The following is a 43,468-nucleotide window of genomic DNA, read 5'->3' on the forward strand; positions in this document are numbered from 1 at the left end:
GCTGAGGCATGTGCATTAGCGGCCTGACCTGTGCAGATTCCGGTGGGTCAATACATACGTACTGCCCTGCTCAGCCGTCATATGGCGAGCGTGTCCGGTCTGTTGCGGAACACGCGTGCTGCCAGCGGAATCGCCAGACAATGGCAGTGGGTCGGCTGCTTCGCTCGCCTGCGACGGCGGCGTAGGGGGCAAATCATCGTCATCGTGACGCTGATCGTGGGCCACCATGGAGGCGGCTTCAGGTGCCTGCGCGAGCGTTGCCTGAATGTGGACGGCCACCCGATCTACCTGGTTGTTTTCGTGGCCGATGGAGGCTTGCAGAAGCGCGGGCAGACTGGCATCGAGCGCGCAGGCCTGCTGGAAGTGCAGGGCGCTTTCTTGAACCTGATACAGCTCGCTGAGCACATGGCCGGTCAGAGGATCGCGCTGCTGGCCCACCAGACTGATCCACCCCGTCAGCCGAAGCACGACGAGAACGCGCCGGGCCGTCTCGTACCCGGCCCGCTGCCTCAGCGGGGTGGAGGTGAGATAGCGGCGCAACTGCCCCAGATTCGCCAGCGGACTGATGCCCTCGGCAGAGCGCAGCATGCGCAGGACCTGCCAGCCATTGCGCTCCAATGGCGTGAGGCGGGCATCGAGCATGAGCGAGGCCGGCGTAGTGAACAGGGCGTCTTGCCCCAGCGGATTGTGGCGGTTGTGATGGTCTGCCATGGGAGTTCTCCAAGGTCTGGGCCACAGCGGCCCGTTACCCTGCATCTCATCGCGTACCGTTCAAGGCGTCAGCCAACAATGCGGTCTGCGCCATAACCGATTTATCCGGCTGGGCGCGGCGCTGGCACCGGTAGCCGGACTGATCTATCATCCCGATACCCCCATGGGGGTACAACTGGGGGTACTTCCAGCGATTCCCGCAAAGGCCGTGGCCCGATTTCCCCGCGAAACCTAGCATTCACGGCCCTTTGCCGACCGATCAATGTTTGATTGTTTACAGCGCCTGATCTCGGCCCATCTTGCTTCAAGATGGGCCAGTGAGATCAATGGGGTCGGTGTAAATTCGTGGCGCATCGTGTTTGCACGTTCTGCCGTTTTTGCAGTCCGAGGCCGTTGCATCGGGTCCAGAGACTTGGCGGTCTAGCCTGCGCTTGCTGAAGGTGGTGGAAAAGGGGAGTATCCGGGCGGCTGCCGGAGCGGGCACGAAAGACTGCATGCGCCGCCGCCATCGACACCAAAGGAGGGAGCTGCATGAGCGCACATTTGCCGACCGACTACCCGGCACTTCTGGCCGATATCAAACAGCGGATTCGCCATGCGCAGACACGGGCGATGCTGGCGGTCAATGCGAAGCTGATCCGGCTGTACTGGGACATCGGCGCCCTCATCGACAGACGCCAGCAGCAGGAAGGCTGGGGCGCTGCCGTTATCCCCCGCTTGGCGAAGGATCTGCACAACGAACTACCGCAGGAGAAGGGGTTTTCGGAGCGGAACATCAAGCGCATGCTGGCCTTCTATCGCGAGTATCCGTATTTGGCTGTAGCCGCCGGGGACTTCGAGAAAGTGCCACAGCCTGTGGCACAAAGCATGGAAGGCCTGATGCGATCAGCAGATGCCGCACCAGACTGCGCGCCTGAACTCCTGCTGTCTCTGCCCTGGGGGCACCATGCAGAGCTGATCGCCAGGGTTGACCCTGCGACAGTGGTATATGCGTGCCGCCATAGAGAACGGCTGGAGCCGGAACATCCTGCTAATGCAGATCGAAACCGCTGCGCACAAGCGGCAGGGCCGAGTGGCGAGCAACTTCGCACTGCGTTTGCCATCGCCGGATTCCGATCTCGTGCAGCAAACGCTCAAGGATCCCTACCTGTTTGACTTCTTGACGCTGGAAGCGAGCTTCCATGAGCGGGAGCTGGAAACCGGCCTGATCGCGCATCTGGAAAAATTCCTGTTGGAACTGGGGCAGGGCTTTGCCTTCGTGGGACGACAATTCCATCTTGACCTGGGCGGAGACGATTTCTACATCGACTTGCTGTTCTACCACCTCAAATTGCGTTGCTATGTGGTCATTGACCTCAAGCGCGGCGACTTCAAGCCGGAATATGCCGGCAAGATGAATTTCTACTGCAATGTAGTGGACGACAAGCTGCGCCATGAAACCGACAAGCCCACCATGGGCCTGATCCTCTGCCAGAAGTCCAATCGCGTGCTGGCTGAATATGCCTTGCGTGGAATGGATAAACCCATTGGCGTTTCCAGCTTCGAGCTCACCCGCGCCTTGCCCAAAACCTTGCAAAGCAGCCTTCCCAGCATCGAGCAGATCGAGCGCGAGCTGGGCGGCGGGCAGGCATAGCGCCTGCGGGGTTTTGGCCAGCATTGGCTGGCAGCGGGCACCGCACGGCTCGTCCAACTGCATAGCGCCTGCGCTCATCAGCCATTGGCTCTTAACACAGCGCCGACAGATCCGCCGCGCGCTCCATGTTCCACAGCGCGGCCGACAGCGCCTGGCACCTGGCCTCGCCCAGCACCGGCAGCGACAGTTCGAGGAATTTGCCGCGCAACTCGTCGTCGGACAGCGGCAGGTCGGGGTCGCCCTTGCGGGTGGGCTGCAGCAGGCTGAAGGTCTGCCTGCTCTGCCCACTCTGCCCGCTCTGCTCATTGCGGCAATGGATGGCGATGCTGGCCGAGCGGCGGCCGGGGAAGGCGGCATCGAGCTGCGGGTCGACCTGCAGCTCGATGCGCCGCATCAGCGCGCGGATGGCGGGGGATGCGAGCCGTTCGGGCGCGAAGGCCGCCAGCCGCACGCTGCCGTGCAGCAGCGCGGTGGCCACCACGAAGGGAATGCTGAAGCGCGCCTCCGATGCGGTGGTGGGGTCGGTATTGCCGGCCACCGCCAGCGCCGGCGCATAGGTGGCGATGGTGATGCGCTCGATGTCCGGCGCAGCGATCCGGTGGCGTTTTTGCAGCTCCAGCGCGCCGTCGATGGGCGCGAAGGTGTGGCCGCAGCAGGCGTGGTTCTTGAAGGTCATCGCGGTGATGTTGAAGGCCTGGCCCAGGTCGGCGAACGCGGCGCCCCAGTCGGGCCCGTCGCTCATGGCCAGGCCCATGCCGGCTGCGCCCTCGAACACGTCGAGCGACGCGGTCACGCCCTGCTGGGCCAGCAGGGCGGCGGTGACGCCGGCTTCGGCCGCGCGCCCGGCATGCAGGGGCTTGGCCAGCGACTCCAGCTTGAAGGCCTGCTGCAGCCCGGCCGCGAAGGTGGCCGACAGGCCGAGCGCATGGGCGGTCTGCTGTGCATCCAGCCCCAGCAGGTAGGCCGCGGCGGTGGCGGCGCCAAAGCTGCCCACGGTGCCGGTGTTGTGCCAGTGCCGGTAGTGCGCGCGGCCCAGGGCGCGGCCGATGCGGGTCGAGGTCTCGTAGCCGGCGATCGCGGCCTTGAGGAACTCCAGCCCGCTCGCCCCCACGGCCTGGCCCAGCGCCAGCGCCGCCGAGAAGGTGGGCGCGCCGGGGTGGTAGATCGCTTCGCGGTAGATGTCGTCCACCTCGGCGGTGTGCGAGGCAGTGCCGTTGATGAGCGCGGCGGCGCGCACCGCCGCGCAGCGGCCCAGCGGCAGGCGGGCCTTGCCCTGGTCGAGCTCGGGCGCCAGCGCTTTTTCCAGCATCGGGGTCGGCGCCATCGCATAGCCGGCGAGCAGCGCGCCGTACCAGTCCACCAGCGCACGCCGGGCGTGGTGGAGCACTTCGGGTTGCAGCCTGGCGGCGTGGAAGTCGGCGCCGAAGCGCCCCAGTTTTTCGCACACGAACATGGTGATCCGGCTCCTGCCTGCGGTGAGAGTTTTTCTCTGGTTTGTCGCTGCCTGGATCATCTGCCATCCCCAGGCGCGGCGGCGGGAGCAAGTGTCGCCAAGACATGCGCTTTGGTTATTTCTGGTGGCGAAACCGGAAGAACTGGAAGGGCGGCGGCCGCTGCATGATCCAGCCCATCGAGACACACCACGTTTGGGCCGCTTCATGGACTTTGCACTCTCTTTGGAACATCAGGAATTCGCCGACAGCGTTGCGCGCTTCGCCAGGGACAAGCTGGCGCCGGGCGCGCTGGAGCGCGCGCATTCGCCGCACTACCCCTGGGATACCGCGCGGCTGCTGGCTGAGCAGGGCCTGCTGGGCATCAGCTTTGCCGAGGCGGACGGTGGCCAGGGCGGCACGCTGATGCATGCGGTGCTGGCGATCCAGCAGGTGGCGCTGCACTGCCCCAAGAGCGCCGACATCGTGCAGGCGGGCAATTTCGGCCCGATCCGCACCTTCGTCGAATACGCCTCGGCCGAGCAGAAGCGGCGCTTCCTGCCCGATCTGCTGGCCGGAAGAAAGCTCATCTCTCTGGGCATGACCGAGCCGGACGCGGGCTCGGCCGTCACCGAGCTCAAGACCAGCGCCACGCCGGATGGCGACGACTTCATCATCAACGGCAGCAAGGTGTTCTCCACGCACAGCCCCGAGGCGGAGCTGTTCCTGGTCTACCTGCGCTTTGGCCCCGGCGTGGGCGGCATCGGCTCGGTGCTGGTCGAGAAGGGCACGCCCGGCTTCGTGGTCGGCCAGCCGTCCAGCTTCATGAATGGCGAGCAGTGGTCGCAGCTGTATTTCGAGAACTGCCGCATTCCCAGGGCGAACGTGCTGCTGGGCGAGGGCGGTTTCAAGAAGCAGATTTCCGGCTTCAACGTGGAGCGCCTGGGCAACTCCTCGCGGGCGCTGGCGCTGGGCCGCTATGCGTTCAATGCGGCGCGCGAGCATGCGCTCACCCGCAAGCAGTTCGGCCGCGAGCTGTGCGAGTTCCAGGGCCTGCAGTGGAAGTTCGCCGAGATGTGGATGAAGCTGGAGCAGGCGCAGCTGCTGCTGTACAAGGCGGCGCTCGAGGGCGAGCATGGCCTGCCGAGCGCCCAGAGCACCGCCATGGCCAAGCTCGCCTGCAACATGGCGGGCTGGGAGGTGTCCAACGACGCGCTGCAGGTGATGGGCGGCATGGGCTTCAGCCAGGAGGCGCTGATCGAGTACTGCGTGCGCCGCACGCGCGGCTGGATGATCGCCGGCGGCTCCATCGAAATCCTCAAGAACCGGATCGCGGAAGGCGTGTTCGAACGCAGCTTTTCGCAGCGCGCGCCCAAGGCCGCCTGAACCCTTTGCCGAACCAGGAGACAACTGCATGAAACGCAGAATGGCCACCCTCGCCATCGCATCGCTGTGCGCGATGGCTTTTTCCGGCGCCCAGGCGGCGGCGGGCGCCGACGGCTATCCGAGCCGGCCGGTGAAGATCGTCGTGGGCTTTCAGGCCGGCGGCCCGACCGACGTGGCGGCGCGCCTGGTGGCGCGCGCGCTGTCCGAGGCGCTCAAGGGCTCGTTCATCGTCGAGAACAAGCCCGGCGCCACCAGCAACATCGCCTCGGAATCGGTGGCGAATGCCGCGCCCGATGGGTATACGCTGCTGTTTGCCGCATCGCCGCTCACGATGAACCGCTATGTGTTCCCGCAGCAGCGCTTCGATGCGCTCAAGAGCTTCGAGCCGATCTCCAAGGTGTCCGAGGCGCCGGGCGTGCTGGCGCTCAGCCCCAAGTCGCCCGCGAAGAACTGGCAGGAGTTCGAGGCGCTGGCCAAGAAGAAGGCCGATGGCCTGTCCTACGGCAGCACCGGGCAGGGCGGCACCCAGCACATGGCGATGCTGCGGCTGGAGGAGCTCGCCGGCATCAAGATGGTGCATGTGCCCTATGGCGGCACCACCGGCGTGATGAACGACCTCATGGGCGGCAACATCGATGTCGCGTTCATGACATCGATGGGCGCCATGCCCAACCTGATTGCCGGTAAGGTGCGCCCGATTGCGGTGGCCGGCCCGGCGCGGCTGCCCGGCCTGCCCCAGGTGCCCACCTTCGCCGAGTTGGGCCTGGCGCAGATGAAGTCGTCCTCGTGGAACGCGCTGCTCGCGCCGGCCGGCACGCCGCGGCCCATCGTCGACAGGCTGGCCGCGGCGGTGCGGAAGGCGGTGCACACCAAGGCCTTCGAGGATGCGCTGGCGCCGCAGGGCTCGGTGCTGATCGGCAATTCCCCGCAGGAGTTCAGCAAGGAGCTGCAGGAAGAGACCGCCTACTGGGCGCAGCAGTTCAAGAAAGCCAATATCGGATCCTAAGATGCCCAGCACCGAATCCACACCCTCCGGCCTTTGCCAGGCGCTGCTGTACCCGCGCAGCGTCGCGCTGGTCGGCGCCTCCGACGACGGCCGCAAGACCGGCGGCCGGCCGCAGCAGTTCCTGCGCCAAAGCGGCTTCGCCGGCAAGGTCTATCCCATCAACCCCAACCGCGCCGAGGTGCAGGGCGAGCAGGCCTGGCCTTCGCTGGCCGCGCTGCCCGAGGTGCCCGAGCACGTATTCGTGCTCTCGCCCACCGACACCGTGGTCGACACGGTGCGTGAATGCGCGCGCCTGGGCGTGAAGCTGGTCACGGTGCTGGCCAGCGGCTTCTCCGAGACCGGCGCCGAGGGCGCGGCGCGCGAGGCCGAGCTGCGCCGCATCGCCGATGCCTGGCCGATCCGCATCCTCGGGCCGAGCAGCCTGGGCGTGGTGAATCCGTCGAACGGCCTGATGCTGACCGCGAACGCCGCGTTTGCCGAGCCGGACATGCCCCGTGGCAAGGTGTTCGTGGCCTCGCACAGCGGCAGCATGATCGGCGCGCTGGTCTCGCGCGGCAAGGCGCGCGGCGTGGGCTTTGCCGGGCTGGTATCGGTGGGCAGCGAGGTGGACCTGAGCGTGGGCGAGATCTGCGCCGCCACGCTGGACGATCCCGGCATCGAGGGCTATGTGCTGTTTCTGGAAAGCCTGCACCACGGCGCCCAGCTGCAGGCCTTTGCCCGCGAGGCCGCCTGGCGCGGCAAGCCGGTGGTGGCCTACAAGCTGGGCCGCTCCAGCGCCGCGGCCGAGATGTCGGCCACGCATACCGGCGCGCTGGCGGGCGAGGACGATATCGCCGATGCCTTCCTCAAGGACCTGGGCGTGGTGCGGGTCGACATGCTGGAGACCCTGTTCGAGGTGATGCCGCTGGCGCGCAAGCTGCCGCCCGGCAGCCACGCTGGCAAGCGTGTTGGCGTGGTCACCACCACCGGCGGCGGCGCGGCGATGGTGGTGGACCAGCTGGGCATCCGCGATGTGGCGGTGCAGACGGTGTCGCCCGAAACGCTCGCCAGGCTGCGGGCCGCGAACATTCCCGGCACCGCCGGGCGGGTGCTCGACCTGACGCTGGCCGGCACCAAGTACGAGGTCATGAAGCAGGCGCTGCAGATACTGCTCGACGCGCCCGAGTTCGATCTGGTGGTGGCGGTGGTCGGCTCGTCCGCGCGCTTCAATCCCGATCTGGCGGTGGCGCCCATCATCGACAGCGCCAGCCATGCCAAGCCGCTCGCGGCCATGCTGGTGCCCGATGCGCCGGATGCGCTCGCGCAGCTCACGCGCGCCGGCATCCCCTGCTTTCGCACGCCCGAAGCCTGCGCCGATGCGATTGCCGCGGTGTTCGCGCGCCGCGTGCCGGGCGAGCCGGCCTCGGCGGGTGTGGTGGATGGGGCGGCTGCGCTCAAGGAGTCGGATGCCTACCGGCTGCTCGATGTGCTGCGGGTGCCGCACGCGCCTGCCGCCACATTCGCCATCGACCAGCCGCCTGCGGCGCTGCCCTTTGGCTTTCCGGTGGTTGCCAAGCTCTGCTGCGCCGAGATACAGCACAAGACCGAGGTCGGCGGCGTGGTGCTCGGCATCCAGGATGCGCAGCAGCTGGCCGGGGCCTTCGCCACGCTGCGCGCCAACCTGCAGGCGCGCGCGCCGGGCGTGGCCTGCGACGAGGTGCTGGTGCAGCCCATGCGCAAGGGCCTCGCCGAGGTGCTGCTGGGCTACCGGGTGGACGCGGACGCGGGCCCGATCGTGATGCTGGCCGCGGGCGGCATCTGGGCCGAGGTGATGCAGGACCGCAGCATCCGCCTCGCGCCGGTGACGCTGCAGGCCGCGCGCGAGATGATCGGCGAGGTGAAGCTGCTCCAGACCGTCTCGGGCCTGCGCGGCACCGCCAAGGGCGATCTTGAGGCGCTGGCGCAGGCGATCGCCCATCTCTCGCAGCTGGCGCTGCGGCCCGGGCTGCGGGTGCGCGAGGCCGAGGTGAATCCGCTGATGGTCATGCCAGAAGGCGAGGGCGTGCTGGCGGTGGACGCGCTGGTGCTGCAGGGCAGTGATTCATAAAAGTGAGCTATAAGCGCCCGCCATATGGTCATTGTGGACGGATTTATATCCAATAATGGCTTGTGGAAAGCGCTGGCAGCTATGTTTTTTGGAGGCAGCCCGCGGCGATGCCGCTCCTACAATCGATTCATGTCCAAGAAGCTGCCCCCGCTCAATCCCCTGAAGGTCTTCGATGCCGTGGTGCGCACGCAGAACCTCACCAAGGCGGCGCAAGAGCTGCACATCAGCCAGTCGGCGGTCAGCAAGCAGCTCAATGTGCTGCAGACCTACCTGGGCGTGGAGCTGTTCAGGCGCGAGCGCCACGGCATCAGCCTCACGCAGGCGGGCCTGCATTTCGGCGACGAGATCGCACCGGCCTTCGAGGCCATCTCCAAGGCCACCGCCAACATCATGCGCAGCGGCGCCGACAGCACGCTGCGCATCCAGACCTACACCACCTTCGCCGCCAAGTGGTTGATACCGCGCCTGTCGGACTTCCACGCGCGCTACAAGGACATCTCGGTGGTCATCACCAATTCGGTGAAGTACGTGGACTTCGACCGCGACAACGTCGATCTCGCGATCCAGATGGGCAACGGCGCCTGGCAGGGGCAGGATGCCGACTTCCTCTTCGAGGACGTGATCGAGCCCGTCTGCAGCCCGGCGTTCCTGCACCGGCACGCGCCGGACAGCGCCTACCCGCAGGCGCTGCTCAGGACCTGCCTGCTCGTGTCGCACTACCGCCAGGCCGACTGGCCGACCTGGGCGCGGCTATGCCGCTACGGCGAGGAAATCGCCAGCGCCGAGCGCATGAGCTTCAGCACCTCGGTGCTGACCTGGCAGGCGGCGGTCGAGGGACTGGGCATCGCGATCGGCCAGACCTCGCTGCTGGCGGACGACCTCAAGGCCCAGCGCCTGGTGCGACCGTTCAACCTGCCGGTGCGCACCGGCGCCTCGTACTACCTGGTGCGCCCGCAGCTGCAGCGGCATGCGCGCAAGGTGATGCTGTTTCGCGACTGGATCCGGGAGCAGGTGGCCAGCTCCGGCTCGGCCCTGCAGCAGATGGATCACGCGATGCGGTAGATGGGCGCCTCGGCGGGCAGTTCGAGCCGCGGGAATTTCTCGCACACCAGCGGATCGTGGCCGGCAACGATGTTGTCCGCGCCGTCGGCCAGCGCGCGGATCAGCGCGTAGCCCTGCAGCATGTCGCTCTTGCTGAAGAGCGCCGGAAACGGGTTCTCCTGCTCCAGGTTCTCGTAGTAGTGCGCCGCGTCCGATGCCAGCACCACCCAGCCGCGGCGCGTCATCACGCGCACGATCTGCAGGCCGTCGGTGTGGCCGCCCACCCGGTGGAACTCGATGCCGGGCGCGAAGCCATGCATGCCGTCGATGAGCCGCACCTCGCCCGCGTACAGGCGCTTGAGCAGCACCGCGATATCGTCCAGCGCGAAGAAATGGCTTTGCCGGCGGTCGCACATGCACTTGCCGGTCGCATAGGCGATCTCGCGTTCCTGCAGCCAGATCCTGGCGCCGGGAAACAGCTGCAGGTTGCCCGCATGGTCGTAGTGCAGGTGGGTGAGCGCGACGTCCGCCACATCCTGCGCACGCACGCCCAGCGCCCGCAGCGCAGCCAGCGGCTCCTGGATGAACGAGCGCTTGCGCGCCAGCGCCGACACCTGGCTGAAGCCGGTGTCCACCAGCAGCAGCCGGCCATGGCCGCGCACCAGCCAGACGAAGAAGTCCAGCGGCATCGCGGCACCGGGGTCGCCGTCGACGGGGTCGAGAAAGTTGCTCTGGCGCGGCCGCTGCACCGTCGCGTACTTGACCGCATACACCTCATAGGCGGGGATGTCCTGGCGCCGCACTTTACTTCTTCACCAGCGGGCACTTGCTGGCGGCCAGGCTCTCGAAGGCCTCGCCGCCGGGCACGGTCTCCACGATCTTGTAGTAGTCCCAGGGCTGCTTCGATTCCTGCGGCGTCTTCACCTGCACCAGGTACATGTCGTGCACCATCTTGCCGTCGTCGCGCAGCTTGCCGTGCCGCGCGAAGGCGTCGTTGATGTCCATGCCCTTCATCGCCTTCACGACCTGCGCGGCATCGTCGCTGCCGGCCTGCTCCACCGCCTTCAGATAGGTGCGGATGGCGGAGTACTGGCCCGCCTGCAGCGCGGTCGGCATGCGCTTCATCTTCTTGAAGAACTTGTCGGCGAACTTGCGCGACGCGTCGTCGAGGTCCCAGTAGAAGGTCTCGGCGAACATCATGCCGCCCGCGTTCCTCAGGCCCAGGCCGTGCACGTCCATGATGCTCATCAGCATGGCCACGCTGGCCTGGCCGTTCTTGCCCAGGCCGAACTCGCGCCCCTGCTTGATCGCGTTCTGCAGGTCCAGGCCCGCGGTGGCGATGGCCACCGCGTTCGCCTTGCTCTCGTTGGCCTTGACGATGTAGGAGGCGAAGTCGTTGCCCGGGAAGGGGTAGCGCGAGGAGCCGATCACCTTGCCACCGGCCTCCTCGATGAACCTCCTGCCGTCCGCCTCGAGCGAATGGCCGAAGGCGTAGTCGGCCGTCAGGTAGTACCAGCTCTTGTAGCCGCGCTTGACCAGCGACCTGGTGCCCACGTTGGCCAGCGCGTAGGAGTCGTAGACCCAGTGCACATTGTTGGGCGAGCAGTCCTCGTTGCTGATGCGCTGCGCGCCGGCGCCGGTCACGATGGACAGGCGGCCCTTCTCCTGGGCGATCTTCATCGCCGCGAGCGCGACCGCGCTGTTGCCCAGCTCGGTGACCGCATCGACCTTGTCGCGGTCGAACCACTCGCGGGTGCGGGTGGAGGCGATGTCGGCCTTGTTCTGGTGGTCGGCGGTGACGATCTCGATGGGCGCGCCCAGCACCTTGCCGCCGAACTCCTCGACCGCGATTTCCGTCGCCGCGATCGAGCCCTTGCCCACGTTGTCCATGAACGGGCCGTTGATGTCGGTGAGCACGCCGATCTTCACCACGCCGTCGGACAGGGCGGCCTGCGCTGCGCCGCAGGCCAGGGCGATGGCGCAGGCCAGCGCTGCGGATGGGGGGCTGAATTTCATGTCGTCTCCTAGGTGGGTTATTGGCGGATCTGCTGCAGCACCGGCAGCAGGTGCCGGATGAACTCGGCAGGCGCCTCGCTCATCGGAAAATGCCCCAGGCCGGGCATGATCTGCAGCTGCGCGCCCGGTATGTGCCGCGCCAGTTCGCGCGAATCGTCGGGCGTGCAGGAGTAGTCGTACTCGCCGGTGAGCAGGTGCAGCGGGCACTTGGCGGTGTCGATCTGGCTGACGAGCGCGCGCAGGTCGCCCTCGGCCTTGTAGAAATGCAGGTCGCCCTTGAACACCCCGGGGCCACCCTGCATGTAGTGCCACAGCGTCTCCCAGCGCTCGCTCGGCGGTGCATGCGGCCCGATCAGGCCCGAGACGATGCCGGCGCAGACCTCGCCGCCATGCACGTCGGGCCGGTGCAGCCATTCGAGGTTGTAGTAGGGCGCAACATGCGCGCCCGACTGCAGGCCGATCAGCGCCTTGAATTTCTCGGGATGCCGCAGCGCCAGGTGCAGCACCACGCGCCCGCCTATCGAGCAGCCCATGGCCACCGGGCGGTGGATCCGCAGCGCCTGCATCACGCCGAGGATGGTGTCGATGTACAGCTGCGAGCCGAGCTGGTACTCGTGCTGCTCCCAGCCCTCGGGCGGCGAGGACTTGCCGTGGTAGGGCAGATCGAAGCAGACCACCTGGAAGTGCTCGGTGATCTCGCGGCAGTTCATGATGCCGCGGTACTGGCGCGAGTCGCTGCCGGCCGTGTGCAGGCACAGCAGCGGCTGGCCCTGGCCGGCGGTCTCGAAGTAGATGCGGTTGGCGCGGCCCTGGATCTCGACGTGGACATAGCCGCCGCAGATCGGCTCGATGGTGGGCCCGGCGGTGGGTTCGATGTTCTGCTTCATTGCACGGCTCCCGCGAGCGACTTGATCAGCTCCTTGAAGTACAGCAGGTTGCTCATGAAGACGTGCTGGTCGCCCTCGAGCGCCAGGCACCCGAACTTGAGCATCGCCATCAGGTCGTGGAAGCCCGGCGTGGGCTCGCTCGCGTAGTAGCGGCTCCAGGCCTCGCGCTCGGCCCGCAGGCGGAAGGTCCAGCGCGGCATCACGAAAGGGCCTTTCTCGATGCGCTGGATGCGGCCTTGCGCCAGCTCGACGAGAAATTCATCCGTGCCGCTTTGCAGCATGAAGACCACGTTGACGAAGCGGCCGCGGTGCTGCAGCCACGGATCGGTGGGCGGTATCGCAAGTGCCGTGCTCATGCTGCCTCCTCCTGGCGGGCGATGATCCGGTAGATGACCGGGTAGTAGGCGTACTGGTAGCCCGCATCGATGGCTTTTTGCAGCTGCTCGGCGGTCAGCCGCGAGATCGGATTGGGCTGGTCGACCGCGCTGGACAGGGCGAGCGCGAGCTTCAGGTCCTTGAGCGCATAGGCGGCGGAGAACATCTTCTCGGGAAACACATCCTTGGCCAGGTAGTTCGCGCCGGTGAGCCGCAGCGCGAACGAGGCGGCGGAGCCCAGGCCGAGCGCATGCGCCAGCAGGTCCTTGGAGACGCCGGACTTCTCGGCAATCGCAAAGGCCTCGGCCAGCGTGTGCACCGTGTTGAGCAGCACCATGTTGTTCATGATCTTCACCACCTGGCCGCAGCCCACCGGGCCGCAGTGCAGCACGTCGCTGCCCATGCAGTCCAGGTGCGGCTTGAGCGCGCCGAACTGCTCGGGCGTGGCACCCACCGTGATCAGCAGGGTACCGTCGCGCGCGGCGTCGCGGCTGCGTGCCACCGGCGCATCGATCAGCTCGATGCCGCGCTCGCGCAGCCTGAGCGCAAGCGCGCGGGTGCGCTCCACGTCGCTGGTGCTCATGTCGACGATGGTCTTGAGCGCCGCCGCGTGGGCGGCCAGGCCGTCCGCGCCGAGGCAGATGGATTCGACCTGCTCGATCGACGGCAGCGACAGAAATGCGATAGAGGCATGCCGGGCGATGTCCTGCGGGCTGCTGGCCACCACGCCGGCGTCCGCGAGGGCGTGCACGCTGGCCATGTCCAGGTCGGCGGCCAGCACCTTGCCGGCGGACTTGCGCGCCAGGTTCCTGCACATGCCCGCGCCCATGGTGCCGGTGCCTATGAAGCCGAGGGTGGCCGTCATGCCAGGCCCCCCTGGCGCACGCACTTGAGCTTGAGGAATTCGCGCAGGCCCTCGCTGCCGCCTTCCGCGCCCAGGCCGCTGTCCTTGTAGCCGCCGAACGGGGTCTCGGGCAGCGAGGCCTGCAGCTCGTTGATGCAGACCACGCCGCTCTCGATCTCGTTGGCGAAGCGGTGCGCCAGCTGCATGTCGTTGGTGAAGGCGTAGGCGGCCAGGCCGAACGGCAGGCTGTTGGCCTCGCGCAGCGCCTCGTCGGCATCGCGCACCGGCATCAGCAGCGCCACCGGGCCAAAGGGCTCGATGCGCGCGGCATCGGCCCGGGTGTCGCCCAGGGCCAGTACCGTGGGCTCGTAGAAGAAGCCGGGCCGCTGCATCTGCCGGCCGCCGGCGAGCAGCCGGGCGCCGCAGTCCTGAGCATTCTTCACGAGCTGCTCGATGGCGGCCAGGCGGCGCCGGTTCTTGAGCGGGCCCATCTGCGCCTGCGCATCGAGCGGCTCCAGCACGCGCAGCTTCCTCGCATGCTCTGCAAAGCTGGCGCAGAACGCCTCGTAGATGCTGGCGTGGACCAGGAAGCGGGTTGGCGAGGTGCAGACCTGGCCGGCATTGCGGAACTTGGCGGCCACCGTGGCGGCGGCCACCTGGTCGATATTGACATCGCTCCAGACGATCACCGGCGCGTGGCCGCCGAGCTCGAGCGTGGCCTTCTTCATGTGTGCCGCGGCCTTGGCGCCGAGCTGCCGGCCCACCTCGGTGCCGCCGGTGAAGGTGATCATGGCCACCTCGTTGCTGGCGCACAGCTGGTCGGCGATCTGCGCCGGGTTGCCGAACACCATGTTCACCGTGCCCGCCGGCGCGCCCGCGCGTACGATGGCCTGGGCGATCAGCAGCGCCACGCCGGCGGTTTCCTCCGACGGCTTGATGACGATGGTGCAGCCCGCCGCCAGCGCCGCGCTGATCTTGCGCGCCGGCGTGATGGCCGGCGCATTCCAGCCCGCGAAGCCGCCGACCACGCCGCGCGGCTCCAGCTGCGCGATTTGCCGTATGCCCGGTGAGCGCGCCGGAATCACGCGGCCGTAGAGGCGGCGGGCTTCCTCGGCGGCCCATTCGAACATCTCGGCCGCCACGTCGACTTCCTTTTGCGCCTCGCCATAGGGCTTGCCCAGCTCGGCGGCGATCTGCGCGGCGAGGCGGTCGCGGTCAGCGCGCATCTCGGCCGCGATGCGGCGCAGCAGCTCGGAGCGCTGGGTTGCGCCGCTGTGCTTCCATTGTCCGAAGGCCCTGGCGGCGCAGCCGATGGCGCGCTGCACATCGGCCTCGGAGGCCATCGCATAGCTGCCGATGGGCAGGCCGGTGGACGGTGAAACCACCTCGAAGGTATCGCTCGAGCCGCCGTCGCAGAACTCGCCGTTGATGAATTGCGAATATTTCATGTCTTGTACCTGCTCACTCCAGCACGATGCCGGCCTGCTTGATAACGCCGGCCCAATGCGCGGACTGCTGTTGGATGTAGTCGCGGAACTGCTGCGGCGAGCCGGTGAACGGATACTGGTCCAGCGTGAGCAGCCTGGCCTGCACCTGCGGGTTGGCCATGATCTCGTTGACCGCGGCATTGAGCCGGCTGGCGATCTCGGGCGAGAGCCCGGCCGGCGCCATCAGCCCGTTCCAGGGCTCGGCGGCGAAGCCCGGCAGCTTGTGCTGGCCGATCACCAGCGTGTCCTTCTGGCCGCGCTCGGGCGATGCGCTGGCCGAGGCCAGGATGCGCAGTTTGCCCGCCGCCACCTGCGGCATCGCGACCACGCCGGCGAGGAACGCGAAATCCACCCGGCCCGCGATCAGATCGGTGACGGCCGCGGAATCGCCCTTGTAGGGCACATGCAGCGCATGGATCTGCGTGTCGCTCTTGAACCATTCGCCCGCCAGGTGATTCACCGCGCCATTGCCGGCGGAGGCGTAGCTCAGCTGGTGGCCCGCGGCGCGGCCGTAGGCGATCAGTTCGTCGTAGCTCTTGAACGGCGAGTTGGCCGGCACCGTCAGGTAGTACGGGTAGCTGGCCACCAGCGCGATCGGCGTGAAGTCCCTGGCCGCGTCGTACTGGATGCCCTTTTGCACATACGGAATGATGGACAGCGTGCTGCTGCTGCCCAGCATCAGCGTATAGCCGTCGGCGCCGGCCTTCTTCACCAGGTTGGCGGCCACCGCGCCGCTGGCGCCGGCGCGGTTGTCGACGATGAAGCTCTGGCCGAACTTCTGCGCCAGCTTCTCGGCCAGCACGCGGGCGACCATGTCGGTCGGGCCGCCGGCGGAGAAACCCACATAGATGGTCACCGGCTTGTCGGGGTAACCGGCCGCCAGCGCCAGGGGCGCGCTGCCGAGCAGGCCGGCGCAGGCGCACAGGGCCGCTGCGCGCGCGAGGATGCGTCGCTTGGTAAGCATTTTGTCTCCTTGGAAGCAGATGGATGCGGCGGTATCAGAGCCGCAGCGGGGCCAGGCCATTGGCCTCGGCCCAGAAGTCGGTGAGGCAGGAGGTGTCCTGCCCCGCCTTGCCGGCGGCCAGCGCCAGGCGGAAGATGTTCTTGGCCGTGTCGCAGACCGGCAGCGCCGTCTGCGTGGCGGCCCCTGCGCCGCAGGCCAGCGAGATGTCCTTGTAGCCGAGCGCGATGTCGAAGCCCGGCGTGAGATCGCCCGCCAGCACCTTCCGGGGCCATTTCTCCTTGAGCTGGCCGTTGCTGGCGGTGGTGCTGGTGAGCACATCGAAGGTCTTTTGCAGATCGAGCCCGAGCGACTTGGCCAGCACCAGCGCCTCGGAGTTGATCTGGCAATAGCACAGCACCATCATGTTGTTGATGATCTTGGTGCGCGTGCCGCTACCGGCCTTGCCGCAGTGGTGGATCGTGGTGCCCATGTGCCGGAGCACCGGCACTGCCGCCGCCAGGTGCTTGTCGTCCATGCCCAGCATGAACAGCGACTCGCCCCGGTCGGCATGCATGGCCAGGCGGCCCACGGGCGCGTCGCCGAAGGCGATGCCGGCCTCGGCGCAGGCCTGGGCCAGCTGGTCGACCGTGTCCACATCGACGGTGCTCATGTCGATGTAGATCGCGCCGGGCCTGAGGTGGTGGAGGATGCCGCCATCGCCCAGCGCCACCTGCCGCACCTGCTTCGGGCCGGGCAGCATGGTGAAGACCAGGTCGGCCGCCTGGCACAGGCCGGCCAGGTCGCTCGCCACCGTGGCGCCTTCGGCCGCGAGCTTTTGCGCGGCCTCGGCATTGATGTCGTGCACCGTGACCTGGCGCCCGTTCCTGATGAGCGAGCGCGCCAGCGAGAAGCCCATGCGGCCCAGCCCGATAAATCCGATATGCATTTTGTCCCCTTGTGGATCCACCCCAATTTATCGGCGCCGCGCCTGCGGCAGGGGGAGATTTCATCTTTTTGATATGAGTTTTTGGAAATTCTGATGCGGCCGCGGCTCCCGGGGCCGGCATAGGCCCGTGCCAGCGCCTTGGCGCGGATGAAAAGTTGGGTCTCGGGATATACCAAGGTATAGCCGCGCCATCCCAAGAGAGACTAGCCGCGCGCCGCCCGGGGCCGGACAATACGCGCCATGGCCCAGCCGGGCCGCCTGAATGGCATGCCATGCCAAGCGGGCGCCGGCCTTGGGAGACGAGCAACGCAGCCACGGAGGAATGCACGATGGACCCAGACCCGCAAGGGCGCAGTCGCGCCTGCTCCACCCCCCGATATTTCCAACACCGCGCCACCCGCGGGAGGCCTGGCATCGCCTGATCGCCGCGGGCTCCTGCGCGGGTGACGCATCCCGCAAGGAGTCTGCCATGACCCGCCAACAACTGCAGCTCGCGCTGCGCGCCGCGCTGGCCTCCCGCCGCGTACCCCTGATCTCCGAACTGCTGGCCGTGCACGGCCGCAGCACCTTTGCTGCCGCGCTGGCCGGCTGCTCGCCGCGCACGGTTGCCGATGTGCTCACGCTGCTGCGCGCAGCCGAGCGCGATGCACTTTTGCGCGAGCTGCCGCGCGGCCTGCGCTCCGAGCTGCGCGCCCTGGGGGTGGATGTGGCACCCCGGGTTTCGCAAGGCCTGGGCCTGGGGCTGCTGGTCTGGGGCCGCCGCGGCTCGCAATGGTCGCTCGGGAGCCGCGCATGAGCATGCGGCCGGATGCGTGGATCGCGCCGGGCTGCTGGCGCCTGGCCTGTGCGCTGCTGCTGGGCGCGGCGCTGTCCGCATGCCGCCAGGGCGCTTCGGCGCCCGTGGCTGCGCCGCCCGGCCCGAAGGCGCTGGGCGGCGGCATCGTGGAGCTGCCAGAGGGCTCGCCGCTGCTGGCCCGCCTGCGGGTGCAGCCGGTGGCGGCGGCACAGCTGCGCGGCAGCTTTTCCGCGCCCGCCACCATCGAGGCCCTGCCGGAAAAGCTGGTCAAGGTGGCGCCGCCGGTGGCCGGGCGCATCGTGCGGCTGCATCGCTCCGAGGGCGATGCGGTCAAGGTCGGCGATCCGCTGTTCGATATGGACTCTGCCGAGATCTCCAGCCTGCGCGCCGAGCATGCCAAGGCCGAGGCCGAGCTGCTGCAGGCGCGGCGGGAGTTCGAGCGCCAGAAGCTCTTGTTCGAAGCGGATATCGCTGCGCGCAAGGACTACGAGGCCGGCCAGCTGGCGCTGCGGGCGGCCCAGGCCGACGCCCGCGCCTCGGGTGACCGCTTGGCGCAGCTGGGCGCTTCGGCGCATGCCGCCGCGCGCAGCGGCTACGTGATGCGCTCGCCCATCGGTGGGCGGGTGGTGGAGATGGCCGGGGCCCAGGGCAAGTACTGGAACGATATCAATGAAGCGGTCATGACCGTGGCCGACCTGAGCGCGGTCTGGCTCAGCGCGAATGTCACCGAGCTCGATCTGCCCGCTGTCGCGGTGGGCCAGCAGGCCCATATCGCGCTCAGCGCCTATCCCGAGATGAAGCTGCAGGGCCGCGTGCGCTACGTGGGGGAGCTGCTGGATCCCGAGACGCGCAGCGTGAAGGTGCGCGTGGCGGTGGACAACCGCGAAGGCCGGCTGCGCCCCGGCATGTTTGCGCGCGTGAGCTTCGAGGGGCCGGCGCGCCAGGCCCTGGTGGTGCCGGCCTCGGCCCTGCTGCAAAGCAGTGTCGGCGCCCGCGTGTTCGTGGAGCAAGCGCCGTTGCGCTATGTTTCGCGCGAAGTGCAGCTGGGCCAGCAGCAGGGCGAGCTGGTCGAGGTGAGTGCGGGCCTGGCGGCCGGTGAGCGCGTGGTCGTCAACGGTGGAGTGCTGCTGCAATGATCGCGCGTCTTGTTCATCTGGCATTCGCGCGCCGCGGCGTGGTCTGGCTGGTTTTCGCCTTCGCGGCGCTGTACGGCGTTTTCAGCTGGAAGCAGCTGCCGCTCGAAGCCTATCCCGACATCGCCGACGTGACCTCGCAGATCGTGACCCAGGTGCCGGGCCTGGCCGCCGAGGAGATCGAGCAGCAGATCACCGTGCCGCTGGAGCGCGCGCTGCTGGCCACCCCGGGCATGCATGTGCTGCGCTCGCGCAGCCTGTTCGGCCTGTCGCTGATCACGGTGGTGTTCCAGGACGGCGTGGACGGCTACTGGGCGCGCCAGCGCCTCAAGGAGCGCATCGACGAAGTGAGCCTGCCCTATGGCGCAAGCGCCGGGCTCGATCCCTATACCTCGCCCACCGGCGAGATCTACCGCTACACGCTGGAAAGCCCCACCCGCAGTCTGCGCGAGCTCTCGGAGCTGCAGAACTGGGTGGTGATTCCGCGCCTGAAGAAGGCCCAGGCGGTGGTGGATGTGACCAACTTCGGCGGGCTGACCACCCAGTTCATGCTTGAGCTCGATCCGGCCCGCCTGCTGCAGTACGGGCTGACGCTCGCGGATGTGACCCGGGCCATCAACGACAACAACGCCAGCGGCGGCGGCAGCGTGGTCGATCGGGGCGAGATCTCGTACGTGGTGCGTGGCGTGGGCCTGCTGCGTTCGCTGGACGACATGGGCAACGTGGTGGTCAAGACCACCGACAGCGGCACGCCGGTGCTGGTCAAGAGCCTGGGGCGCCTGACCTATGGCAACGTCGAGCGCCGCGGCATTCTGGGCAAGGATGGCAACTCGGACACGATCGAGGGCATCGTTTTGCTGCTCAAGGAAGCGAATCCGTCGGTGGCGTTGGAAGGCATCCATGCCGCGGTGCAGGAGCTCAACGCCAAGCTGCTGCCGCCCGATGTGAAGGTCGTTCCCTACCTGGACCGCACGACCCTGATCGAGCGCACCACGCACACGGTGGGCAAGACGCTGGCCGAGGGCCTGCTGGTCGTGGTGCTGATGCTGCTGCTGTTTCTGGGCAGCCCGCGCGCGGCGCTGATCGTGGCGCTGACCATCCCGATGTCGCTGCTGCTGGCCTTTGTGTTCATGCACCATGCGAAGATCCCGGCCAACCTGCTGTCGCTCGGGGCCATCGATTTCGGCATCTTGGTGGACGGCTCGGTGGTCGTGGTCGAGAGCATCTTGCGCCGGCGCGAGGCCGAGCGCGAGCGGGCGCTGACGCCGATGGACGCCATCACCGCCACGCTGCAGGTGGCACGGCCCATCTTCTTTGGCATGTGCGTGATCGCCGCCGCCTATCTGCCGCTGTTCGCATTCGAGCGCATCGAGTACAAGCTGTTTTCGCCGATGGCGAGCGCCGTGGGCGCGGCCCTGGCTGGGGCGCTGGCCGTGGCGCTGCTGCTCACGCCGGCGCTGGCCTGGCTGGCTTTTCGCCGCCCGCGCAAGATCTTTCATAACCCGGTATTGCACTGGCTGGGCCATCGCTACCAGGGCTTCCTCGAACGCTCGGTAGGGCGTGTGCGCTGGCTGTTGGGAACGGTGGCCGCGGCGCTGGTGGCACTGGCCCTGCTGGCTGGCAGCATAGGGCGCGACTTCTTGCCCTATCTCGACGAAGGCTCGATCTGGCTGCAGGTGCAGATGCCGCCTGGCATCACGCTGGACAAGGCCCGCGACATGGCCGACGAGCTGCGGCGCGCGGCGCTGGAGTTCCCCGAGGTGTCCTACATTGTCACGCAGACCGGGCGCAACGACGATGGCACTGACTACTGGACGCCTTCGCACATCGAGTCCAGCGTGGGCCTGCACCCGTACGAAAGCTGGAAGTCCGGCCTCAACAAGCAGCAGCTCATCGCCCGCATGGCCGAGCGCTTTGCGCAGATGCCGGGCTATACCGTGGGCTTCATGCAGCCCATGATCGATGGCGTGCAGGACAAGCTCTCGGGCGCGCACAGCGACCTGACGGTGAAGGTCTTCGGCCCGGACCTGGACGAGGACCGCCGCGTGGCCGAGGCCCTGGTGGCGGTGCTGAACCAGGTTCCGGGCGCGGCCGACGTGGCCGTTGACGTGGAGCCGCCACTGCCTAATTTGCGCATCGACCTGGATCGCGCCGCCGCCGCGCGCTACGGCATCAATGCGGCGGACGTGGCCGACCTGATCTCCACCGGCGTGGGGGGTGCTTCCATTGGCGAGCTGTTCGTGGGCGAGCGCAGCTATGACATGACCGTGCGCTTCACTCCCGAGACGCGCGGCAGCCCCGAGGCCATAGGCGCGCTGCGCCTGGCCGCGGCCACTGGGGCGCTGGTGCCGCTGGCCAGCGTGGCGAAGATCTCCACCACCGTGGGACAGAGCGTCATCGTGCGCGAAGGCGGCGAGCGCCACATCCTGGTCAAGCTCAATGTCCGTGGCCGCGACCTGGCAGGCTTTTTGAAGGAGGCGCGTGCCGCCGTGGACCAAGAGCTGCGCTACGACGCGCAGCAGATCCACATCGAATGGGGCGGCCAGTTCGAGAACCTGAACCGGGCCGAGGCGCGCCTGCTGGTGATACTGCCGCTCACGCTGGGCATCATGCTGGTGCTGCTGTTTGGCGAATTCGGCAACCTGCGCCAGCCGCTGCTGGTGCTGACCGTGGTGCCGCTGGCCATGATTGGCGGCTTTGCCGGCCTGCACCTGCGGGGCATGACGCTCAACGTTTCCAGCGCCGTCGGCTTTATCGCGCTGTTTGGCGTATCCGTGCTCTCGGGCGTGCTCATGGTCTCGCAGATCAACCGGCTGCGCCGCGAAGAAGGCCTGCCGCTGCGCGCGGCGGTGCTCGAAGGCGCCGCCAGCCGCATGCGCCCGGTGCTGATGACGGCCACCGTGGCGGCCCTGGGCCTGAGCCCGGCCATGCTGGCCACGGGCCTGGGCAGCGATGTGCAGCGGCCGCTGGCTACCGTGGTGGTATGCGGCCTGGTCAGCGCCACGGCCTTGACCTTGCTGCTGCTGCCGGCGCTGTACTGCATGGTGGAGGCTCGCGCCGACGCCAGGGCGCAGCGGCGCGCGGCCCGAGCCGCCGACATGTCCGATTCCTTGGGCGAGCCCGCTGCATAAGAAAAAGAGAATCGCCATGACCACTTCCATTTTGGTACGTACCGCCGCCGCTGCTGTCGCACTCTTGGGCTGCGCCGCGGCTTCTGCCGGGGTGCAGCAGGGGCTGCTCTTTGCTGACTATCTACAGGCTGCCGAGCAGCACAGCCCGGTACTGCAATCGCAGCGCGAGGGCGTCACCTCGGCGCGGGCTGGCGTGGGCATGGCTGGCATCCGGCCCGATCCCGAGCTCTCCTACGGCGCCTCGCGCGAGATGGTGCGCACCGGGCAGCCCCGGCCGGTGGGCCACGGCCCTACGCTGAGCTGGGAAATCGAAACCGGCGGCAAGCGCCAAGCCCGCATCAAGGCCGCGAAAAGCAATGTCCGGCTGGCCGAAGTGCAGGTGGAGGGCGGTCTGCACCAGTTGAGCCAGGCGGCGGCGGACGCCTTTGCCGAGGCCTGCCGCACGCGCGAGTCATTGCAGCGCAAGGAGCAGACGCTGCGCTCGCTGGCCGAGCTGGTGCGCGCCAACGAGGTGCGCAAGCGGGCGGGCGATGTGGGCGGCGTGGAGCTGCTGCAGTCGCGCGTCGAGCACGACCAGTTCGAGGCGGACGTGACCCAGGCGCGTGCCGACCACGAGGCGGCGCTGCAGAGCCTGTCGGTGCCGCTGGGGCGGCGCGTGTCCGACCTGTTTGGCCAGCCCGAGCTGCATTGCGAGTTTCGCCCCTATGCGCTGCCGCGCGAGCTGGAGCCGCTGCTGGAGCAGGCCCTGCAGTCGCGCGACGATATCCGCATCGCCGAGGCCACGGTGGACAACGCCCGCGACAAGGTATCGCTGGCGCATGCCAACCGCTGGGTGAATCCAACGGTATCCGTGGGCGTGACCGGCACGCGCGGCTACGGCGCCGGCACGGGTGCCGATGGCGCGCCCTACGATGCCGCCTTGCGCTCGCGCCAGCTCGCGCTTGGCATCAGCGTGCCGCTGCCGCTGTCGCGCCTGGACCGGGGCGATCTGGTGCAGGCCGAGTCCGAGCTGACCCAGGCCATGCTCGGCTTGCAGCAGGCCCGGCACGAGGCCGAGGCGCAGGTGCGCGCGGCGGTGTTCCGCTTCAAGGCGACGCGCACCAATGTCGCGCGCTACCAGATGGACGTGTTGGCCAATGCCCAGCGCATGCTCGACGCCATCCGGCTGTCCTACCGCCATGGCCAGGCCTCGCTGCTGGAGCTGCTGCAGGCGCAGCGCTCCACCGACGATGCCTACCAGGCCTACTTGCAGGCCAGGGCCGACCTGGCCGCGGCGACGGTGCAGCTGCAGCTGAGCCTGGGGCAGCGCCCCGATCTCTGATAGCCCACGTTTTCCAAACGCAGGAGAAAACCATGAAAATCCTGAAAGCCTGGTTTGGCAGCTTTTTGCGCCGCCGCCGCAATCGCACCTTGTTTGGCCGCCGCGCGCTGCCCAGCGCCCATGGCGGCACCGGCGTGGCTCAGGGCGCGCGCGTGGATGAGCAGCGCACGCGCGAGCTGTGGCGCGTGGCCTGCGACGATGTGCCGGCCGCGCTGCTGCGCCTGCATTCGCACGAGGACGGCCTGTCCGACGCCGAGGCCGGCGAGCGGCTCGCCCGCCTGGGCCCCAACGAGGTGGACCACGAAAAGCCGCTGGCCTGGTGGCTGCACCTGTGGCAGTGCTACCAGAACCCGTTCAACGTGTTGCTGACGGTGCTGGCCATCGTCTCGTGGGCCACCGACGACCGCGAGGCCACGGTGGTGATCGGCACCATGGTGCTGCTGTCCACGCTGATCCGCTTCGTGCAGGAAGGGCGCTCGCAGCGCAGCGCCGAGCAGCTCAAGGCCATGGTGGGCAATACCGCGACCGTGATCCGCCGCGACATGGGCACCGAGGCCGCCGAGGTGGCCGAGCGCTACTTCGACACCCACCTGCGCACGCGCCGCCCGCCGCAGCGCCGCGAGATCGCGATCCGCGAACTGGTGCCGGGCGATCACATCCTGCTGTCGGCCGGCGACATGGTGCCGGCCGACTGCCGCGTGCTCAGCGCCAAGGATTTGTTCCTGGCCCAGGCCGCGATGACCGGCGAGTCGCTGCCGGTGGAGAAGTTCAGCGAGCGCCGGGGCCTCAACGACAGCGTGCTGGAGCAATCCAACCTGCTGTTCATGGGCACCAACGTGGTGTCGGGCTCGGCCGTGGCCATGGTGGTGGCCACCGGCAACCACAGCTACTTCGGCATGCTGGCCCAGCGCGTGACGGCTGGCGAGGGCGAGGCCACCGCCTTCCAGGTGGGCGTGAACAGCGTCTCGTGGCTGCTGATCCGCTTTGCGCTGGTGATGGTGCCGGTGGTGCTGCTGATCAACGGCTTCACCAAGGGCGACTGGATGGAGGCTTTCCTCTTCTCGCTGTCGGTGGCGGTGGGCCTCACGCCCGAGATGCTGCCGATGATCGTGACCTCCACGCTGGCCAAGGGCGCGGTGGCGTTGTCGCGCAAGAAGGTGATCGTCAAGCGGCTGGATGCGATCCAGAACTTCGGCGCCATGGACGTGCTGTGCACCGACAAGACCGGCACCCTCACGCAGGACCGGATCGTGCTCGAACGCCACACCGACGTCTTCGGCCAGGAATCGCAGCAGGCGCTGCGCCTGGCCTACCTCAACAGCTACCACCAGACCGGCCTGAAGAACCTGCTCGACCACGCGGTGCTGGCGCATGCCGGCGACCTGGGGCCCGAGTTGTCGGGCCGCTGGCGCAAGGTGGACGAGATCCCGTTCGACTTCGAGCGCCGCCGCATGTCGGTGGTGGTGGCTCCTGCCGACGGCGGACGGCCGCTGCTCATCTGCAAGGGCGCGGTCGAGGAGATGCTGGCCGTATGCAGCCTGGTGCGCCACGGCGACGAGGTGCTGCCGCTCGACCAAGCCATGCTCGCGCGCGTGCGCGGTGTGACGCACGAGCTCAACGAGCAGGGCCTGCGCGTGGTGGCCGTGGCCGCGCGCGAGGAGCCCACGGCGCAGACCGTGTATGGCGTGGCCGACGAGGCCGGCCTCACGCTGGTGGGCTACATCGCCTTCCTCGATCCGCCCAAGGAAACCACCGCGCCGGCGCTCAAGGCGCTGGCCGAGCATGGCGTCGAGGTCAAGGTGCTCACCGGCGACAACGAGCTGGTGGCCGCGCGCGTGTGCGCCCAGGTAGGCCTGCGGGTGGGCGAGCCCGTCACCGGCCCGCAGATCGAGCGCATGGGCGACGAGGCGCTGCTGCGCGTGGCCAAGGAGCGGTGCCTGTTCGCGCGGCTCACGCCGCTGCACAAGGAGCGGCTGGTGCGCGCGCTGCGCGCCGACGGGCATGTGGTCGGCTTCATGGGCGATGGCATCAACGACGCGCCGGCGCTGCGCGCGGCCGACATCGGCATCAGCGTGGACAGCGCGGTGGACATCGCCAAGGAGGCGGCCGACATCATCCTGCTCGAAAAAAGCCTGATGGTGCTGGAGGAGGGCGTGGTCGAGGGCCGGCGCACCTTCTGCAACATGCTCAAGTACATCCGCATGACGGCCAGCTCCAACTTCGGCAACGTGTTCTCGGTGCTGGTGGCCTCGGCCTTCCTGCCCTTCCTGCCGATGCTGCCGCTGCAGCTGCTGGTGCAGAACCTGCTGTACGACATCTCGCAGATCGCGATCCCCTTCGACCGCGTGGACGACGAGCAGGTGCGCCGCCCGCTGACCTGGAACCCCGCGGACATCGGCCGCTTCATGCTGTGCTTCGGGCCGCTGAGCTCGCTGTTCGACATCCTGTGCTTCGCGATGATGTGGTTCATCTTCGGCGCCCGCTCGCCCGAGCAGCAGACGCTGTTCCAGTCGGGCTGGTTCGTGCTCGGGCTGCTCACGCAGACGCTGATCGTGCACATGATCCGCACGCCGCTGCTGCCCTTCATTCAGAGCCGCGCGGCCTGGCCGCTGCTGGCGACCACGCTGCTCATCATGGCCATTGGCGTATTCCTGCCGATGGGGCCACTGGCCGGCTACTTCAAGATGCAGGCGCTGCCGCCGCTGTACTGGCCGCTGCTGCTGGCGATCATGTGCGGCTATGCGGTGCTGACCACCGTGGTCAAGCGCCGCTACATACGCCGCTTCGGCTGGCAGTGAAGGGGCCGGCGCATGGCTGCATACGGATGGCATGCCTTCGACGGCATGGCCTGGCTCAGCACGCTGGCCAGCCTGGCGCTGGCCTTTGCGCTGGGGCTGGTCATCGGCTTCGAGCGCCAGGTGCGCCAGCGCACCGCCGGCCTGCGCACCAACACGCTGGTGGCGGTGGGCGGGGCGGTGTTCGTCGACCTGGCGGTGCGCTTTCACCTGCTGTACGGCGGCTCGCCCGGCCCGATGCAGGTGATCGCCTACGTGGTCTCGGGCATCGGCTTTCTGGGCGCGGGCGCCATCATGAAGGAAGGGGTCAACGTCACCGGGCTCAATACCGCGGCCACGCTGTGGTGCTCGGCCGCGGTGGGCTGCTGCGCCGGCGCCAAGCTGCTGCAGGAGGCGGTGCTGGCCACGCTGTTCGTGCTGGCCGCCAACACCTTGCTGCGGCCGGTGGCCAACCGCATCAACCGCCGCCCGCTGCAGGAGGAGTTCGGCGAGGCGACCTACACGGTCTACGTGGTGTGCCGCCGCGAGCACCACGCCGCGGTGCACGACAAGCTCGACGAATGGCTGCATGCCGCCCATTACCCGGTGCGCACCGTCGACCACCATGCCTTCGGCCAGCAGGACGTGGAGATCGAGGCCACGCTGTATGCCACCGCGGTAGAGGCGCCCGCGCTCGACGCCATCATGGAGCGGCTGATGGCCGAGCCCGGCGTGCAGCAGGCCTTCTGGAATGCGCGCTCGGAGGATTGAGCGGCCATAATCGCCCCTGATGATGCCGTCCCTGCTGTCCTCATACCCGTTGCGCCGCGCCCTGGTGGCCGCGGTCATTGCCGCGGGCCTGCTGGCGATCTTCGCGCTGGACACGATGACCGAGTACGCGGTGGCCGCGGCGGTGTTCCATTCGGTGCTCATCCTGCTGGCGGTGCGCTGGTTCAGCGTGCGCGCGGTGGTGGCGCTGACGCTGCTGTGCATCGCGCTCACTTTGCTGAGCTTTGCGCTCACGCCGGCCGGCAGCTACCACCTGGGGTTGATCAACACCGGCATCAGCATCGTCGCCATCGCGGTCACTGCCTACCTGGGGCTGAAGCTGGTGGCGGCGCGCGCCGCGGCCCATGCGGCCCAGGCGCGGCTGGCGCAGCTCGCGCAGGCCACCAGCGTGGGCGAGCTGGCCGGCTCGATCGCGCACGAGATCAACCAGCCGCTGGCGGCCATCGTCACCAGCGGCCATGCCTGCCAGCGCTGGCTGGCGCAGGAGCCGCCGCAGCTCGAGCGCGCCGGCATGGCGCTGGCACGCATCCTGGCCGATGCCGAGCGCGCTAGCAATGTCGTCACCCGCATCCGCAGCGCCGCCCGCGGCGAGCCGCCGCGGCGCACGCGCTTTGCGCTGAACGAGGCGCTGCGCGAGATCGCCGCCATGTCCGAAGACGAGCTGCAGCGCGGCGGCGTGGCGCTGCAGCTGCAGCTGGCGCCCGAGCTGCCGCTCGCCTTTGCCGACCGGGTGCAGCTGCAGCAGGTGGCCGGCAATCTGCTGCTCAACGCGATCGACGCGGTGCGGGGCATGCCGGCGGGCGCGCGCCAGATCGTGCTCGGCAGCGGGCAGGCCGAGGCCGGTATGCTGCGGCTGCTGGTGCTCGACAGCGGCCCGGGCATTGCGCCGGCCGCCATGCCGCATTTGTTCGACGCTTTCTGGACCACCAAGAGCCGGGGCATGGGCCTGGGGCTGAACATCAGCCGCAACCTGGTCGAGGCCAATGGCGGCAGCATCGCCGCGCGGGCGCGCGCCGACGGCAAGGCCGGCGCGCAGTTCGAGGTGCTGCTGCCATCGGTGCACAGCCGCGCCGCGCAGGAGGGCGCATGAACCCGGACACGCAGGGCGGCGCCATCGTCTATCTGCTCGACGACGACGCCTCGGTGCGCGCCGCGGTGGATGACCTGCTGTCCTCCGTCGGCCTGGCGGTGCGCAGCTTCGCGTCGGCGGCCGAGTTCTGGCAGTTCTGGCAATCCGGCGGGCAGGAGGTGCACGAGCGGCCCGGCTGCCTGGTGCTGGACATCCGCATGCCTGGCCAAAGCGGCCTGGAGTTCCGCCGCCAGATGCTGGAGCAGGGCCTGCAGCTGCCCACCATCTTCATCACCGGGCATGGCGACATCCGCATGGGCGTCGAGGCGATGAAGACCGGCGCCATCGAGTTCCTGACCAAGCCTTTCCGCGACCAGGACCTGATCGACGCGATCCAGCAGGGCATTGCCCGCGACCGCCTGCGCCGCGCCGGCGAGCAGGCGCGCCATGCGGCGCAGGCGCGCTGGCAGCAGCTGTCGCGCGGCGAGCAGGATGTCGTGCGCCTGGTGGTGCGCGGCTGGCTCAACAAGCAGGTCGCGGCCGAGCTGGGGGTGAGCGAGGTCACCGTCAAGGTGCGCCGCGCCCAGGCTATGCGCAAGATGGCGGCGGATTCGCTGGCCGATCTGGTGCGGATCTACGACCGGCTGGAATAAGGCCGCACGAATCACTAATTTGCGGGATGGCAGAAAACTGCCCTATCGGTAGGCTGTGAACAATAGTCAAAACCGGGAGAGGGCATGTCAATCCAAGCGAAACCCATGCTTGCGGGCGCCGCTGGCGCACGGCTTGCATGGGCCGTAGCCGTGGCCATCTTCGACATGGCGCTGCTGGCCGGCCTGCTTGCGCTGCTGGCAAGGCGACGACGCCGCTGAGGGCCTTGGCGAAATCGATTCTGGATCACTCATTTGCGTGATGCGCACCGCATGCGCGCTGCTTACAGTAACCAGCACCAGTAGGACGACATAACGGGCCGCGGTGCTATCGAAAGGGCTATCCCATGGCTTTCAACAAACTGGCAATCGACCGCCGCCAGGCGCTGCGCTCCGGCGCGGCGGCGAGCGCCGCGCTGGTGTTGGCGCCGCTGGCTGCCGGCTGCAGCACGCCGCCGCCGGCCGGCGGCCCGCAGGCGGTGCAGGCCGCGATGCAGCGCTTTGCGGCGCTGGCGCCCGACGGCAGCCATGGGCTGGTCCATGCCATTGGCGCGCGCGGGGCGCCGATGGCCTGGCAGGTGCAGCACCAGCCTGATCGCGCGCTGTTCGTGGGCAGCGCGGTCAAGACCTTCATCGCGGCGCAGTTCCTGCGCGACGTGGAGGCTGGGCGCAACGGCCTCAGCGAAGACATGCTGTGCGAGGTCAGCGACCGCTTTCGCTCGCCAGGCAGCCCGGTGCTCGTCGGGCTGCAGGGCCGCATGCCCTACCGCAGCGCGCTGGAGGCGATGATCGCCCACAGCGACAACACCGCCACCGACATCGTGCTCGATGCGGTGGGCGCAGACCGGGTGCGCGCCCTGATTGCGCAGCGCGGCTTCGGCGCAACCCGCATCCCCGACTCCACGCGCAAACTGTTCTCCTACATGGCTGGCGCGCCCTCGGGGCAGGATCTGGGCTGGGACGGCATGCAGCGCATGGGCCGGGGCGACACCATGGGCTTCTCCGCGCGCACCAACGTGGTCAACGAGCACCAGTCCATGGTCAGCACCGCCGCCGAGATGGTGCGGTGGTACCGGCAGACCTTGTCGCCGGGCTTTTTCGGCCAGGCGGCCACGCTGGTGGAATACCAGCGCATCCACGCCATGGCCAATGCGCTGCCGATGGTGGTGCCGGCGGGCCTGGCCAGCTATGGCAAGGGCGGCAGCATCGACTGGGAGGACTTCCACTGCCTCAGCCTGGCCGGCCAGATGGTGGCGGACGGCATACCGGTTACTTTCTGCTTTACCTGCAACTGGAGCGGCGGGCTGAAGAGCACCGAGCGCACCGCCGAGTTCGTGGCGGCGGTTGCCAGGGTGCTCGAAGCCGCCGCGGCCAGCGCCAAAGCTTGATCAAGTGGTAGTACCAACCCAAGGAGGTGGATCATGCAGACATTCCAAACCATGCGGCGGGAGCAAGGTCCCGCACTCTGGTGCGCCTGCCTGGCTGCGGCCTGGGCAGTCTCGGCTTGTGGCGGCGGTGATGGCGGCCAGGGCCAGGCTGCCGATCCGGTGGGCGAGACGCCCATCGTGGCCGATGCCAAGCTGGGGCGCCTGGTCGCGGCGGCGTCGGCGGCCGACAGCCAGGATGCATTCAAGCTGATCGCGCAGTACTTCTCGCAGCAGGCCGCCTTCACCAGCGCCGCCGATCTGCAGGCCGGCGATGTGCTGCTGGTGGATGGGCGGCAGGTGACGGCGGACCAGCTGCGGGCCGATGGCGCCATCGCCCAGGCGGCGCTGCAGCGCCAGGTGCCGATACTCATCGTGGGCTTCAGCGACGTGCTCGAAGAGGCGATCCACGATTGGATGCCCAGCGTGTCGATCCCTGGCTACAGCAGCCTGGCGCTGATCCAGCCGCCGCGCGCAGGGCAGGGCACGGCCGATGGCGGCATCGCGATGGTTACCCCCGACGGCAGCACCGATCTGGGCGTGGGCCGCTCGCTGACCGATCCCTTCATCGAGCAGCTGCGCGCATTCCGGGCCAAGAGCGCGGCCGCCTCGCCCCCTGCCGCCAAGGACGCGGCCAGCAGTTGCACGAACGACCCGAGCCAGGGCCTGTCCTGCTCCTGGGTGGTGAAGTACTCGCCCGCGCCGGTGCAATTGGTCGACCCCTACAACTTCAACCCCGGTGCGTTCGGCAATTCCACCAACTGCCTCAAGCGCAACTGGGTGGGCTGGCCCAATGCCACCGACAAGAACTCGCATGCCATCGGCCGCGCCGACAAGGGCAACCCCAACTATGGGCAGCGGCCGCAGTGTCCATCGCAGACGTGGACCGTCACTCCCGTGGTCTATGTCAGCTTTCCGGTGAACGCACCCATGTCGCGCGTGGTCTATCTGTCGGTGGATGCCAGCTTCAATCCCAATCTCTATGAGTACAACACCGCCATCGCCGACTGGTACCAGGTGCACCACCGCCTGACGGTGACGCCGCCGCAGGGCGCCAACCTGCTCAGGCATGCGCCGGGCACGGCCAATGGCAATACCACCACGACCAGCGGGTTTACCTGGGGCATCAGTGGCACAGGCACGCTGACCGGTGGCACGCAGAACAAGGCACCTGTGTTCACAGCGAGTGGCAGCCTTGGCTGGAGCGTGCAGTACAGCCATTCCACCACCAACACCATCGCCGACTGGGGTGTTGTGGACAACACCGAGCCTGCACAAGGCGTGTGGGTGGCTGACTTTTTGCAGAACGAGCCCTACAGCGGCGACAGCAGCGTGGGCTGCGACGCCATGGGCAATGCCATGTTCGAATGGCAATCGACGCACTGCCATTCGCTGCCGGACAAGGTCAAGACAGGTCAGCTCAAGCCCTTGTCGATCCACACGAGCATGCTGAGCGGTGCTGCCGTATGGGACCTGACTCCCGCCAACAACGACCAGAAATCCGTGGCCTTCAATCTGAGCGGAGAATCGTGGTGGGACAGCGTGGGGTGCACGGTGCGATCCAGCGAGAAGAGCTGGGGCACGCAGTACCCCGATGCCTGGGTGTTCGACACCCGCAAGCTCAGCGGCCCGGCCTGCAAGGACAATCAGTTCCTCTACAGCCTGGGCACGTTCTACCAGCGTGCGTACCGAAGTTTCCCGAAGCAGGTCATCCTGGACCTGACCAAGATGCCGCTTCCCGTCGTTTGCTACAACCGGCCAGACGACCCCGCCGACTGCAAGAAGTCTGGGACATGAGCACGCAGCGCAGACGCCAGTGGCTGGGGACCGGCGCCGCGCTGGCCCTGGCGCCGCTCACCGCCTGGCTGGCCGGCTGCGGCGGTGGCGGCAGTGCCGCGGCCGCCATACCGGACGATGGGGTGCAGCCGCCGGTGCAGCGCCCGCCCGATGTCGACCATGCCTCGCGGCCCAGCCGCAGCATGACCATCAACCTGCTCAACCGCGTGGAGGGCGAATCGCTGGCCTTTGCCGATGCCCGGGCTTCGGCCGGCTCGGTGCCCAGCGCCAGTAGCGCCGCCATCGGCTTCGGCCAGCAGGCGGCGGTGTACGCGGCCAACAACGGCAGCTGCATCGGCAGCTTCAGCCTGGCGGGCCAGGGGGCCAGCTTTGCGCTGTCGTACAGCCACCCCATAGGGCCGGGCGACACCACCGTCACCGCGGTGCCCGCCGATGGCTATGTGGCGGGCGCGGACGCGGCCACCTTTCCCGGCCACGATTCGGTCGCCAACCTGAGCCTCTACCGTGGCGTGCAGACCGCCAGCGGCGCCTGGGTGGCGCCGCTGGAGCTGCTGTCGAGCCCGCCGCGCAACAACTGCCAGGACCTGGTCAACAGCCTGTTCGCCAAACCGGTGCGCTCCGCGGCGGTGGTGCGCGCTGCCAACGCGCCCATGGACGCACAGGGGCTGGTGCCCGGCGCCGACTTCAGCGGCGGCCAGGTGGCGCGCCTGCTCCAGCCCTGGGTGGCGTGGTGGGTGTCTGGCGGCGGCCTGTCCGATGATCTGCCCGGCGCCTTGACGCACGCCGACGCGGCGCTGCTGGCGGCGCTGCGCGGCTATGTGGAAAAGGCCGCCAGCACGGGGCCGATGGTGCTGTGGGTGCCGCAGCTGCGCTGGCTGCCCGGCGCGCAGCCAGCGCAGCCGGCGGCCTACCGGCTGGAGGGCTACCGCGCCTGGCACTTCACCGATGGCCAGGGCGCCTGGCAGCCCGATGCGGCGGCGGTATTCCTGACACTGCTGCTGCAGGGCGCGCACCTGGTGGCCATCCATGCCGATGCGGACCTGCCCGCTGGCGCCAGCGTGCAGGCCTTCGACGACTGGTTTGCCGCCACCGGCCTGCCCCGGCGCAAGAGCATAGGCAATTCGCATTATGCGGGGGTGGTCAACACCACGGGCCGCTACTACCTGGAGGTGGCGCAGAACTTCGCGCCCCGGGATTGCGGGCTGCTGCTGGCCTTTCTGTATGGCCGCACGGTCAACAGCGAGCTGATCGGGCGCGGCAGCTACAACACTTTCATGCAGCTCGAAGGCTGGCAGGCCGGCGCGGACCGGCACAACGCCGACTATGGCATCCACGTTGATACGCTGTGGAACATCTCCACCTTCGGCGCATCGGTGTACAGCGAAAAGCGCGCCGGCAGCGTCTTCCTGGCCCCGCCAGGGTGGCAGCCGCAGGTCTACCAGACCACGCGCATGATGCCTAAGAACCTGTTCACGATCGCTACGCAGCCGCGTTGCAGACGCAATCGGGATGAGTGCGAGTCGATGTGGCGCAGCATGCACTGGTGTGCATGCAAGACGCAGCGCGAAGCAATCGCCCGATTGCGTCCCAACCCGCAGGGCCAGTGCATTTGCGGGCGGTCTGCGGCGTTGCGAATCCTCGCCATAGCTGGGCTATGGCTGCGGTATCGCGCCTTGCATCCCATCCCGCAAATGCACTGGCGCGGCAGCGTAGCGATCGTGAACAGGTTCTTACGTGGGCGCCTATGCGGTATCCGAAGGCCAGGCCCAGCCATGGCTGCATACCGAGCTGGTGGCGATAGCGGGTGGCGCGCCCGCGCTGCCGGCGCGCTACCTGCCGTATTCCGGTGGGCAGCGCGCGGCTGCCGATGCAAAACAATCTTCAACCGAGACGAGGGAATGGACATGAAACCCCAACACCAGCTCGCCCTGCGGCAGGCATTCGCCACCCAGGCGGCCTGGAGCCGCCGCCAGATGCTGGGCCGCACGCTCGCCCTGGGGGCGCTGGGCGCCATGGGCGCTGCGCTGCCAGGCTGTGGCGGCAGCGGCGGCGGCAACCGCGTGCAGTCCGCCGCAGACCAGCTGCCCGCGCTGGCGCGCGCGCTGCTGCAGGCCACCGGCGTTCCTGGGCTCGCCTGGGCGGTGGTGCATGGCGGCCAGACGATTGCCGCCCAGGGCCTGGGCGTATGCCAGGCGGGCGGCAGCCAGGCGGTGGATGCCGACACCGTGTTCCAGCTCGCCTCGGTCTCCAAATCGCTGAGCGCCACCGTGGTGGCGCGCCAGGTGGGCGAAGGCCGCGTATCCTGGGACAGCCGCATGCGCGAGCTGCTGCCCTGGTTTGCGCTGAGCGACGCCGGCAGCACCGAATACCTGACGGTGGGCGACCTCCTTGCCCACCGCAGCGGCCTGCCCGACCATGCGGGCGATCTGCTCGAAGAGCTGGGCTACAGCCAGCGCGAGGTGCTGGAGCGCCTGCGCCTGCTGCTGGTCAAGCCGCTGCGCTCCAGCTATGCCTATACCAACGAAGGCTTTACCGCCGGGGCCATCGGCGTGGCGCAGGCCGTGGGCGCCGACTGGGCCACGCTGTCGCGGCAAAGCCTGTATGCGCCGCTGGGCATGGCGCGCACCACCTCGGCCTATGCGGAATTCATGGCCCAGGCCAACCGCGCCGTCGGCCATGTGCGCGCGGACGACGGCAGCTGGCGGCCCGGGCTGCCGCGCAATGCCGATCCGCAGTCGCCCGCGGGCGGCGCCAGCTCCAGCGTCAACGACATGGCGCGCTGGCTGGCGCTGCTGCAGGCCCAGGGCCGCTGGCAGGGCGCCAGCCTGATCGCGCCATCGGCGCTGCAGCCCATGTGGCAGCCGCAGGCGCCGGGCGGCGGCTATGGCTATGGCTTCAACGTGGGCACCCTCGAATCAGGGCTGGCCCTTTTCAGCCACTCGGGCGCCTTCATGCTGGGCGCGGGCACCTGCTTCATGCTGGTGCCGGCGCTGGATGTGGCCATCGTCGCGCTCACCAACGGCATGCCCATCGGCGTGCCCGAAACCCTGTGCCGCCAGTTCCTGGACCTGGCCGAGAGCGGCCGCATCTCGCGCGACTGGTGGGCGGAATACAACCAGAGGATCGCACCGCTGCTGGCGCCGACCGGATCGCTGCTGGGCAAGCAGCCCCCTTCGCCGGCGGTGCCGGCCGGCCCGCTCGCGCAGTACGCCGGCAGCTACGGCAACGCCTACTACGGCCCGCTGCAGGTGGACGTGGTTGGCGATGCGCTGCAGCTCACGCTCGGCCCGGTGCGGCAGACCTATCCGCTGAGCCACTGGAGCGGCCAGCAGTTCACTTTCGTGCCGGCCAACGAAAGCGCGGCGCCGCACAGCATTTCGCTGGCCAGCTTCACGCTCGCCGATGGCGCCGCCAGCGTCTGGCTGGAGTTCTACGACGGCGAGCGCCAAGGAGTCTTCGTGCGCGGCTGAGCGGTTCAGCCGGGCACCGTGGCCCCGGCCCCCTCCGGCAGGGGCATGCACAGCGTCACCGTGGTCGAGGCGCCTTGCGAATCCACCGCGAGCTGCGCGCCCAGGCGCTGGGCGCGGGCCTGCATGCTGCGCAGGCCGGTGCCGTTGGCCGCGCCGGGCGCCAGGCCCACGCCGTTGTCGCGCACCTGCAGCAGCAGCTGCCGCGCCTGGCGGGTGAGCGCCACGTCCACGCGCGTGGCCTGGCTGTGCTTGAAGACATTGGTCAGCGCCTCTTGCAGGATGCGCAGCACATCCAGGCTGGGCGTGGTGCCCAGGTTCAGCGTTTCCAGGCTGGCGACCTGCCAGTGCGCGTCGATGCCGTGCAGCTCGAACAGCCGGCTCATGCGGTGGCGCAGCGGCGCCAGCAGCTCGGCCAGCGACAGCTCGCCATAGTGCTGCGCCGAGGCGGTGTCGATGATGAGGCGCAGGTCGTCGCGCATGCCGCGCAGCATGTCCAGCACCTGCTCCTGCGGCAGCGGGCCGCTCGCGCGCTCCAGCGTGGTGATGTTGCCGATCAGCATGCCGCCCAGGCCGTCGTGCAGGTCGTGCGCGAGGTTGACGCGCTCGCCCAGGCGCGCATGCAGCAGCTCCAGCTCGTGCTGGCGCACCAGCGATAGGGTCAGCTCGGCGCGGGCCTTGGCCACGCTCGCGTGCATCTCGTCGTTGAAGCTTTCGATGCGCCGGGTGTTGGTGACGAACGTCCAGGCCAGCGTGAGCGCGATGCCGATGGTGGCCAGCGGCTCGGTGTAGGACGCGAGGTAGAAGTTGTTGTCGACGATGCGGGTGAACACCAGCAGGTCGTGCACCATGGCCAGCGCGCCCGCCAGCGCGGTCAGCGCCAGCAGGCGCTGCGCCAGGTTGCCGCCGTGCCAGGCCAGGTACACGAATACGCAGGCGGTGGTGGCCAGCAGGGCCGACGAGGCCCAGGCGAGTATGTTGCGCATCAGGCGCAGCTGCTCGTGGGGCGCGAGCAGCATCGCGGCGGCGGCGATCGCGATCAGCAGCCACAGGGCCGCCTCGCGGCGCGGCCAGCGCCGGCCCATGAAGCGCAGCACGAACATCGCGTTGCAGCCGTGGTAGAGCACATAGGCCACCGAGGTGGCGGCCGAGTAGGTGTCGGTGTGGCCAAACGGCCAGGGGCTGGTGTTGATGAAGTTGACCGTGAAGCCGCACCAGGCGGCCTGCCGCAGGCCGTACCAGCCGTAGGCGCTTTCCTGGCGGCGCATCAGCCACAGCACCAGGAAGAAGCAGCCCAGCGTGGCGCCCACGCCCAGGTGCAGCCAGTTCAGGCTTTGCCGCGCCAGGTAGCTGCTGCGCTGGGCGGCGCGCATGCGCTCGGGCGGGCCGATCTCCACCGGCCCCAGCGCGGGCTGGTAGGCGTAGTAGCCGCTGACGCGGATCAGCAGCTCGTTGCTGCCGGCGTGCAGCAGCGGCGCGGGCAGCAACACAAAGCGCGGCGTGTTCCAGGTGCGCGACAGCGGCTCGACCAGGCTGGGGTCGCGCTGCAGCTCCACGCCGTTGACCGAGATGACGCCGGCCTGGATGAGGTAGTGGATGTACAGCCCCTGGGTCTGGGGCGCGCCGGCGATGTCCCAGCGCAGGCGGTACCAGACCACGCCGTCATGGCCGGGCCATTGCCGGTTCCAGTCGTTGGGCAGCGACACCGGCAGCCAGCCGGTCTCGGGCGGCTTGAGCGCATCCCAGCCCGAGCGCGCCGCCTCGGCCGTGCCCGGCCACGGCGCGGCCTGGGCCATGGCCGGCGGCGCCAGGCAGAGCCAGGCCAGGCAGATCAGCGCAGCAAGCCATGCTCGCGCGCGCGCCGCACCGCCTGCGTGCGCGAGCTCACGGCCAGCTTGTCGTAGATATGCCGGATGTGCGAATCGATGGTCCATCGGGATAGGTGCAGGCTCTCGGCAATCTCGCGATTGCTCATGCCCGCGGCAACATGGTCGAGTATCTGCCGCTCGCGCTCGCTCAGCGCCGCGCTGAGCGCCGGATCGGGCGCGGGCGCCAGCGGGTGCGCCGGCGCCGCATGGCCGCCGGCCGGCCGGCCCACCAGGTCGAGGATGCGCCGCGCGATGAACGGGTCTATGGGCGCGCCGCCCTTGAGCACGCTCTTGACCGACAGCGCGATCTCCAGGTCGTCGCGCTCCTTGAGCACATAGCCGTTGGCGCCGGTGCGCAGCGCGCCGAGGATCATCTCCTCGGTGCTCCAGGCCGAGATCACCAGGATGGGCAGTTGCTCGCTTTGCGCGCGCAGCCAGGCGATCAGCTCGATGCCGCTGCCGTCGGGCAGGCCCAGGTCGACCAGGGCCATCGCGAACGGCTGTGGCCCCTGGCCCGGCGGGGCCGCCAGGGCCCGGCACTGCGCCACCGAATGGGCGTGGCGCAGCTGCTGCGGCGCGATGCCGATCGAGGCCAGCACCTCGCCCAGCCGCGCGAGCATGGCCGGGTCGTCGTCGACCATCAGGACGGGAAGTGGCGTGGTGCACATCGCTGCATTCTGGCGCAATGCCGCGCCGCCGCCATCCCGCATTTGCGGGATCGCAGGCACACTCTCAGGCTGCGCTCGGCCAGACATACAGCACCGCGCTGGTCATCGCCAGGTAGCGCAGGAACTTGCCCACGCCCATGTAGAGCACGCAGGGCCAGAACGGCAGCCGCAGCCAGCCGGCCACCGCGCACAGCGGATCGCCCACCACCGGCAGCCAGCTCAGCAGGCAGGCCTTGGCGCCCCAGCGGCGCAGCCAGACGCGGGCCAGGCGCTGGTGGCGCGACTGGCCGTGGTGCGGGCCCTGGGGTGGGGCCTTGGGCGGTGCGCCAGGCTGGCGGTGCGCGCGGGCCCGGCTCCAGCCCTTATGCGCGGCCAGGCCCATCCACCAGCTGATCGCGCCGCCGATGGTGTTGCCGATGGTGGCCACGGCGATGGCCTGCCAGAACAGCTCGGGGTTGAGCTTGAGCAGGCCGATGACCGCGGGCTCCGAGCCCAGCGGCAGCAGCGTGGCCGACACCAGGGCGACGACGAACACGGTGGACAGGCCGAACTGGGGCAGGGCCAGCCATTGCAGCAATTGTTGAATCCACGCTTCCATGGCGCGAGTGTAGGGGGCGCCCGCGGCGGATTCCGGCAAAAGCCCCCTTGCCGAGACGGCATGCCTTTTGTATGTTGTAGGGGCTTGGCCTTTGGAGCGCCCCATGATCGCATTTCGCTTTTCCCGCCGGGGCGCCGCCCTGGCTTGTGTACTGGCAGGCTTGCTGGCCGGTGTGCTGACCGGTGGCGGCCTGCGGGCCGCCACGCTCACCCTCGAAGGCCCGGGCGGCACGCGCCAGCTCGACAGCGAGGCGCTGGCCCACCTGCCCGAGGCGCGCGACATCGAGGTGCCGCGCGATGTGTCGTACCACCGCGCCATGCGCTACCGGGCGGTGCCGCTGGCCGTGGTGCTGCGCGAGCTGGGCCTGACCGCCGCCGACACGCTGGAGGTGGTGGCGACCGACGGCTTCGTGGCGCAGCTGCCGGGCGCGCTGGCGCTGCAGCAGGGGCCCGGGCGGGCGCAGCCCTGGCTGGCGATCGAGGCCAAGGACGCGCCCTGGCCGGTGCTGCCCGACCGCCCGCATGGCGCGGGGCCGCTGTACATCGTCTGGCCGGTGGACCAGGGTGTGAGCAGCGAGCAGTGGCCGTATGCGGTGGCGCGGCTGCATGTGCGCGAGGCGCCCGAGCGCCGCTGGCCCGAGATCACGGTGGCCGCCGGGCTGCCGGCGAGCGACCCGGCGCGGCGCGGCCAGGCGGTCTTCATCGTGCAGTGCATGGCCTGCCACACGATGAACGGCGCGGGCGGCGCCACCATGGGGCCGGACCTGAACCGGCCGATGAGCCCGGTGGAGTATTTCCAGCCCCAGGCGCTGCGCCAGCTGGTGCGCAACACCGCCAGCGTGCGGCGCTGGCCCGCGCAGGTGATGCCGGCCTTCAGCACCGAGCAGCTCAGCGAGGCCGCGCTCGACGACCTGATCGCCTACCTGCGCCACATGGCGCAGCGTCGCCAACTGCCGCGCTGATTCCGGGCTGGCGACGCAGTTTTCCCGTGCCGCTTTTTTAAGCAGGTACAATCGCTGCCTTCGCCTCCTAACTCCCTGACTACCCCGGCACCGCGCTTCGCGTGAAGCGCAGCTTTTCTGCTTGCATGTCCGTGCGCATCGGTCCCTATACCTTGGCCAACCAGGTCTTCGCCGCCCCCATGGCGGGCGTGACCGACCGGCCCTTTCGCCAGCTGTGCAAGGCGCTGGGGGCGGGCTATGCGGTCAGCGAGATGGTGACCTCGCGCCCGGACCTGTGGGCCAGCCTCAAGACCAGCCGCCGCGCCAACCACGACGGCGAGCCGGGACCGATCGCGGTGCAGATCGCCGGCACCGATGCCGAGATGATGGCCGACGCCGCGCGCTACAACCTGGATCGCGGCGCGCAGATCATCGACATCAACATGGGCTGCCCGGCCAAGAAGGTCTGCAACAAATGGGCCGGCTCGGCGCTGATGCAGAACGAGGCGCTGGCCGTGGAGATCGCGCAGGCGGTGGTCGCAGCCTGTGCGCCGCATGGCGTGCCGGTCACGCTGAAGATGCGCACCGGCTGGTGCGATGCGCACCGGAACGCGGTGGCGCTGGCCACCCGCTTCGAGGCGGTGGGCATACAGATGCTCACCGTGCACGGGCGCACGCGCGAGCAGGGCTACAAGGGCTTTGCCGAATACGACACGATCGCCGCCGTCAAGGCCGCGGTGCGCGTGCCGGTGGTGGCCAATGGCGACATCACCAGCCCCGAGAAGGCGCGCGCGGTGCTGGCCCATACCGGTGCCGACGCGGTGATGGTGGGCCGCGCCGCGCAGGGGCGGCCGTGGATCTTCCGCGAGATCGTGCATTTCCTGCAGACCGGCGAGCACCTGGCACCGCCGCTGGTGGCCGAGCTGCGCCGGCTGCTGCTGGCGCACCTGCAGGACCACTATGCGCTGTATGGCGAGAGCACCGGCGTGCGTTCGGCGCGCAAGCACATCGCCTGGTATGTGCAGGGCCTGCCCGGGGGAGACGCCTTCCGGCGTGCGATGAATGGGATTGAAGACAGCGCTGCGCAATGGCAGGCGGTGGCCGATTATCTGGATGCGCTGGCCGCGCAGATGGACCGCCTGCCCGCCGCCGGCGCGCCGGCAGCCGGCGAGGGGGTGCCGGCTGCACATACAACGACGAGTGAATGGGTATGAGCAAGACAACAACGATTGAACAATCCGTGCGCGAGAGCCTGCAGACGTATTTCCGCGATCTCGATGGCGAGATGCCGGACCGCGTCTACGAAATGGTGGTGCGCATGGTGGAGCGGCCGATGCTGGAGGTGGTGATGAGCCAGGCCGACCACAACCAGTCGCGCGCGGCCGAATGGCTGGGGCTGAACCGCAACACCCTGCGCAAGAAGCTGGTCGAGCACAAGCTGCTGTGAACCCGGAAACTACGATATTGATAGCTGCTACCAAATGACAGGTAAGCGCCAGAGCCAGTTTTTACATTGAAGAGAGTCTCATGAACGCACTGATCTCCGTCTCCGACAAGACCGGCATTGTCGAGTTCGCGCAAAGCCTGCACGCGCTGGGCGTGCGCCTGCTGTCCACCGGCGGCACCGCCAAGCTGCTGGCCGAGGCCGGCCTGCCGGTGACCGAGGTGGCCGAGCTCACCGGCTTCCCCGAGATGCTGGACGGCCGCGTCAAGACCCTGCACCCCAAGGTGCACGGCGGCCTGCTGGCGCGCCGCGATGTGCCCGAGCACATGGCGGCCCTCAAGGAGCACGGCATTGACACCATCGACCTGCTGGTGGTGAACCTCTACCCCTTCGAGGCCACGGTGGCCAAGGCCGGCTGCACGCTGGCCGACGCGATCGAGAACATCGACATCGGCGGCCCGGCCATGGTGCGCTCGGCCGCCAAGAACTGGCAGGATGTGGGCGTGGTCACCGCCGCCGACCAGTACGCGGCCGTGCTGGCCGAGCTCAAGAGCGCCGGCAAGCTCTCCGGCCAGCTGCGCTTCGCACTGTCGGTGGCCGCGTTCAACCGCATCGCCCAGTACGACGGCGCCATCAGCGACTACCTGTCCAGCGTGAAGTTCGAGGACGAGAAGCTGTCCGAAACCTACGTGCCCGAGCGCAGCCCCTTCCCCGGCCAGAGCAACGGCCACTTCACCAAGGTGCAGGACCTGCGCTACGGCGAAAACAGCCACCAGCAGGCCGCGCTGTACCGCGACCTGTACCCGGCACCGGGCTCCCTGGTCACCGGCGAGCAGTTGCAAGGCAAGGAGCTGAGCTACAACAACATCGCCGACGCCGACGCGGCCTGGGAATGCGTCAAGAGCTTCGAGCAGCCGGCCTGCGTGATCGTCAAGCACGCCAACCCCTGCGGCGTGGCCGTGGGCAAGGATGCGTACGAAGCCTATGCCAAGGCCTTCCAGACCGATCCCACCAGCGCCTTTGGCGGCATCATCGCCTTCAACCGCACGGTGGACAAGGCCGCGGCCGAGGCCGTGGTCAAGCAGTTCGTCGAAGTGCTGATGGCCCCCGACTTCACGCCCGAGGCGCTGGAAATCTTCAAGCCCAAGGTCAATGTGCGCCTGATGAAGATTGCTCTTCCCCAGGGTGGTGAGCGCGCCTGGGAGCAGGGCCGCAATGCCATGGATGCCAAGCGCGTGGGCTCGGGCCTGCTGCTGCAGACCGCCGACAACCATGAGCTGGCCCTGGCCGAGCTCAAGGTCGTCACCGTGAAGCAACCCACTCCCGAGGAACTGCAAGACCTGCTGTTCGCCTGGAAGGTCGCCAAGTACGTCAAGAGCAATGCCATCGTCTTCTGCAAGAACGGCATGACCATGGGCGTGGGCGCGGGCCAGATGAGCCGCCTCGATTCGGCGCGCATCGCCAGCATCAAGGCCGAGGCCGCCAAGCTCAGCCTGCAGGGCACGGTCGTGGCCAGCGATGCCTTCTTCCCCTTCCGCGACGGCCTGGACGTGGTGGTCGACGCCGGCGCCAGCTGCGTGGCCCAGCCCGGCGGCTCCATGCGCGACCAGGAAGTCATTGACGCCGCCAACGAGCGCGGCGTGGCCATGGTCTTCACCGGCGTGCGCCACTTCCGCCACTGATGGCCGGGCTGGACGACGAGACGCCGCCGGCGCGGCCGCGCTGGCTGCTGTGGCTGATAGCGCTGGTGCTGTTGGCGGTGGTGCTGGGCATGCTCAACATCGGCCGCCTCATCCTGCGCCCCGATCCGGTGGATGCGGCGGTCGCCGCCCGCCCCGAGCTGGCCGCCGGCAAGGCCCTGGCCGAGGCCAGCGACTGCATGCGCTGCCATGCGGCGGCGCGCCAGGCCGTGGGGCCGAGCTTTCAGGAGATCGCCGCGCGCCACGCCAACCGCGCCGATGCGGTGGAATTGCTCGCCGGCAAGATCCGCAACGGCAGCGTGGGCGACTGGGGCCGCATCGTCATGCCGCGCCATCCGCAGATCGCCGAGGGCGATGCGCGGCGCATGGCCGAGTGGGTGCTGGCGGCCGCGCCGGCGGCCCGCTGATCCGCCGCCGGGGAGCGCCGCATGCCACCCACCGCAGCCCGGCGTCGCGGCCTGCGCTTTTGGGCGCTGTGCACGCTGGCGGTCTTCTATGCGATCTATCCGGCCAGCAACTGGCTGGCCGCGCGCCAGGCGCGGCGCTATGACTTCATCACGCCCTGGGACGCGCAGATCCCGCTGGTGCCCGAGTTCATCTGGGTCTATTTCTCGTTCTTCATCTTCATCCTGCTGCCGATCTGGCTGGTGGACCCCGAGGACATCGATGTGCTGGGCCGGCGCCAGGTGCTGGCCACCGTGCTGTGCGGCCTGGTGTTCGCGCTGTTCCCGGCCAACCTGGCCTTCGCGCGCGTGCTGCCCGAGGCCGAGCCCTATCGCAGTATCTTCGGCTGGATGTTCGCGCTGGATGCGCCGCACAACCTGCTGCCCTCGCTGCACATCGTCTACACCGTGGCCACGGGCCTGGCGCTGTACGCCGCGCAGCGGCGCCACGGCCGGCCGCTGCGCTGCGCGCTGATCGCGCTGTGGGGCATGGCCATCTGCGCCTCGACCATGCTGGTGCACCAGCACCACATCCTCGACGTGGCGGCGGCCGTGGCCCTGGTCGCGGTGCTGCAGTGGCTGGTGCGGGCGCGGCCGAATGTATAAAAATGGCACCCCACGCTCCCCACTGCGTTGGGTCGCTGCCCCTCCGAGAGGGGCGCTTT

Annotated in this window: 35 protein-coding genes and 1 pseudogene; 23 read left to right on the top strand and 13 right to left on the bottom strand. The window is 68.7% G+C overall.

The features are described from left to right. Positions 1–15: 15 nt before the first annotated feature. A complete protein-coding gene (locus ACODRX_RS21985; protein WP_488873673.1) occupies positions 16–711 on the bottom strand; it encodes an STY4528 family pathogenicity island replication protein in 696 nt (231 codons plus the stop codon). 531 nt (positions 712–1,242) lie between these two features. Here ACODRX_RS21985 and ACODRX_RS21990 point away from each other — a divergent pair. After that, positions 1,243–2,344, top strand: a pseudogene (locus ACODRX_RS21990) (PDDEXK nuclease domain-containing protein). Positions 2,345–2,435: 91 nt separating this feature from the next. On the opposite strand, the gene ACODRX_RS21995 reads toward ACODRX_RS21990, so the two are convergent. Further along, on the bottom strand, positions 2,436–3,797 hold the full coding sequence (locus ACODRX_RS21995) for an MmgE/PrpD family protein (protein ID WP_488873674.1): 1,362 nt from the start codon (positions 3,795–3,797) through the stop codon (positions 2,436–2,438). 205 nt (positions 3,798–4,002) lie between these two features. Here ACODRX_RS21995 and ACODRX_RS22000 point away from each other — a divergent pair, with 205 nt between their 5' ends. The 4 genes from ACODRX_RS22000 (at position 4,003) to ACODRX_RS22015 (ending at position 9,314) form a co-directional block, all read left to right on the top strand. Continuing rightward, complete coding sequence (locus ACODRX_RS22000) at positions 4,003–5,160, top strand: acyl-CoA dehydrogenase family protein (protein WP_488873675.1); 1,158 nt, start codon at positions 4,003–4,005, stop codon at positions 5,158–5,160. Between the two features lie 28 nt (positions 5,161–5,188). Next, the gene (locus ACODRX_RS22005; protein WP_488873676.1) at positions 5,189–6,166 is read left to right on the top strand and encodes a Bug family tripartite tricarboxylate transporter substrate binding protein; all 978 of its coding nucleotides are present in this window, start codon (positions 5,189–5,191) and stop codon (positions 6,164–6,166) included. A gap of 1 nt (position 6,167) precedes the next feature. Continuing rightward, the gene (locus ACODRX_RS22010; RefSeq protein WP_488873677.1) at positions 6,168–8,252 is read left to right on the top strand and encodes an acetate--CoA ligase family protein; all 2,085 of its coding nucleotides are present in this window, start codon (positions 6,168–6,170) and stop codon (positions 8,250–8,252) included. A 129-nt stretch (positions 8,253–8,381) separates the two neighbouring features. After that, on the top strand, positions 8,382–9,314 hold the full coding sequence (locus tag ACODRX_RS22015; protein ID WP_488873678.1) for a LysR substrate-binding domain-containing protein: 933 nt from the start codon (positions 8,382–8,384) through the stop codon (positions 9,312–9,314). On the opposite strand, the gene ACODRX_RS22020 is transcribed toward ACODRX_RS22015, so the two are convergent. The 8 genes from ACODRX_RS22020 to ACODRX_RS22055 are packed head-to-tail and all read right to left on the bottom strand — an operon-like array spanning position 9,299 to position 16,791. Further along, the gene (locus tag ACODRX_RS22020) at positions 9,299–10,096 is read right to left on the bottom strand and encodes an N-acyl homoserine lactonase family protein (RefSeq protein ID WP_488873679.1); all 798 of its coding nucleotides are present in this window, start codon (positions 10,094–10,096) and stop codon (positions 9,299–9,301) included. The two genes, ACODRX_RS22015 and ACODRX_RS22020, sit on opposite strands and share 16 nt — an antisense overlap. 1 nt (position 10,097) lies before the next feature. Beyond that, complete coding sequence (locus ACODRX_RS22025; RefSeq protein WP_488873680.1) at positions 10,098–11,309, bottom strand: ABC transporter substrate-binding protein; 1,212 nt, start codon at positions 11,307–11,309, stop codon at positions 10,098–10,100. A gap of 17 nt (positions 11,310–11,326) precedes the next feature. After that, entirely contained in the window at positions 11,327–12,196 is an 870-nt protein-coding gene (locus ACODRX_RS22030) for an alpha/beta fold hydrolase (protein WP_488873681.1), read from the bottom strand. Further along, positions 12,193–12,552: a hypothetical protein gene (locus ACODRX_RS22035; protein WP_488873682.1), complete on the bottom strand. Its 360-nt coding sequence runs from the start codon at positions 12,550–12,552 to the stop codon at positions 12,193–12,195. Before ACODRX_RS22035 ends, ACODRX_RS22030 begins: the two co-directional genes overlap by 4 nt. After that, a complete protein-coding gene (locus ACODRX_RS22040) occupies positions 12,549–13,436 on the bottom strand; it encodes an NAD(P)-dependent oxidoreductase (RefSeq protein WP_488873683.1) in 888 nt (295 codons plus the stop codon). Before ACODRX_RS22040 ends, ACODRX_RS22035 begins: the two co-directional genes overlap by 4 nt. Further along, entirely contained in the window at positions 13,433–14,863 is a 1,431-nt protein-coding gene (locus tag ACODRX_RS22045) for an NAD-dependent succinate-semialdehyde dehydrogenase (RefSeq protein WP_488873684.1), read from the bottom strand. Before ACODRX_RS22045 ends, ACODRX_RS22040 begins: the two co-directional genes overlap by 4 nt. A 13-nt stretch (positions 14,864–14,876) precedes the next feature. Next, entirely contained in the window at positions 14,877–15,866 is a 990-nt protein-coding gene (locus ACODRX_RS22050) for a Bug family tripartite tricarboxylate transporter substrate binding protein (RefSeq protein WP_488873685.1), read from the bottom strand. A gap of 34 nt (positions 15,867–15,900) precedes the next feature. Beyond that, the gene (locus tag ACODRX_RS22055) at positions 15,901–16,791 is read right to left on the bottom strand and encodes an NAD(P)-dependent oxidoreductase (protein WP_488873686.1); all 891 of its coding nucleotides are present in this window, start codon (positions 16,789–16,791) and stop codon (positions 15,901–15,903) included. 469 nt (positions 16,792–17,260) lie between these two features. Here ACODRX_RS22055 and ACODRX_RS22060 point away from each other — a divergent pair, with 469 nt between their 5' ends. The 12 genes from ACODRX_RS22060 (at position 17,261) to ACODRX_RS22115 (ending at position 35,145) form a co-directional block, all read left to right on the top strand. Further along, positions 17,261–17,587 carry a hypothetical protein gene (locus tag ACODRX_RS22060; protein WP_488873687.1) on the top strand — a complete coding sequence of 109 codons (327 nt, stop codon included), beginning with the start codon at positions 17,261–17,263 and terminating at the stop codon, positions 17,585–17,587. Further along, a complete protein-coding gene (locus ACODRX_RS22065; RefSeq protein WP_488873688.1) occupies positions 17,584–18,723 on the top strand; it encodes an efflux RND transporter periplasmic adaptor subunit in 1,140 nt (379 codons plus the stop codon). The genes ACODRX_RS22060 and ACODRX_RS22065 overlap by 4 nt, the downstream gene beginning before the upstream one ends. Further along, positions 18,720–21,851: an efflux RND transporter permease subunit gene (locus ACODRX_RS22070; RefSeq protein ID WP_488873689.1), complete on the top strand. Its 3,132-nt coding sequence runs from the start codon at positions 18,720–18,722 to the stop codon at positions 21,849–21,851. Before ACODRX_RS22065 ends, ACODRX_RS22070 begins: the two co-directional genes overlap by 4 nt. A gap of 16 nt (positions 21,852–21,867) precedes the next feature. After that, on the top strand, positions 21,868–23,172 hold the full coding sequence (locus ACODRX_RS22075) for a TolC family protein (RefSeq protein ID WP_488873690.1): 1,305 nt from the start codon (positions 21,868–21,870) through the stop codon (positions 23,170–23,172). A gap of 32 nt (positions 23,173–23,204) precedes the next feature. Beyond that, positions 23,205–25,970: a magnesium-translocating P-type ATPase gene (gene mgtA / locus ACODRX_RS22080; protein WP_488873691.1), complete on the top strand. Its 2,766-nt coding sequence runs from the start codon at positions 23,205–23,207 to the stop codon at positions 25,968–25,970. Positions 25,971–25,982: 12 nt separating this feature from the next. Beyond that, positions 25,983–26,717 carry an MgtC/SapB family protein gene (locus ACODRX_RS22085; RefSeq protein WP_488873692.1) on the top strand — a complete coding sequence of 245 codons (735 nt, stop codon included), beginning with the start codon at positions 25,983–25,985 and terminating at the stop codon, positions 26,715–26,717. Positions 26,718–26,736: 19 nt separating this feature from the next. After that, positions 26,737–27,825 (top strand): sensor histidine kinase, encoded by a 1,089-nt coding sequence (locus ACODRX_RS22090; protein ID WP_488873693.1) that lies wholly within the window; start codon positions 26,737–26,739, stop codon positions 27,823–27,825. Beyond that, positions 27,822–28,457: a response regulator transcription factor gene (locus ACODRX_RS22095; RefSeq protein ID WP_488873694.1), complete on the top strand. Its 636-nt coding sequence runs from the start codon at positions 27,822–27,824 to the stop codon at positions 28,455–28,457. The genes ACODRX_RS22090 and ACODRX_RS22095 overlap by 4 nt, the downstream gene beginning before the upstream one ends. An 84-nt stretch (positions 28,458–28,541) precedes the next feature. Beyond that, positions 28,542–28,676, top strand: coding sequence for a hypothetical protein (locus ACODRX_RS22100; RefSeq protein ID WP_488873695.1), 135 nt, complete (start codon positions 28,542–28,544; stop codon positions 28,674–28,676). Positions 28,677–28,801: 125 nt separating this feature from the next. Continuing rightward, a complete protein-coding gene (locus ACODRX_RS22105) occupies positions 28,802–29,842 on the top strand; it encodes a serine hydrolase (RefSeq protein WP_488873696.1) in 1,041 nt (346 codons plus the stop codon). Positions 29,843–29,875: 33 nt separating this feature from the next. Beyond that, complete coding sequence (locus ACODRX_RS22110) at positions 29,876–31,675, top strand: hypothetical protein (RefSeq protein WP_488873697.1); 1,800 nt, start codon at positions 29,876–29,878, stop codon at positions 31,673–31,675. Positions 31,676–33,579: 1,904 nt separating this feature from the next. Continuing rightward, positions 33,580–35,145 carry a serine hydrolase gene (locus tag ACODRX_RS22115; RefSeq protein WP_488873707.1) on the top strand — a complete coding sequence of 522 codons (1,566 nt, stop codon included), beginning with the start codon at positions 33,580–33,582 and terminating at the stop codon, positions 35,143–35,145. Positions 35,146–35,150: 5 nt separating this feature from the next. Here the strand turns inward: ACODRX_RS22115 and ACODRX_RS22120 are convergent, their stop codons facing one another. From ACODRX_RS22120 to ACODRX_RS22130, 3 genes are all read right to left on the bottom strand, one after another. After that, entirely contained in the window at positions 35,151–36,938 is a 1,788-nt protein-coding gene (locus tag ACODRX_RS22120; protein ID WP_488873698.1) for an ATP-binding protein, read from the bottom strand. A gap of 35 nt (positions 36,939–36,973) precedes the next feature. Then, positions 36,974–37,678, bottom strand: a complete 705-nt coding sequence (locus ACODRX_RS22125) for a response regulator transcription factor (protein ID WP_488873699.1) — start codon at positions 37,676–37,678, stop codon at positions 36,974–36,976. A gap of 64 nt (positions 37,679–37,742) precedes the next feature. Next, on the bottom strand, positions 37,743–38,276 hold the full coding sequence (locus ACODRX_RS22130; RefSeq protein ID WP_488873700.1) for a YqaA family protein: 534 nt from the start codon (positions 38,274–38,276) through the stop codon (positions 37,743–37,745). Positions 38,277–38,379: 103 nt separating this feature from the next. On the opposite strand from ACODRX_RS22130, the gene ACODRX_RS22135 reads away from it, so the two are divergent. The 6 genes from ACODRX_RS22135 to ACODRX_RS22160 all read left to right on the top strand — a co-directional run bounded on the left by ACODRX_RS22135 (position 38,380) and on the right by ACODRX_RS22160 (position 43,409). Beyond that, complete coding sequence (locus ACODRX_RS22135; protein ID WP_488873701.1) at positions 38,380–39,237, top strand: c-type cytochrome; 858 nt, start codon at positions 38,380–38,382, stop codon at positions 39,235–39,237. A gap of 125 nt (positions 39,238–39,362) precedes the next feature. Next, entirely contained in the window at positions 39,363–40,430 is a 1,068-nt protein-coding gene (gene dusB, locus ACODRX_RS22140) for a tRNA dihydrouridine synthase DusB (RefSeq protein ID WP_488873702.1), read from the top strand. Beyond that, the gene (locus tag ACODRX_RS22145) at positions 40,427–40,663 is read left to right on the top strand and encodes a Fis family transcriptional regulator (RefSeq protein ID WP_488873703.1); all 237 of its coding nucleotides are present in this window, start codon (positions 40,427–40,429) and stop codon (positions 40,661–40,663) included. Before dusB ends, ACODRX_RS22145 begins: the two co-directional genes overlap by 4 nt. A gap of 80 nt (positions 40,664–40,743) precedes the next feature. Beyond that, the gene (purH, locus tag ACODRX_RS22150) at positions 40,744–42,342 is read left to right on the top strand and encodes a bifunctional phosphoribosylaminoimidazolecarboxamide formyltransferase/IMP cyclohydrolase (RefSeq protein ID WP_488873704.1); all 1,599 of its coding nucleotides are present in this window, start codon (positions 40,744–40,746) and stop codon (positions 42,340–42,342) included. Continuing rightward, entirely contained in the window at positions 42,342–42,767 is a 426-nt protein-coding gene (locus ACODRX_RS22155) for a c-type cytochrome (protein WP_488873705.1), read from the top strand. Before purH ends, ACODRX_RS22155 begins: the two co-directional genes overlap by 1 nt. A 21-nt stretch (positions 42,768–42,788) precedes the next feature. Continuing rightward, positions 42,789–43,409, top strand: a complete 621-nt coding sequence (locus tag ACODRX_RS22160; RefSeq protein ID WP_488873706.1) for a phosphatase PAP2 family protein — start codon at positions 42,789–42,791, stop codon at positions 43,407–43,409. Positions 43,410–43,468 lie beyond the last annotated feature (59 nt).

The organism is Comamonas sp. FG99, assembly GCF_057808605.1.

Coding starts and splice junctions, on each gene's coding strand:
- ACODRX_RS21985 (WP_488873673.1), bottom strand. CDS start 711: ATGGCAGACCATCACAACCGCCACAATCCGCTGGGGCAAGACGCCCTG.
- ACODRX_RS21995 (WP_488873674.1), bottom strand. CDS start 3,797: ATGTTCGTGTGCGAAAAACTGGGGCGCTTCGGCGCCGACTTCCACGCC.
- ACODRX_RS22000 (WP_488873675.1), top strand. CDS start 4,003: ATGGACTTTGCACTCTCTTTGGAACATCAGGAATTCGCCGACAGCGTT.
- ACODRX_RS22005 (WP_488873676.1), top strand. CDS start 5,189: ATGAAACGCAGAATGGCCACCCTCGCCATCGCATCGCTGTGCGCGATG.
- ACODRX_RS22010 (WP_488873677.1), top strand. CDS start 6,168: ATGCCCAGCACCGAATCCACACCCTCCGGCCTTTGCCAGGCGCTGCTG.
- ACODRX_RS22015 (WP_488873678.1), top strand. CDS start 8,382: ATGTCCAAGAAGCTGCCCCCGCTCAATCCCCTGAAGGTCTTCGATGCC.
- ACODRX_RS22025 (WP_488873680.1), bottom strand. CDS start 11,309: ATGAAATTCAGCCCCCCATCCGCAGCGCTGGCCTGCGCCATCGCCCTG.
- ACODRX_RS22030 (WP_488873681.1), bottom strand. CDS start 12,196: ATGAAGCAGAACATCGAACCCACCGCCGGGCCCACCATCGAGCCGATC.
- ACODRX_RS22035 (WP_488873682.1), bottom strand. CDS start 12,552: ATGAGCACGGCACTTGCGATACCGCCCACCGATCCGTGGCTGCAGCAC.
- ACODRX_RS22040 (WP_488873683.1), bottom strand. CDS start 13,436: ATGACGGCCACCCTCGGCTTCATAGGCACCGGCACCATGGGCGCGGGC.
- ACODRX_RS22045 (WP_488873684.1), bottom strand. CDS start 14,863: ATGAAATATTCGCAATTCATCAACGGCGAGTTCTGCGACGGCGGCTCG.
- ACODRX_RS22050 (WP_488873685.1), bottom strand. CDS start 15,866: ATGCTTACCAAGCGACGCATCCTCGCGCGCGCAGCGGCCCTGTGCGCC.
- ACODRX_RS22055 (WP_488873686.1), bottom strand. CDS start 16,791: ATGCATATCGGATTTATCGGGCTGGGCCGCATGGGCTTCTCGCTGGCG.
- ACODRX_RS22060 (WP_488873687.1), top strand. CDS start 17,261: ATGACCCGCCAACAACTGCAGCTCGCGCTGCGCGCCGCGCTGGCCTCC.
- ACODRX_RS22065 (WP_488873688.1), top strand. CDS start 17,584: ATGAGCATGCGGCCGGATGCGTGGATCGCGCCGGGCTGCTGGCGCCTG.
- ACODRX_RS22070 (WP_488873689.1), top strand. CDS start 18,720: ATGATCGCGCGTCTTGTTCATCTGGCATTCGCGCGCCGCGGCGTGGTC.
- ACODRX_RS22075 (WP_488873690.1), top strand. CDS start 21,868: ATGACCACTTCCATTTTGGTACGTACCGCCGCCGCTGCTGTCGCACTC.
- mgtA (WP_488873691.1), top strand. CDS start 23,205: ATGAAAATCCTGAAAGCCTGGTTTGGCAGCTTTTTGCGCCGCCGCCGC.
- ACODRX_RS22085 (WP_488873692.1), top strand. CDS start 25,983: ATGGCTGCATACGGATGGCATGCCTTCGACGGCATGGCCTGGCTCAGC.
- ACODRX_RS22090 (WP_488873693.1), top strand. CDS start 26,737: ATGATGCCGTCCCTGCTGTCCTCATACCCGTTGCGCCGCGCCCTGGTG.
- ACODRX_RS22095 (WP_488873694.1), top strand. CDS start 27,822: ATGAACCCGGACACGCAGGGCGGCGCCATCGTCTATCTGCTCGACGAC.
- ACODRX_RS22100 (WP_488873695.1), top strand. CDS start 28,542: ATGTCAATCCAAGCGAAACCCATGCTTGCGGGCGCCGCTGGCGCACGG.
- ACODRX_RS22105 (WP_488873696.1), top strand. CDS start 28,802: ATGGCTTTCAACAAACTGGCAATCGACCGCCGCCAGGCGCTGCGCTCC.
- ACODRX_RS22110 (WP_488873697.1), top strand. CDS start 29,876: ATGCAGACATTCCAAACCATGCGGCGGGAGCAAGGTCCCGCACTCTGG.
- ACODRX_RS22115 (WP_488873707.1), top strand. CDS start 33,580: ATGAAACCCCAACACCAGCTCGCCCTGCGGCAGGCATTCGCCACCCAG.
- ACODRX_RS22120 (WP_488873698.1), bottom strand. CDS start 36,938: ATGGCCCAGGCCGCGCCGTGGCCGGGCACGGCCGAGGCGGCGCGCTCG.
- ACODRX_RS22125 (WP_488873699.1), bottom strand. CDS start 37,678: ATGTGCACCACGCCACTTCCCGTCCTGATGGTCGACGACGACCCGGCC.
- ACODRX_RS22130 (WP_488873700.1), bottom strand. CDS start 38,276: ATGGAAGCGTGGATTCAACAATTGCTGCAATGGCTGGCCCTGCCCCAG.
- ACODRX_RS22135 (WP_488873701.1), top strand. CDS start 38,380: ATGATCGCATTTCGCTTTTCCCGCCGGGGCGCCGCCCTGGCTTGTGTA.
- dusB (WP_488873702.1), top strand. CDS start 39,363: ATGTCCGTGCGCATCGGTCCCTATACCTTGGCCAACCAGGTCTTCGCC.
- ACODRX_RS22145 (WP_488873703.1), top strand. CDS start 40,427: ATGAGCAAGACAACAACGATTGAACAATCCGTGCGCGAGAGCCTGCAG.
- purH (WP_488873704.1), top strand. CDS start 40,744: ATGAACGCACTGATCTCCGTCTCCGACAAGACCGGCATTGTCGAGTTC.
- ACODRX_RS22155 (WP_488873705.1), top strand. CDS start 42,342: ATGGCCGGGCTGGACGACGAGACGCCGCCGGCGCGGCCGCGCTGGCTG.
- ACODRX_RS22160 (WP_488873706.1), top strand. CDS start 42,789: ATGCCACCCACCGCAGCCCGGCGTCGCGGCCTGCGCTTTTGGGCGCTG.